46 protein-coding genes and 3 tRNA genes (2 of these 49 running past the window's edge) are annotated in these 57,671 nt (G+C 35.0%); 34 read left to right on the top strand and 15 right to left on the bottom strand.

Annotated elements, in window-relative coordinates; all coding sequences use genetic code 11:
- The 9 genes from ACFSJT_RS02335 to ACFSJT_RS02295 form a co-directional block, all read left to right on the top strand.
- Positions 1-3,168 carry the 3' portion of a glycoside hydrolase family 2 TIM barrel-domain containing protein gene (locus tag ACFSJT_RS02335; protein ID WP_378318589.1) on the top strand. 21 nt of this gene lie to the left of the window's left edge, so 3,168 of the gene's 3,189 nt are visible here — the last part of the coding sequence; the start codon falls outside the window, past its left edge; it ends in the stop codon at positions 3,166-3,168.
- Between the two features lie 100 nt (positions 3,169-3,268).
- On the top strand, positions 3,269-4,711 hold the full coding sequence (locus ACFSJT_RS02330) for a glycosyl hydrolase family 16 (protein WP_378318588.1): 1,443 nt from the start codon (positions 3,269-3,271) through the stop codon (positions 4,709-4,711).
- 12 nt (positions 4,712-4,723) lie between these two features.
- Complete coding sequence (locus ACFSJT_RS02325; RefSeq protein ID WP_378318587.1) at positions 4,724-5,581, top strand: glycoside hydrolase family 16 protein; 858 nt, start codon at positions 4,724-4,726, stop codon at positions 5,579-5,581.
- A 103-nt stretch (positions 5,582-5,684) separates the two neighbouring features.
- Positions 5,685-7,961: a PKD domain-containing protein gene (locus ACFSJT_RS02320; protein WP_378318586.1), complete on the top strand. Its 2,277-nt coding sequence runs from the start codon at positions 5,685-5,687 to the stop codon at positions 7,959-7,961.
- Between the two features lie 89 nt (positions 7,962-8,050).
- A complete protein-coding gene (locus ACFSJT_RS02315; protein ID WP_378318585.1) occupies positions 8,051-11,515 on the top strand; it encodes a hypothetical protein in 3,465 nt (1,154 codons plus the stop codon).
- 6 nt (positions 11,516-11,521) lie between these two features.
- Positions 11,522-12,808 carry a glycoside hydrolase family 17 protein gene (locus tag ACFSJT_RS02310; protein ID WP_378318584.1) on the top strand — a complete coding sequence of 429 codons (1,287 nt, stop codon included), beginning with the start codon at positions 11,522-11,524 and terminating at the stop codon, positions 12,806-12,808.
- Positions 12,809-12,854: 46 nt separating this feature from the next.
- A complete protein-coding gene (locus ACFSJT_RS02305) occupies positions 12,855-14,294 on the top strand; it encodes a glycoside hydrolase family 30 protein (RefSeq protein WP_378318892.1) in 1,440 nt (479 codons plus the stop codon).
- Between the two features lie 10 nt (positions 14,295-14,304).
- Positions 14,305-15,870 (top strand): MFS transporter, encoded by a 1,566-nt coding sequence (locus ACFSJT_RS02300; RefSeq protein ID WP_378318583.1) that lies wholly within the window; start codon positions 14,305-14,307, stop codon positions 15,868-15,870.
- Between the two features lie 26 nt (positions 15,871-15,896).
- On the top strand, positions 15,897-16,781 hold the full coding sequence (locus ACFSJT_RS02295; RefSeq protein ID WP_378318582.1) for a glycoside hydrolase family 17 protein: 885 nt from the start codon (positions 15,897-15,899) through the stop codon (positions 16,779-16,781).
- A gap of 23 nt (positions 16,782-16,804) precedes the next feature.
- Here ACFSJT_RS02295 and ACFSJT_RS02290 read toward each other — a convergent pair whose 3' ends face one another.
- Complete coding sequence (locus ACFSJT_RS02290; protein WP_378318581.1) at positions 16,805-16,903, bottom strand: GIY-YIG nuclease family protein; 99 nt, start codon at positions 16,901-16,903, stop codon at positions 16,805-16,807.
- A 322-nt stretch (positions 16,904-17,225) separates the two neighbouring features.
- Between ACFSJT_RS02290 and ACFSJT_RS02285 the strand changes: the two genes are divergently transcribed.
- From ACFSJT_RS02285 to ACFSJT_RS02245, 9 genes are all read left to right on the top strand, one after another.
- Entirely contained in the window at positions 17,226-18,428 is a 1,203-nt protein-coding gene (locus ACFSJT_RS02285) for a tyrosine-type recombinase/integrase (RefSeq protein WP_378318580.1), read from the top strand.
- Between the two features lie 19 nt (positions 18,429-18,447).
- Complete coding sequence (locus tag ACFSJT_RS02280) at positions 18,448-19,383, top strand: hypothetical protein (RefSeq protein WP_378318579.1); 936 nt, start codon at positions 18,448-18,450, stop codon at positions 19,381-19,383.
- Positions 19,384-19,493: 110 nt separating this feature from the next.
- Entirely contained in the window at positions 19,494-19,859 is a 366-nt protein-coding gene (locus tag ACFSJT_RS02275; protein WP_378318577.1) for a helix-turn-helix domain-containing protein, read from the top strand.
- Complete coding sequence (locus tag ACFSJT_RS02270) at positions 19,849-20,226, top strand: hypothetical protein (protein ID WP_378318575.1); 378 nt, start codon at positions 19,849-19,851, stop codon at positions 20,224-20,226. The genes ACFSJT_RS02275 and ACFSJT_RS02270 overlap by 11 nt, the downstream gene beginning before the upstream one ends.
- 2 nt (positions 20,227-20,228) lie before the next feature.
- Positions 20,229-20,708 carry a hypothetical protein gene (locus tag ACFSJT_RS02265; protein WP_378318574.1) on the top strand — a complete coding sequence of 160 codons (480 nt, stop codon included), beginning with the start codon at positions 20,229-20,231 and terminating at the stop codon, positions 20,706-20,708.
- Positions 20,709-20,764: 56 nt separating this feature from the next.
- Complete coding sequence (locus tag ACFSJT_RS02260) at positions 20,765-21,406, top strand: hypothetical protein (RefSeq protein ID WP_378318573.1); 642 nt, start codon at positions 20,765-20,767, stop codon at positions 21,404-21,406.
- Between the two features lie 267 nt (positions 21,407-21,673).
- Entirely contained in the window at positions 21,674-22,102 is a 429-nt protein-coding gene (locus ACFSJT_RS02255; RefSeq protein ID WP_378318572.1) for a hypothetical protein, read from the top strand.
- Positions 22,103-22,264: 162 nt separating this feature from the next.
- The gene (locus ACFSJT_RS02250; RefSeq protein WP_378318571.1) at positions 22,265-23,140 is read left to right on the top strand and encodes a hypothetical protein; all 876 of its coding nucleotides are present in this window, start codon (positions 22,265-22,267) and stop codon (positions 23,138-23,140) included.
- A gap of 364 nt (positions 23,141-23,504) precedes the next feature.
- Entirely contained in the window at positions 23,505-24,611 is a 1,107-nt protein-coding gene (locus tag ACFSJT_RS02245; protein WP_378318570.1) for an AbiH family protein, read from the top strand.
- 138 nt (positions 24,612-24,749) lie between these two features.
- Here the strand turns inward: ACFSJT_RS02245 and ACFSJT_RS02240 are convergent.
- From ACFSJT_RS02240 to ACFSJT_RS02230, 3 genes are all read right to left on the bottom strand, one after another.
- A tRNA-Arg gene (locus tag ACFSJT_RS02240) sits at positions 24,750-24,823 on the bottom strand.
- Positions 24,824-24,917: 94 nt separating this feature from the next.
- A tRNA-Pro gene (locus tag ACFSJT_RS02235) sits at positions 24,918-24,992 on the bottom strand.
- 11 nt (positions 24,993-25,003) lie between these two features.
- Positions 25,004-25,087 (bottom strand) — tRNA-Ser (locus ACFSJT_RS02230).
- Between the two features lie 258 nt (positions 25,088-25,345).
- Here ACFSJT_RS02230 and ACFSJT_RS02225 point away from each other — a divergent pair.
- The 4 genes from ACFSJT_RS02225 to ACFSJT_RS02210 all read left to right on the top strand — a co-directional run bounded on the left by ACFSJT_RS02225 (position 25,346) and on the right by ACFSJT_RS02210 (position 29,672).
- Positions 25,346-26,941: a hypothetical protein gene (locus tag ACFSJT_RS02225; RefSeq protein WP_378318569.1), complete on the top strand. Its 1,596-nt coding sequence runs from the start codon at positions 25,346-25,348 to the stop codon at positions 26,939-26,941.
- A 9-nt stretch (positions 26,942-26,950) separates the two neighbouring features.
- Positions 26,951-27,433 (top strand): hypothetical protein, encoded by a 483-nt coding sequence (locus ACFSJT_RS02220; protein WP_378318568.1) that lies wholly within the window; start codon positions 26,951-26,953, stop codon positions 27,431-27,433.
- Between the two features lie 604 nt (positions 27,434-28,037).
- Positions 28,038-28,811, top strand: coding sequence for a glycoside hydrolase family 18 protein (locus ACFSJT_RS02215; protein ID WP_378318567.1), 774 nt, complete (start codon positions 28,038-28,040; stop codon positions 28,809-28,811).
- A gap of 36 nt (positions 28,812-28,847) precedes the next feature.
- Positions 28,848-29,672: a carbohydrate-binding protein gene (locus ACFSJT_RS02210; RefSeq protein ID WP_378318566.1), complete on the top strand. Its 825-nt coding sequence runs from the start codon at positions 28,848-28,850 to the stop codon at positions 29,670-29,672.
- Between the two features lie 146 nt (positions 29,673-29,818).
- Here ACFSJT_RS02210 and ACFSJT_RS02205 read toward each other — a convergent pair whose 3' ends face one another.
- From ACFSJT_RS02205 to ACFSJT_RS02180, 6 genes are all read right to left on the bottom strand, one after another.
- Positions 29,819-31,009 (bottom strand): THUMP-like domain-containing protein, encoded by a 1,191-nt coding sequence (locus ACFSJT_RS02205; protein ID WP_378318565.1) that lies wholly within the window; start codon positions 31,007-31,009, stop codon positions 29,819-29,821.
- Positions 31,010-32,098, bottom strand: a complete 1,089-nt coding sequence (locus ACFSJT_RS02200; RefSeq protein WP_378318564.1) for an AI-2E family transporter — start codon at positions 32,096-32,098, stop codon at positions 31,010-31,012.
- A 159-nt stretch (positions 32,099-32,257) separates the two neighbouring features.
- Entirely contained in the window at positions 32,258-32,779 is a 522-nt protein-coding gene (locus ACFSJT_RS02195) for a TrmH family RNA methyltransferase (RefSeq protein WP_378318563.1), read from the bottom strand.
- Positions 32,779-33,420: a DUF4159 domain-containing protein gene (locus ACFSJT_RS02190; protein ID WP_378318891.1), complete on the bottom strand. Its 642-nt coding sequence runs from the start codon at positions 33,418-33,420 to the stop codon at positions 32,779-32,781. Before ACFSJT_RS02190 ends, ACFSJT_RS02195 begins: the two co-directional genes overlap by 1 nt.
- A gap of 175 nt (positions 33,421-33,595) precedes the next feature.
- Entirely contained in the window at positions 33,596-33,787 is a 192-nt protein-coding gene (locus ACFSJT_RS02185; RefSeq protein ID WP_378318562.1) for a hypothetical protein, read from the bottom strand.
- A 257-nt stretch (positions 33,788-34,044) separates the two neighbouring features.
- A complete protein-coding gene (locus ACFSJT_RS02180; protein ID WP_378318561.1) occupies positions 34,045-35,187 on the bottom strand; it encodes an esterase-like activity of phytase family protein in 1,143 nt (380 codons plus the stop codon).
- A 317-nt stretch (positions 35,188-35,504) separates the two neighbouring features.
- Here ACFSJT_RS02180 and ACFSJT_RS02175 point away from each other — a divergent pair, with 317 nt between their 5' ends.
- Positions 35,505-37,193, top strand: a complete 1,689-nt coding sequence (locus ACFSJT_RS02175; protein ID WP_378318560.1) for a T9SS type A sorting domain-containing protein — start codon at positions 35,505-35,507, stop codon at positions 37,191-37,193.
- A 185-nt stretch (positions 37,194-37,378) separates the two neighbouring features.
- Here the strand turns inward: ACFSJT_RS02175 and ACFSJT_RS02170 are convergent, their stop codons facing one another.
- Both ACFSJT_RS02170 and tsaD read right to left on the bottom strand, forming a co-directional pair.
- Complete coding sequence (locus ACFSJT_RS02170; protein WP_378318559.1) at positions 37,379-38,083, bottom strand: 16S rRNA (uracil(1498)-N(3))-methyltransferase; 705 nt, start codon at positions 38,081-38,083, stop codon at positions 37,379-37,381.
- Between the two features lie 113 nt (positions 38,084-38,196).
- Complete coding sequence (gene tsaD / locus ACFSJT_RS02165; RefSeq protein WP_378318558.1) at positions 38,197-39,219, bottom strand: tRNA (adenosine(37)-N6)-threonylcarbamoyltransferase complex transferase subunit TsaD; 1,023 nt, start codon at positions 39,217-39,219, stop codon at positions 38,197-38,199.
- Positions 39,220-39,345: 126 nt separating this feature from the next.
- Between tsaD and ACFSJT_RS02160 the strand changes: the two genes are divergently transcribed.
- The 4 genes from ACFSJT_RS02160 to ACFSJT_RS02145 all read left to right on the top strand — a co-directional run bounded on the left by ACFSJT_RS02160 (position 39,346) and on the right by ACFSJT_RS02145 (position 46,806).
- Positions 39,346-43,731 carry a translocation/assembly module TamB domain-containing protein gene (locus ACFSJT_RS02160; protein ID WP_378318557.1) on the top strand — a complete coding sequence of 1,462 codons (4,386 nt, stop codon included), beginning with the start codon at positions 39,346-39,348 and terminating at the stop codon, positions 43,729-43,731.
- A gap of 97 nt (positions 43,732-43,828) precedes the next feature.
- On the top strand, positions 43,829-44,815 hold the full coding sequence (gene pfkA, locus ACFSJT_RS02155; protein ID WP_378318556.1) for a 6-phosphofructokinase: 987 nt from the start codon (positions 43,829-43,831) through the stop codon (positions 44,813-44,815).
- Between the two features lie 668 nt (positions 44,816-45,483).
- Entirely contained in the window at positions 45,484-46,062 is a 579-nt protein-coding gene (locus ACFSJT_RS02150) for an RDD family protein (protein WP_378318555.1), read from the top strand.
- A gap of 246 nt (positions 46,063-46,308) precedes the next feature.
- Complete coding sequence (locus ACFSJT_RS02145) at positions 46,309-46,806, top strand: DinB family protein (protein ID WP_378318554.1); 498 nt, start codon at positions 46,309-46,311, stop codon at positions 46,804-46,806.
- 14 nt (positions 46,807-46,820) lie between these two features.
- Here ACFSJT_RS02145 and ACFSJT_RS02140 read toward each other — a convergent pair whose 3' ends face one another.
- From ACFSJT_RS02140 to ACFSJT_RS02130, 3 genes are all read right to left on the bottom strand, one after another.
- The gene (locus ACFSJT_RS02140; protein ID WP_378318553.1) at positions 46,821-47,525 is read right to left on the bottom strand and encodes a hypothetical protein; all 705 of its coding nucleotides are present in this window, start codon (positions 47,523-47,525) and stop codon (positions 46,821-46,823) included.
- A 137-nt stretch (positions 47,526-47,662) separates the two neighbouring features.
- The gene (locus tag ACFSJT_RS02135) at positions 47,663-48,049 is read right to left on the bottom strand and encodes a RidA family protein (RefSeq protein ID WP_378318552.1); all 387 of its coding nucleotides are present in this window, start codon (positions 48,047-48,049) and stop codon (positions 47,663-47,665) included.
- A gap of 48 nt (positions 48,050-48,097) precedes the next feature.
- Positions 48,098-50,881, bottom strand: coding sequence for a putative LPS assembly protein LptD (locus tag ACFSJT_RS02130; RefSeq protein ID WP_378318551.1), 2,784 nt, complete (start codon positions 50,879-50,881; stop codon positions 48,098-48,100).
- A gap of 202 nt (positions 50,882-51,083) precedes the next feature.
- On the opposite strand from ACFSJT_RS02130, the gene ACFSJT_RS02125 reads away from it, so the two are divergent.
- From ACFSJT_RS02125 to ACFSJT_RS02095, 7 genes are all read left to right on the top strand, one after another.
- Entirely contained in the window at positions 51,084-52,208 is a 1,125-nt protein-coding gene (locus tag ACFSJT_RS02125) for an N-acetylmuramoyl-L-alanine amidase family protein (protein ID WP_378318550.1), read from the top strand.
- A gap of 87 nt (positions 52,209-52,295) precedes the next feature.
- The gene (locus ACFSJT_RS02120; RefSeq protein ID WP_378318549.1) at positions 52,296-53,246 is read left to right on the top strand and encodes an MlaD family protein; all 951 of its coding nucleotides are present in this window, start codon (positions 52,296-52,298) and stop codon (positions 53,244-53,246) included.
- Positions 53,247-53,251: 5 nt separating this feature from the next.
- The gene (locus tag ACFSJT_RS02115) at positions 53,252-54,571 is read left to right on the top strand and encodes a 4Fe-4S dicluster domain-containing protein (protein WP_378318548.1); all 1,320 of its coding nucleotides are present in this window, start codon (positions 53,252-53,254) and stop codon (positions 54,569-54,571) included.
- A 63-nt stretch (positions 54,572-54,634) separates the two neighbouring features.
- Positions 54,635-55,081 (top strand): LNS2 domain-containing protein, encoded by a 447-nt coding sequence (locus tag ACFSJT_RS02110; RefSeq protein WP_378318547.1) that lies wholly within the window; start codon positions 54,635-54,637, stop codon positions 55,079-55,081.
- Positions 55,082-55,134: 53 nt separating this feature from the next.
- Positions 55,135-55,926: a (Fe-S)-binding protein gene (locus ACFSJT_RS02105; RefSeq protein WP_378318546.1), complete on the top strand. Its 792-nt coding sequence runs from the start codon at positions 55,135-55,137 to the stop codon at positions 55,924-55,926.
- Between the two features lie 120 nt (positions 55,927-56,046).
- Positions 56,047-56,532 carry an ABC transporter ATPase gene (locus tag ACFSJT_RS02100; RefSeq protein WP_378318545.1) on the top strand — a complete coding sequence of 162 codons (486 nt, stop codon included), beginning with the start codon at positions 56,047-56,049 and terminating at the stop codon, positions 56,530-56,532.
- Between the two features lie 7 nt (positions 56,533-56,539).
- Positions 56,540-57,671, top strand: the 5' end (the start) of a protein-coding gene (locus ACFSJT_RS02095) for a glycoside hydrolase family 3 N-terminal domain-containing protein (protein ID WP_378318544.1). Its footprint extends 1,793 nt past the window's final position; 1,132 of the gene's 2,925 nt are visible here — the first part of the coding sequence; it begins with the start codon at positions 56,540-56,542; the stop codon falls past the right edge of the window.

Genomic DNA, 57,671 nt, shown 5'->3' with positions numbered 1-57,671 from the left:
GGACTAGTAATTTTCTTCCTCTCAATGTACATATTTCCGCAGGCTCATCAAGTATCGGTAGCAAAAGATAATGATGAGATGAGGTTGGTTGTGAACGGAAAAGATTTTATGATCAATGGGGTGAATTGGGATTATGTGCCAATTGGGACTACAATCACCGATCCCGGAATATGGGCAAAGTCTGATGATATAATCAAAGCAGCTATAGATGGTGAGATGTCCTTATTAAGGAATATGGGGGTTAATACCATTCGTACTTATAATCTTAAACCCAAATGGATTAAATATATCTATGAAAATTATGGTATTTACACCATGCTCAACATTACTTTTGGAGCTTACGGACTTACCATAAACGGTGCTTGGGTACCGCAAACCGATTACGCAGATCCAGATACAAGACAAGTTTTAATGAAAGAAGCCAGGGATATGGCTATGTCTTATAAAAATACACCTGGTTTATTATTATACATGATTGGTAACGAAAATAATTACCATTTATCATGGACCGGAGCAGAAACCGAAGATATCCCAATAAATGACACCAGCTCAGGAATTAAACTTGCAGCTCGTGCACTGTATAAAGCATTTAATGATGCTGCAAAAGAGGTAAAAACAATCGATCAATCGCATCCGGTGGCTATATGTAACGGTGATTTGTTATATGCAGATATCGTAAAAGAAGAATGTACCGATATTGATATTTATGGGACTAATATGTATCGCGGCATTTCCTTTGGAGACGCTTTTCAAAGAGTTAAAGATGAATTAAACATGCCAATTCTTTTTGCAGAATTCGGTGCAGATGCCTTCAATGCCAGAGATAATCAAGAAGATCAATACTCTCAGGCGTACTATAACTTAGGAAATTGGAAAGAAATTTATGAAAATGCCGCGGGACTTGGAAAAGCCGGAAACTCTATTGGTGGTTTCACCTTTCAATTTAGTGACGGTTGGTGGAAATATAAACAAACTGAAAATTTAGATGTTCATGATAATGCCGCTTCTTGGTCTAATGGTGGGTATAACAGAGATCAGGCAAAAGAAGGTGATAATAATATGAACGAAGAGTGGTTCGGCATTTGTGCCAAAGGACCAACAAATGAGAGAGGACTCTACGAATTATATCCACGTGCCGCTTATTATGCATTAAAAGAAGCGCATCGCCTTAATCCTTATGACGAAGGAATGACTCTCGATTTTATGGATAATTATTTTGACAACATCCAAATCATGGATGCTATGCTCAGAGCCCGAGGAGATAAAGCAGCTTTGAAAGCAGAAAGAGGAGGAAAAATAAGGTTGAGTCAGCTAAGAGCAGAATTCACTACGTTTAATACAGGTGGTGAGTTAATCACAACTCCAGAAAATGAAGATCCAAATGCAAATGTGTTTCCAAATCAATTAGGTTTTGATCACATGGAATCCTATTACATCGGTGTAGAAGGAAAACCTTCACCAAGTATGCGAGCTAATGTTAATTTTAATATCCTGGGCAATGTTGCCGAAAACCCTATCAATGAATTATTTTATGAAAGTGTAGGTAGACCGGTTGTAGTGCAAGGAGTAGAAGGAGGCAATGATTTAGATGTTGAAATAGCTGATTTTAATAGGCTACGTGTATATAACGCAGAATACGAATGGAACACTAAAATTGTCGATATAAAGGGGTTTTATAGAACCGGGCATTACCATTGGGGGTATGAGGGTGATTTTTTTGGGTTGTATCCAGAAGCGAACTATGGACCAAATTTAGATATCTACAATGGTGAAATTTTAGGAATGGAACTGAACGGTAAGGGCAGTTTAAATGGCTTGAAGGCTGCATTCGGTCCCCAAATATGGTGGGGCGCTAACCCTACTGCATTGCTAAAGTATAGGGCCAACATAAAAAAATTCGATATCACGGGTATTTACCATAGAGATTTCGAGACGGATATTACATTAGATGAAACCGGAAGTCGTGTTTTAGATGCAAATCAAGTAAGAAGCGGTGTGATTCCACCTTGGCCTACAGAAAGAGCTACATTGGTCGTAGAAAGAGATTTCGGAGCATTTGGGGTTACACTCGGAGGGATATGGGCAGGTAGTCCACTAAATGATATTAAATATCAAGATATAAGAGGCGAATCAGGAAACTACGTGGTATATGAAGATAAGGTAAATTCAGACGATAATTGGGGTACTAAAGCAAAAATAACGTATTCCAAAGGCAAGTTTAATTGGTATGCACAAGGTGCAACTACCGGATTGGTGGCGAATGGAGGAGCTGATCAAACACAATCATTTGCTGGTTGGAAACTGAGAGATAATGGAAGTGGAAACCAAAATAGTTTTCTAACAGGTTTTACCTATACCTTAGGAAATTGGCAAATAGCTCCTAACTTTCTATGGCAAGAACCCTTGGTGGATGCGATACCAAATGATGCGGATGGGACTGCCAGATTAAGAAACATACTTGTAGCACCTTTCGTAGTAAGAGCGAACAGAAAAACAACAGCTGGAGAAATACTATTTACTTATGATCCAACTCCTGGATCTTGGTTTTATCAATGGGATAACGATAGATCAGAAGATGCTAAACTTGCATTTAATTTAGGTTTTGTGTATTGGCACCTTCCTACAAACATGGATGCACATATTGGGTTTTTAGCAGATCGTACCATATTTGCGTTTCCTAATTCTGTACCTGCTAGAGATTTATGGGAAGCACGTTCACGTATTGTATCTAAAATTAACCCTGATTTAGCCCTAGTAGCCAACCTATTTGCTGGTAATGGTCAGGCAAATGGTAGCGATCCTAGAGAAATTGATAGAATTGGAGGAGATATTCGTGTGATCTATAAAAAATGGAAGTTTCAACATACCTTCCAAATAGATGATTGGGGACCCTATGATTATCATCGAGACTTCAACCTAACATATCCGGTGCAATTGATGTTAGATGTTTCGACATCTATCGGTAAACCTGACTGGTTTATTCTACCCAGCACTAGAATCGGGATTCGGGGTACCTGGCGTTCCTTAAATGAGTTTTCTCCTCGTTATTCACCAATTGCAGTACCACCCAATACATTCCCACCAGATCCTGTATTAAGCCCTGTTGGATTTGACGATGGTACCGAGTGGGAGATAAGAACATACGTACACATTAACATAGGAAAATAATACCATGAAATGAGCCATAACTATTGGTTGATACCAACCCAAATGTTCAATGGCGAATTCCATCTGACAACTAAAAAACAATAAAAAAGAACAGATGAAAATGAAGAATAGAAAACATATAGACCTAAAAACAATATGCTCTCTAACATTGGTTTTAGTACTACTATCTAGCTGTGAGAGAGGTCTTTCAGACGAAGCAGTTTTTGCGACCTTTCCAAATACTGCCGACATTTACACAGATAGCCCAGTGGGTCTTACGGACGAATTTTTTAAATCATTTGACCCTGCGCTGGGGGCCAACACAGAAGCATTTGGTACTGACGATGACGTAGCCTTTGAAGGAAACTCTTCTATAAGAATTGATGTCCCAGCTCCAGACGACCCAAACGGAAATTTTGTTGGGGGTATATTTCTGGACAGAGGAGAAGGAAGGGATCTAACGGGGTATACTGCCTTATCCTTTTGGGCCAAGGGCTCTATTACTGCAACTATCGGCCTTGTAGGTTTTGGGACTGATTTTGAAGACAATAAATTCGCAGTTGAACGACAAAACATTCAGTTATCTACAGATTGGCGAAAATACATTGTGCCAATTCCTGATCCTTCAAAACTAATTCAGGAAAAAGGAATGTTTGTCTTTTCTGCAGGAGGCTTTGACATCATCGATGCAGTGCCTAACGGAAATGAGATTGGCTATACTTTTTGGCTAGATGAATTAAAATTTGAGAACTTAGGAACAGTAGCCCAGTTGCGACCAGCTATATTTTCGGGCCAAGATTTAATGCTTCAAACTTTTGTTGGTTCAACTGTACCGATTTTTGATTTAGACGCTACATTTAATGGGCCAACCGGCGAAGATATTACCGTTGCCGCTGCACCAAGTTATTTTGATTTTTCATCCTCGAATACTGATGTGGCATTTGTTAATGAATTGGGATTAATTGAAATTGTTGGTTTGGGTATAGCAACTATAACGGCGCAATTAGACGGGGTTGCTGCTCAAGGTTCTTTAGAAATAACTGCCTCTGCTGGACTAGAATCTGCACCAGAACCAACATTACCGCCAGAAAACGTAAAATCAATATTTAGTGATGTTTACGATATAGAAACAGCAAGTAATTTTACACCCGAATTTGGTGGTTCTACAACCGATTTAGCTTTATTACTTAATGGAGATGACTTCTTTTTATCTTATACCAATAACAACTTTACGGGGATATTATTTGATAATACAGTAGACGCATCAACTTTAACTTTTTTACACGTAGATGTGTATATTCAGGACAGCAGTGGTGATATAGGTCTACAGATTAGAGATGCTGGAGCCAACCAAGAAATTGAGACAGATCCAAATACTGGTTTTCCAATTGGAGATGATAAAGATTTTAGATTCGATTTAACTGGTTTGACACCTGGTCAATGGACATCTTTTGAAATTCCACTCGCAGGGGATATCGCAAATCAAAAGAATAATCTGGGGGGTATCATTCTAACTGGTGGTCCTAACTTTATTTTAGATAACATCTATTTCTATAGAGAATAAAAAAATCAAAAAATGAATAAGAATATAAATAACATAATCAGAATTCTTTTTATACCGTGCCTTTTCTTGATGGGTTGTGGGACAGATGATACGCAGACGGTGGCTACCTTTAATAATCTGGTGGCAGAAGATAATTTTGATGTTGATGGCCAAATTAATACCTCTTTTTGGAATTTTGACATCGGCGATGGCTCAGAACAAGGTATTCCCGGATGGGGAAATAATGAGCTACAATTCTATACAGATCGAACCGAAAATGTGACTGTAGAGAATGGATTTTTACTAATCACTGCCCAAAAGGAGGATTTTAATGGAGCACAATACACCTCTGCAAGATTACAAACCAAAGGAAAAATTCAACAACGTTACGGCCGTTTTGAAGCACGTATACGATTACCCTTTGGCCAAGGAATGTGGCCGGCTTTTTGGTTGTTAGGTGATGATAGTGACGGCAGCATTTGGCCGCAGATAGGCGAGATAGATATTATGGAGAACGTAGGTGATGCACCTACAGAAATATTTGGTACGGTCCATGGACCCGGGTACTCCGGTGGAGAATCCATATCAAAGAAATATACCTTAGAAAATGATAGGGTGGATACAGGGTTTCATATATATGGTGTAGAATGGGGGCCAAACTATATCAACTACTACATAGATGACGTATTGTATTACCAGATCACTCCCGAAGATGTGAATGAAGAAACTGATGGAGAGGGTGAATGGGTATTCAATGATAGGCCATTCTATATCATTTTAAACCTGGCCGTTGGAGGCAACTTACCAGGATCGCCAAATGAAGAAACGGTTTTTCCCCAGACTATGATAGTAGACTATGTTCGGGTATATGAAATTACACAACCAAATTAATTTAATTAAGAAATTATGAAACGCGTCATTGCAAGAATTTTGATTTATATCGAAATGACTATTTGGCGAGTTCCGGGTAACCTCTAAAACAATAAGATAACTCATGAAACAATTAATCAAAAAAACAAATGTAATCTGGCTTCTATTTATAGCTGTTGCCTTTTTTGGTTGCGAAGATGATGATGATGCCAACTTACCACAGGTTATTGCAAGTTTTGCTCAAACCATAAATGAAGATACGGGGATAGTATCTTTTATAAATCTTTCAGAAAATGCAGATAGTTATACCTGGGATTTTGGAGACGGTACAACTTCTACAGAAATTAATCCAATTAAGACATATACAACAGGTAGTTATACAGTGATATTAACTGCGAAAAATGTAGCGGGTGCAGAAGGTACTTTTCAAGATGAAATATTTATAAACATTCCGGTGCCCGTAACACTTCCCATCAATTTTGATGCAGACAATGTTAACTATCAAGCTGAGGTTTTTGGAGGAACATCTTTTCAAGTTGTAGAAAACCCTGATCTATCAGGAGCAAATTTAAATACATCTAATGTTGGTGCTATTACTAATAGTGGAATAGCATTTGAAGGTATTGTCTTTAATTTAGGTGAGCCATTAAATTTATCTGAACAAAAATCTATAAAAGTTATTTTTTGGTCAGATACTCCAGTTGATGTACTATTGAAACTTGAAGAAGGAACTACGTTTATAGAGACAACCGCAAGTCATGGTGGAACAGGTTGGGAGGAAATTTACTTTACATTTGATTCTTCAGATGCATTTTCAAGATTTACAATGTTTGTTGATGGGCCGGGTACGACTGCGGGTACATTTTATATAGACGATATTTCTCAGATTAATTCTGCAGATATTCCTTGTACGGATACACTATTGGAAACTCCAATAGATTTTGACTGCAATGGCATTGATTATGCCACTAAGATTGTTGGTAATGTATCATTTACTGTTGTAGATAATCCAGAATTATCGGGTATCAATAATGAACCAACTATGGTTGGTCAAATCACAAATGTAGGAGCTAATTTCGAAAATGCCTTTTTTAACCTGGATACTCCAATTGATTTTTCAATGGATAAGGGGGTTAGAATGAAGTTATACTCAGATCAGGCACTACCCATTTTATTAAAATTTGAAGATGGTACAGAAGCACCTGTTGAAAATGTACAAAATCATGGAGGTTCTGGCTGGGAAGAATTAATGTTCACACTTAACTCCTCGGGCTCATATAATGCTATGGTTATTTTTGTTGATGGACCAGGTACTGCTGCTGGTACTTTTTATGTAGATGATATTGAGCAGGTTTCTGTAATGGTACCAGATCCTTGTGTTCCAGAAACTAATCAATCATTAGATGCATCTAACTTTAATTTAACGTTCCAGACAGATCCCACGGCAAGTATAGCTTCATTTGATGCAGGCTTATCCTGGGTTGATAATCCCGATTTTGATAATGATGTTAATACATCTTGTAAAGTAGGTCAAATTGATAGATCCGGAGCTGCACTATTTGCGAATAATCAGATTGATTTTGATGCAAAATTTGATTTTAATACTAATGCAGGGTTCAAATTAAAAGTATGGTCACCTAATGCAGGTACTAATGTTTTAGTTAAACTGGAAGATAAGACTAACGATTTGATTAATGTAGAAGTAGCAGCTGTTACTAGCATAGCAAGTGGTTGGGAAGAATTGACTTTTGACTTCGCAAGTGGTGAAAGCGGAAAATATGATAAGATCATATTGTTCTTTGAGTTGAATACTAACACAACAGAGACCTATTACATTGATGACTTTAGATTGTATGGCTCAGGTGGATCTGGTGGTGGTTGTGTAGGAGGGCCAACTATGGATGTAGTATCTTTTCCAGTTGATTTTGAGAACTGCGAAGGATTTAATGTTTCTTTTGGATCAAATCAATCGAGACAAATTGTTAACAATCCTTTTTCAGCAGGAATTAACACATCTGATAAAGTGTATCAATTTACAAAGCTTACTGGTGCTGATGGTTTTGGTGGTTTTCAAAATATTTTCGATACGGGAAGTTTTACAAACAACTCTACCCTCACCTTCAAGATTTATTCAACATTACCAAACCAAGAGGTGCGCTTAGAGATTGTAGCTATTCCTAATGATGGTAGTATTGGTAATCCTGCGCCCTATGCACAGACGCTTACTACAGCAAACGATTGGGTAGAAATGTCCTTTGACTTATCTGTCAATGCATTTCCTAATGCATCAGACGAGTCTGTATATACCATGTTAGTGGTTAAACCAGGTAATGTTGATCCTGGTAATACACCAGCAGATGTTACTTTTTATTTAGATGATTTCAACATCACATCAAATTAATTTTGAATAATCTTTTGAACATGAAATAACAAAGGTCGAGAAGTAGTGTACTCGACCTTTTAAATCCCTTTAAATATTTTCATTCAAAAATGGAGGATAATTTAGCTATAATGAAAGAAAGAATAAGAGACAAAGAGGTGAAACTAAAGTACATCGTTATTGATCATGAGATTTTTTATATGATTTCTAATAATGATATGATGCGACCCTTTTTTATGAGTATCGTTAGCGATTCTAATCATTGGATGTTCATATCCAGTAATGGAGGATTATCTGCGGGCAGAAAAGATGCGAACAATGCAATTTTCCCATATTATACTGATGATAAGATTACCGAATCGTACGACATTACAGGTAGCAAATCCATTTTTAGAATAAAAAAAGAAGAAAAGCTAGTCATTTGGGAGCCGTTTTCAGAACGCTATTCAGGAACATATCAATATTCCAGAAATATTTATAAGAATGCTTACGGCAATAAGATTTTATTTGAAGAAATTAATCATGATCTAAGTTTGACATATACGTATATGTGGAATTCCAGTAATGAATATGGTTTTGTTAGAAAAAGTACATTAATAAATAACTCCGATACATCTGTAAATGTTGAAATATTGGATGGTATTCAAAACATCATGCCTTATGGGGTAGGAGCAGGTCTTCAAGAGATTAGAAGTAATCTGGTAGATGCTTATAAAAGAAGTGAGCTTGTACACGCTAGCGGACTGGGTATTTATGCCCTTAGTGCTATTATTGTAGACCGCGCAGAGCCAAGCGAAGCTTTAAAGGCAAATATAGTTTGGTCAAGGGGGCTAGAAAATCCAAAGTACCTCTTATCATCATTGCAATTGAAGAACTATAGAAATGGAGACGTTATAGAGGAAGAAGATGATATAAAAGCAGAAAAAGGTGCATATTTTGTTCATAGTAGTATCACTTTACAAGCAGAGGAACGTAAAGGCTGGATGATGGTTGCTAATGTTAATCAAGGACCTTCTCAAGTAGTAGAAGTTTCAGAAATACTTAAAAACGACAACGATTTAATTCAGAAGGTTAATGATGACATAGAACTAGGAACGCAACGTTTGATCAATTTGGTATCAGCTTCAGATGGGCTCCAGTTAACAGCGGATAAAAGACGAAATGCCAGGCACTATTCAAACACCTTGTTTAATATCATGCGAGGTGGTATTTTTGATTCTAATTACGTAATAGAAAAATGGGATTTTACGAACTACTTAGCATCAGCTAATAGAAAAGTATATAGCAAGAATGAAGTATTGTTAGAGAGTTTTCCAGATGCTTTTACGCTTTTCGATCTTAGAGAAGTAGCGCATCAAAATGGAGATAAAAATTTTAGACGGTTAGCTCTAGAGTATATGCCGCTTAAATTTAGTAGACGTCATGGTGACCCTAGTCGTCCATGGAATAAATTCTCAATAAATACTCAGAATGAAATAGATGGATCTAAGATTTTAGACTACGAGGGTAACTGGAGAGATATTTTTCAGAATTGGGAAGCATTAGCGCATTCTTATCCAGAGTTTGTAGAAAGTATGATCCACAAATTTCTAAACGCTACTACCTTTGATGGTTATAATCCTTATAGAATTGCAAAAGGAGGTATAGATTGGGAAGTTATAGAGGAGCACGATCCTTGGTCTTACATTGGTTATTGGGGAGATCATCAAATTATTTACTTATTAAAATTTTTAGAATTTTTCCAAGATCATTATTCTAACAGATTACAGCATTTCCTTACTAAGGATATATTTGTTTATGCTAATGTACCTTATAAAATTAAGCCTTATAAAGACCTTTTAAAGAATCCAAAAGATACGATAGAGTTTGATTACGAACTTGATAAAAAGATACGCGAAAAATGTGCTGAATTTGGAGCCGATGGAGTGTTGTTAAGAGACAAAAACCGTAGTATACACAAGATAAATTTCATTGAAAAGATATTAGCTACGACCTTAGCTAAGTTATCTAATTTTATTCCTGAAGCTGGCATTTGGTTAAATACACAACGCCCAGAATGGAATGATGCCAATAATGCTTTGGTGGGTAATGGGGTTTCAATGGTTACACTGTATTACTTAAGACGCTTCTTTAAGTTCTTGAAATCCATTCTTGAAAACACGGCAGATAAAGACATAGAGATTTCTAAAGAGTTAATAGAGTTTTATAACAATGTAAATAGCACTCTTAAAAACCATGAAGGAGTTTTATCTGGCAGGATAACAAATGAAGAAAGAAGGAAGATTCTTGATGGCTTAGGGATGGCTGGTAGTACGTATAGAACTAAAGTTTATGACCATGCATTTTCAGGTAAGAAAGAAACACTTAAACTTAATGATCTAAAAGCTTTTATCGATTTGACATTGAAATATTTAAATCATTCAATAAAAGCTAATAAACGGAGTGACAATATGTACCATGCATATAATTTAATGACAGTAGATAATGAAAATGAAATCTCTATTACACATTTAGATGAAATGCTGGAAGGTCAGGTAGCAGTATTAAGTTCTGGGTATTTATCATCAAAAGAAAGCTTAAGTCTCTTAGATGCCATGAAGAACAGCGCGTTGTTTAGGCCAGATCAATATAGTTACTTACTATATCCAAATAAAGAATTACCAAAATTTAAAGAAAAGAATAGTATACCTAAAGAGTATGTAGAAAATTCGAGATTATTAACGCAATTACTTGCAGATAACAATACACAAATCATTGAAAAAGACATAAATGGAAATTATCATTTTAATGGAAGTTTTAATAATGCCGAGAGCCTAAAACAAGAATTAGAAAATCTCTCGTCTAAAGGATATAATAATTTAGTTGAAAAAGATAGGGATCTAATACTGGAGACTTTCGAAAAAGTATTTAATCACAAAGCATTTACAGGACGTTCCGGGACATTTTATGGCTATGAAGGGTTGGGTTCTATTTACTGGCATATGGTTTCAAAACTATTACTAGCCGTACAAGAATGTTCTTTAAAAGCTATAGATAATCAAGAATCAAATGAGGTAGTAGGAAGGTTATTAGAACACTATTACGAAATTAATGAAGGCATCGGGGTTCACAAATCTCCAGAATTGTATGGAGCTTTTCCAACAGACCCATATTCACATACACCAACCGGTAAAGGAGCGCAACAACCGGGAATGACTGGACAGGTAAAAGAAGATATTCTAAGCCGTTTAGGAGAATTAGGCGTAACAGTTAAAAATGGAGAATTGCAATTTCACCCATTTCTGTTAAGAATAGGAGAGTTTTTGAAAGATCCAAAAATGTTTGAATACGTAGATGTAAATCAAAATAAAAAACAATTACAATTATATAAACACGAATTGGCCTTTACATATTGCCAAGTACCTATTGTATATTCTTTATCCGGAGAAAATAGCCTGGAAATAACCTACAGCGATGGCTCGATAATTTCACATTCAGGTTTAAAATTAGACACTGTTATTGGCCAGAAACTATTTAAAAGAACTGATGAAATAGAAAGTATAAAAGTAAATATTGAGAAAACTATTTTAAAATAAAAACAAATGACACTAAGACGCAGCATAGTACTATCATTATTATTTGCAGTACTTATATTGTCTTGCCATCAAGAAAAAAAAACTAAACAATCTATGCGCCCCCAAAAAAATAGTACCGCAAAAGACATTTTAGGAAACCCAAATTATTTAGCAATATCCTATGGAGGTTATCGTAAATCATCCAGAGAGTTTCAACCTACTATTGCACAGTTAAAAGAAGATATGAAGATTCTTAAAGCCATGAATATTAAGGTGCTAAGAACCTATAATGTTCAATTGGCTCAGGCTTCAAATGTATTAAAAGCTATACATCAGTTAAAGACAGAAGATGAAACTTTCGAAATGTATGTAATGCTTGGTGCTTGGATTGATTGCAAGAACGCCTGGACTGATGAAGTACCAGAACACACTATAGAAAGTGCACAAAATGAGAGTGAGATCAATAGAGCTGTGGCATTGGCTAATCAATATCCAGATATTGTAAAAGTAATTGCTGTAGGCAATGAAGCCATGATTAGATGGGCAACCAGCTATTATGTACAGCCCAATGTGATATTAAAATGGGTTACTTATTTACAGAACTTAAAGAAAGAAGGTAAACTCTCTAAAGATCTATGGATTACTTCGTCCGATGACTTCGCATCTTGGGGAGGAGGCGAAGAAAGTTATCAGGTTAAAGATTTAGAAGACCTTATCAAAGCCGTGGATTATGTGTCTATGCATACCTATCCATACCATAATACGCATTATAACCCTGAGTTTTGGGGAATAGATAATGATGAAGAAAATCTTTCTTCAGAAGAAAAAATCGAAGCGGCAATGCAAAGAGCCTTAAAATTTGCTCAAAAACAATATAAAGCAGTTTCAAGTTATGTTGAAAGTTTAGATGTTAAAAAGCCTATCCATATAGGTGAGACAGGCTGGGCTACTGTTTCTAATGGGCACTATGGGCCAAATGGTTCTAAAGCCACAGATGAGTTTAAAGAAGCATTGTATTACCAATACATAAGAGAATGGACCAATAAGGAGGGTATTTCATGCTTTTATTTTGAAGCCTTCGATGAACCATGGAAAGATGCCCACAATACTAAAGGTTCAGAAAATCATTTTGGATTAATTACTGTTGATGGTAAGGCAAAATATGCACTTTGGGATATGGTCGATAAAGGTGTGTTTAAAGGATTAACTAGAGGAGGTGTCCCAATTACCAAAACGTACAATGGTGATAAAGACGAGATGATGAAAGATGTAGAGTTACCTGCTCTTAAAAAAGTAAAAGCCGTTGGCTTTTAAAAAGATGAGAAAAAAGATTTACATAATACTAGTAGTTGTTTTAACCATGAGTGCATGTGCCAAAGAACAAAGTCTTGAAGTAGCCGTTTACGAAACTTCTGCAAGTGGTAATAAGTTGACGAAAGTAACGGAGTTTTCAATTTCAGAAACCAAAGCTAGTATAAGGTTAAATCCTGAAAAAACCTATCAAACCATTACAGGTTTTGGAGGCGCATTTACAGAATCTTCAGCATACGTATTGAATAAGTTGAGCATCAAAAATCGCAATAAAATCATTAAAGGGTATTTTGGAAAAGAGGGTGCCAATTATTCATTGACAAGGACACATATGAATTCTTGCGATTTCTCACTAAGTCAATATTCATATACACCTAGTGAAGATAAAGAACTCAAAGATTTTTCAGTAAAAGAGGATATGGACGATTTAATTCCAATGATTAAAGAAGCAATGGCAGCTTCAGAAGATGGTTTTAAAATATTTGCATCCCCATGGACGGCACCACCTTGGATGAAGGATAACAAAAATTGGGTTGGCGGAAAACTATTGCCAGAATATTATGATACCTGGGCGTTGTTCTTTTCTAAGTATTTAGACGCCTACAAAGAACAAGGAATCGATATTTGGGGGTTTACTGTCGAAAACGAACCACATGGCAATGGTGATAACTGGGAAAGTATGCATTTTACACCAGAAGAAATGACAGATTTTGTGCAACATCACCTGGGCCCTAAGCTGGAAGCTGATGGTTATGGAGACAAAATCATCTTAGGTTATGACCAGAATAGAGCGGGTTTAAAAGAATGGGTAGATGTGATGTACAAGGATGAAGCTTCTTCAAAATATTATGATGGTACTGCGATTCATTGGTATGAAAGTACATATGAAATATTTCCCGAAGCCTTACAATATGCACACAACAAAGCACCTAATAAATTATTAATTGAAACTGAAGGTTGCGTAGACTCTGAAGTGCCTAAGTGGCAAGATGATCAATGGTATTGGAGTAAAGAAGCAACCGACTGGGGCTGGGATTGGGCAGCTGAAGATGAAAAATATCTACATCCTAAATATGCTCCTGTACATCGGTATGCTAGGGACATAATAGGTTGTTTGAACAATTGGGTAGATGGTTGGGTAGATTGGAACATGGTACTGGACAAACAAGGTGGCCCAAACTGGTTTAAAAACTGGTGCGTAGCGCCAGTGATTGTGGACCCAGATAATGATGAGGTATACTTTACACCTTTGTATTATACCATGGCTCATTTTAGTAAATATATTCGCCCCGAAGCGAAAGTGATTGATGTAGAAAATTCAGATGAGAAAGTTATGGTTACTGCTGCTAAAAACCCAGATGGATCCATTGCTGTAGTAGTATTTAATCCTACAGAAGAAGCAAAACAGTTTTCACTGTTTCTAGGTGAAAAATCAAAAGATATTTCTATTAATGCACAGGCTATTCAAACGATAGTCCTTACCAACTAAAATTAAAACTATGTCAAATATTAAAACTGCCGCAAAAGATAAGGTCCCTGTAGGACAAAAATCCGCCTTTGGGGCTGGCCATTTTATATTAAACATATTGCCTGGAACGCTTCAGGTTTTTATCCAATTCTTTTTATTAACAGCTTGGGGGGTAGATCCTTTATGGGCCGGGCTTTTGGGTGGTTTACCAAGAATATTTGATTCGATAACAGACCCAATAATGGGTTTTATTTCAGACAACACTACATCTAGATGGGGACGCAGAAGACCCTATATTTTTGTTGGTGCAATCATAAGTGGTATACTTTTCTTTTTCATGTGGCAAATTGATGATAATGCTTCTCAATCATATATTATTTGGCATGTCATGGTACTTCAATTACTATTCCTTATTGGTAATACCATGTTTGCCACTCCATTGGTTGGGCTAGGTTATGAAATGACATCAGATTATAACGAAAGAACACGTTTAATGGCATTTTCTAATACCATGGGGCAAATTGCCTGGATGATTGTACCGTGGTTATATGTTATAATACCAGACACAAATACATTTAATACACAGACAGAGGGAGTACGTACTATGGCACTTATTGTAGGTGCAATGTGTATAGTTTTCGGAATTTTGCCTGCATTGTTTTGTAAAGGTATTGATTCCTCGCATATGGAAAATCGAAAATCGATTAATTTCAAAACGCTCGCTGCTAACATGAAGGACTTATTTGCAGGAATTGTTCAGGTTTCTAAAAATAAACCCTTCATGAAATTATGTGGTGCGACGTTCTTAGTCTTTAATGGGTTTCAACTTGTTGCTGCATTTGGTGTTTTCATTATTGTATTTTATATGTATAACGGTAGTTATGAATTTGCTGGTACTTGGCCAGCATGGTTTAATACAATTAATGCCATGATTACTGCTTTTATTGTTATACCCATTATTTCAAGAATGGCCAATAAGTGGGGAAAGAAAAAAGCCTTTATAATTTCAACTGTTTTATCAATAGTCGGCTACCTTTTAAAATGGTGGGGCTTTGATAAAGAACTTAATAGTCAATTTAATCAAACGGGATTAGGTACATCATTAAATTCTGGAATAGGTACAATATTCGAATTTTTGAACCCAACACTAGATACAATAGGAATGTCTTGGTTTAGTATAGATCCGGGTAGCGAAGTACCATGGCTTATATTTTTGCCAATTCCATTATTTGCTTTCGGAATGGGAGGATTATTTACCTTAATGATGTCCATGACTGCAGATGTATGTGACTTAGATGAATTGGAAAATGGAATGCCTCGTAAAGAGGGAACCTTTGGAGCTATTTATTGGTTGATGGTGAAAATAGGTCAGTCTATTGCGCTAGTTTTAGGTGGGGTTATTTTGAGTATTGTTGGATTTGATCCTAATGTTACCGAACAATCTTTAGAAACCATGAATGGACTTAGGGTCGCAGACATATTAGTCCCATCGGTTACCGCTGCATTAGCAGTATGGGTGATGTGGAAATATAGTCTTACTGAAAAAAGAGCTAGAGAAATAAAAGCCACATTAGTAGAACGAAGAGGAGAACTTTAATATCATTAATCAATCACACCTATCTTATGTCTGTAAGAAAAGAAAAGTTTTTGGCTCTAGCTAGTTTAGACTACTCCGATAAAACTACAGAAGACTTACGAGCTTTGTTTAGAAAGTTTTTAGTAAGGGGTATGCACGGGTTAGGTTTTAGCCCTTATGTAGAAGGGCAGCAACCAGGCGATCAACTATCGGAAGTACAAATAAGACGCCGTATAGAGATTATTGCACCTTATACCAAATGGGTGCGTTCATTTTCTACAACAGAAGGCAATGAATTAATACCGAAGATCGCCAAAGAATATGGTATGAAAACATTGGTTGGGGCATGGCTTGAAGATGATGACGAGATCAACCAAAAAGAGGTTGCTAATCTTATTGATTTGTGTGAAGAGGGCTATGTAGATATCGCAGCAGTTGGTAATGAGGTAATGTATAGAGGTGACCTAACCGAACAACAGTTATTGGATTTCATTAATCATGCCAAATCAAAAATAAAGAATGTCCCTGTGGGGTATGTTGATGCCTATTATGAGTTTGTGGATCATCCTAGAATTAGCGAAGCATGTGATATTATTTTGGCGAATTGCTATCCTTTTTGGGAAGGTTGTGATCTGGATTATTCACTTTTGTATATGAAAGATATGTATCAAAGGGCGCTTCGTGCTGGTAAAGGAAAAAAGGTCATTATTTCCGAAACCGGATGGCCTAGTAAGGGTACAAATCTTGAAGGGGCATTTCCATCCTATGAAAATGCCATGAAATACTTTATCAACACTCAAAAATGGGTAGAAGAAGAAGGTATAGAACTGTTTTATTTTTCATCGTTTGATGAGTCATGGAAAGTAGGGGATGAAGGAGATGTAGGTGCTTATTGGGGTATTTGGGATAAAAATGAAGAATTAAAATATTAGTTTCAATATTTGTCAAAAAAAGTCTAATACTCTATCTTATATAACCGATCATCTAAATTGATGGTATTACCCACATAATATTTATTTGAAGAAATACTAAAAAGAATATAAACAGTAAACATCGATAGATTTTTAAAACAAAAAAGCCTTACAAAAGTAAGGCTTCCTGTGATCGCGACAGGATTCGAACCTGTGACCGTCTGCTTAGAAGTTATAATTTATTATATTTAGTTTCTACTTTGTTTTTATACTAAAGCTCATAGATACAATAGTTTATAAGGGTTTTGTCTATATTTGTTAATAAGTATTAGTATGTTGTTTTGTGCAAATTTGTGCAAATTTTGTGCAAATTATTATCTTGCTAATTATCCTTAGATAAACAAAATGCAATTCAATACTTCTATTTGTCTGGACAAGAGAAAATCCAGTAAGAAAATAAACAATTTGTTTCCAGTAAAACTTCGTATTTACTCCAACTTGATTAAAAAAGCTAAACTTTATCCAACTGGTGTTGATTTATCTATAAAGGATTTTGAAACGTTATTTAATTCAGATACTAAGGTAAGAGGAAAAAATAAAGAATTAAAAATTCGATTACAACGTATTGAGAGTAATGCTGAAGCCGTGGCAAAAGAATTACAGTCTTTCACTTTTGAATTATTTGAAAAGAAAATGTTTAGGAGCAAAGATGCTTCTATTAATGTTGCTTATCATTATCAAAATAAAATCAACTCTTTGAATAATAATAAACAGTTGTCTACTGCAAGTAATTATGACTTGAGTCTAAAATCAATAACAAGATTCATTAAAGCTAAAACAAGGACTACTATAAAGAACTTAACGTTTTATGATGTAAGTGCAGATTGGCTTAACAAATATGAATCATTTATGATTGATACGGAAGGTAAAAGCCGGACAACTGTTTCTATCTACTTAAGAGCTTTGAGAACCATTTTTAATGATGCGATTAATGAAAACGATATAAAAAGAGAAATATATCCGTTTGGTAAAGGAAAAGGTAAATATCAAGTACCAACTTCAACCAGAAAGAAGAAAGCGTTAAATAAACAACAATTAGCAACTTTATTTAACGCCAAACCTCAAAGTCAAGAACAGGAAATGGCAAAAGATTTTTGGTTCTTCAGCTATGCTTGCAATGGGATGAACATTAAGGATATAGCATTGTTAAAGTATGAAAATTTAAGTAATGACGCTTTATTTTACTATCGTGCAAAAACCTTAAATACCAAAAAAGGGAATTTGAAAGAAATTAAAGTTTTTTTAAATGAATATGCAAAAAGTATTATCAATAAATATGGAAATAAAGACAAAAGTGAGTTACAGGTAATTTTTCCGGTAATATTAATGAATGACGATGTAGCAGAACAACAAAGAAAGATTAAAAATTTCACGAGTTTTGTAAATCTTCATTTCAATAAACTGGCCAGTAACGAAGGTTTTGAATTCAAAATATCTAGCTACTGGGCAAGACATAGTTTTGCTACAAGATCAATACAAAAAGGGGCTTCAATGGAGTTTATAAGCGAGGCACTTAACCACAGCAATCTTAACGTTACAAAAAATTATTTTGCTGGATTCGAGGATGAAACCAAAAAACAATTCGCTAATCAATTAATGGATTTTTAATGTTCCTGTAATCAATCAAATGGAAACCGATAAAAGTAAAATTATAATATCATTAGGTGATCTCTATAAATCAGCAGAGAGTTATATTCGTTTTGCAGATTATAAAGAGAAGCAAAAAAAAGGTACTCCTGCTTTAGTAGTTGATTATAAAGGTGAAAAAATACCTATTTATAATTGCTATTTGGCTGCTGTTCTTTCAAGTAAGATGTTTAAAGATATTTCTTTAAATGAAGACCCAACTATAACAATAAGCGATATTCTTACTAAAATTATTGATGGATATTTAGAAGGTAAAAATTATTTTATGAACAATCATTTTTTACCGAGTAAATACAGATATTCAAGGAATTCCAGTTCATACGTTAAAAAAATTAAACATTTATACTTCAATAAAAATATTGAAGAATTTGGAGGTGTAACTTTTGGTTGTCGATATGTTAAAACTGACACTCCATACGTTACAAGCTTAGAGAAGTTCTTTAAATGGGGGTTTAATACTGCGTATACAAAACTCATAGAGGTAATGTTTGAAGAAGATAATACCCTTTTCTTTGGAGAAAATAATACTGATATTGACACAACCCCCAAATTGGATATATTAAAAAATGAATCACAGGATTCAAGTACGTTTGAATTCACAAATAACTTTGATTCAATTAATGAGGAAAAAGTTTACAATCACTTCAAATCAAATCTAGTTGATACTAAAATGATAGATGAAGCTGATCTTAGGCTTTATTTGAAAGCTTCATTTGAAAATAAGCAAATTCCTGAAACGCTTTTCAGTTTCAAAAATGTTAGAAACAAGCAGAGTGTTATAAAGGTGTTTTATAATTACTATAAAAACGTTGCAATAAAACCACATGGTAAACAAAAAGAGTATGCAGGACTTTTAGGCGACTATTTTCAGGGCTACAAAACAGATACAGTTAGTACTAATTTCAGTAAGGATTAATTACTAAGATCTTACGAATTCTACGAAACTTTTACTAATACTACTAACTTCATTAGTAATCATAAACAACTAAATAATATTGCAGAGTAAATCATTAAAATTACTTTGTGATGACAGAAAATATAACATTCGAACAGTTACCTAATTCGGTAAAAATTCTAACAGAAGAAGTTAGTGAAGTAAAACGCTTGTTGATTGAGATACAAGATCAAGGGTCATTCAAGAATACAAATACATGGTTTGATCTTCCTGAACTATGTAAATATCTTCCAGAAAAACCAGCACAACCTACAGTTTATGGATGGGTTAGTAAAAAAAGTGTGCCCTTTCATAAAAGAGGTAAAAAACTTTATTTCCTAAAATCCGAAATTGATGAATGGTTAAAGCAGGGCAGAAAAAAAACAGTTTCAGAAATTGAGGCAGAAACTGATAATTATTTGTCTAAACATAAAAAAGGGTTGCAAAATGGAAAATAACCAAAATCACAACCCAAATAGTAGACGGAATAAAGATAAGCTTTTAGTATTAGACCACATAAAAAATGAAATAGAAAAAGGAAGTGGTTTAACGATTAAAGAGTTAAGCGCAAAATATGGGGAAGAACAATTATTCTACACTTCTCTGAAATACGTGACCACTACGAAAAAAGCACTTTGTGTGGCTATTGACATTCCAGTCGAGGCAGCTTGCAGGTATAAAAAACATCTTGAAGATAGAGGACTGCTAGTAGAGTCTATTGAGGTTGTTATTTGTCCGTATACCAAACATTATGCGCGTTTAATCAGTACAAATCCTGAAGAGTTTGATAGACTTTCAGAAACTACACAGTTAAATCTTTTTTAGTTATGAACAATCAGGGTTTAAAAAAACTGGCTGAATTAGCATTGAAAGACATAGAAAATCGTTACCCAAACTTTCCGAAACATGCTATACCACAACCTAAATATATCGACAATACATCTAATGGGTTGACCAGGTGCGTAATTGACTGGATTGAGCTTAATGGATTTCAAGCAGAACGCATTAATTCAATGGGAAGACAAATTGATAAACGCAAAACTGTTACTGACGTTTTGGGCAATAAGAGAACTGTTGGAAGCGTGACTTGGACGAAGGGCAGTAGTCAAAAAGGTACAGCAGATATATCTGCAACTATAAAAGGAAGATCTGTCAAAATCGAAATTAAGTGTGAAGCCACAGGGGATCATTACCAAAGTGAAGATCAAAAAAGGTATCAAAAATCAATTGAACGTGCTGGAGGTATTTACATTATTGTAAGAACGTTTGAAGATTTCTATGTTTGGTTAAATAAGTTTATTGATTAGGTATGAATAAAGGGGATAGATACTTTAATTTTCCTATATCTTTACTTAAGGGTTTTATGAGTAATACAAAGAAGGTATTGAATGATATTTGTGATTATGCTATCTATAATCACTCCTTAAAACTAGAATATGGTGATGAGCTAGAATGTATTCAATCAAGTGCCGATTATTATCAAGTAAAATTAGGGAACATCGAAAATTCATACACTAATGGAGAGGAAATATACTATAGTATTGATGACAATTCACCAAAGGTAGGCATTGATCTTTCAATTTGGTGGGATTATTATAAAAACGAAAAGGATGATTTTAGTAAAGCTTGTTTGCTTGGTTTTTTAGCTATTAAGAGTATTTTACAAAATAAGGCATACTGTAAGATAGATAATAGATTTTGGCTTGCTAGAATGGACGGGAGGGCTAAATCGATAAATGATGTATCCGATTTGTCAAAAGAATTACAACCATTTAGTAACCATTATCAAACCCGGAAGATTAAAAAAGAATTAAGAGTACATTGGAATTTAAAAACATATTCTCATTATACTAGGGGTTTCTATGTGAGTTTTCAACTCGAATTAGAGCAATTAATTTTTGAAGCCGAGAAAAGGAGAAAATCCACACTGGAAAAGCAACATAAAGAAAGGGAAAAAAAAGCTAGACTATTGGCATTACAAAAACTTGGGGTTTCGCAACCATAACGCAACCTATAAAAAAGATTTTTAAGATAGTTTAAACTTTTGTGAAACCATCTTTATATTAATTTAAAAATATTGACAACCTATAAAAAGATATTATAGAAAGAACTTCTAAAAAGAAATTATAGAAAGATATTATAAAAGTGTGTGTCATTTATTTTGACCTTTATTATTATTCCTTTACAAGCGGAAAAAGTTTAAAAAAAAGAAAAGAAAAAAACACGCGCCAAAAATTATAAAAAAATTTAAACGGGTTTAAACGGTGAGAAAATGGCAAATAATGAAAATTTAAAGAAAGGACAACGAACAAGATTTTCAAAGAAAAACCAGCCTTCAAAAAGGTCAAAAAGTGAAGGCAGGAAAAGAAAATACTTGTTAAAAAAGATTGCAGAGCAATTAGTTGAGGTAAATGCCTTGAAAGAAGTCCAGGACTTCTTGTTATATCTAGATTTTAAGATTGATCGAATAACTCTTGAAACCGCTATGGATTTAAAGCAAATTGAGAAAGCCTTAAAAAACGGTGATACGATTGCGTATAAGGCTATTATGAATCGACTAAGAGGTAAACCTCATCAAGAAATCGGAAATAATATCACAATCGAACAGTTTTCGTTTTCAAATGTAGACTACAACAAATTATCAACGGAAACACTAAACCAAATCGTTGATGATCCTAATGATGTACAAAATCAACACTAATTAATGAAATAAGATTGTGGTTTTCCACATAGAATTAAGAAAACTAAAAAATATCTTTAATTCATCTTTAAAGATTTTATTCAAGTCACAACGTGCACAAGAAAAAAATAAATCCAATTAGAGAATAGGGATAAAGTATAAACCATTGAATACATTATTATTATGAAACTAAAATACTTTTTTGTACTGCTAGCTATTTCGTGTGGTAGTAATATATCCGAAGAAGAATATAGTAAACTTAAAGAGCAATATGAAGTTTGTTCTAAAGAAAATGAAGAATTAAAAAACACCCCGGAAAACAGATTTTTGATTGCTCAGGGAAATCAGAGCGAAGGTAAATTGCTTATTGCAGAATCTGAATACAAAGAGCTAATAGAAAAATATCCTAAATCATCCCAGGCTAAGGCGGCTAAATTGGCTCTGAAAAACCTGGAAGAGGAAAAAGAAAGGATAAAATTAGAACAAGAAAGACGGAATAGATTAGGTTTTAAATCTCTGAAGCAACAAAATAGTGTTGAGTTGTCAAACCTGAAACTAACATTTTCAAACATCAAAGCTTCTAAAAGATGGATTATTGACCGGTATGAAGATAGATATCATTACGTTGATGCAGAAAGAGGGAATAAATACGTAACTGCTACACTCTTGATCATATCAAAAACTAAAAATCCAGTACTTCCACCTGTGTACTTGTACAAAATTGCGGACGATCGCCTCGAAATGGTTTCCAAGATGAACTATCGATTTTATCGATGGAAAGATTATGGATCTTATTTAGGTAATTATGCAGATTATGGGAATGATTTTGCACATTCGGAAAAAGTGAGGTTTTCTATGGGGATTGATGTTTCAGAAGAAATTTTAAAATCAAATGCATTATTTTTATTAGTTGGAAAGCAAAATTGTGTAGAAAGAACCCCTGTTTTATACGGAAATCCAGAAGTCTCTTATAAATACAAGAATTGTAACGATAAAAATAGTATTACCTTAGACCAGGCAGAAGAAGACTATTATACAATCAAAAAATTCAATCTTTAAATTGTTGAAGTGCTAAAAAATTGTTGTTTTTTCAGCTTCATTTTCTTCACGCTTATTAAATTGATACTGTTTAGTGTTAATAATTCTGAAATTGTAATTGAAAACAAAATTAAAAAAGAACTAGAATAAGAAATCGAAAAATATAATAAGAAAATAAAGAAAAAGTTAGCCAAAATTATTGAAATGAGCTATACGCTTGAAGATATTAAGATGTATATTTTAAATAAGTACGGGGCTTTTCCAGAGTTGAATTGATATAAAATAAATTTTATGTGGTGGGCTCAAAGGAATTAGATCTTGACAAGTAAAAGTATTATATTGTTAATCATAGTACAATGAATCTGGTTTTTAATTTTGATGATGCATGTTTAAAAGTGAAAACATAATAGTAATCCTTGGTAATGGATTTGATTTAGCCCATGATTTACCAACCAGTTATTCTGATTTTTCTGATTACATAGTAAGTAAAATAATTACACCGGAAATTTTTAAATGCATTTATAATGCAAATTACAATTCTATCTTATTAAAAGATGATAAGGTTAGAAGTCTAAAATCTAATCCTGATTATCTTATTAATTTACAGCTAAAGAATTACCTTAGGGAAGTAAAAAATAGTGAAGATTTAAACAGAATAATCGTAGGTATATTTGGAGCTAATCACGACATAAGTCATGTAATTACAAATAATTTTCTTGGTGAAATATACGCGAGTAAAGAGCATAACTGGTTTAATATTGAAAATGAATATTTTGACCGATTACTTAATATATCTCATAGATCTAATAGAACTACACCGATCGAGAAGAAATCTGATTTAAAAAGATTAAATAAAGAATTTGAAATGATCAAATCTTGGCTAAAGACTTATCTGGAAGCTTTAGAGACAAGTTTAGATAAATCTATTCGGAATTTTTTTGATTATCATTTTAACAATGGACTAGTCAAGAATATTTATCTTTTGATTTTTAATTATACTAATACCATTAGCCATTACTTACCTTTTTTTAAAAAGGATAAATTTGATTCTATCAGACTTAATTTTATTCATGGCAAATCGAATGAAGAAATTATTTTTGGTTATGGTAACGATCAATCAAAGGAATATCAGCAACTATTAAGCACGGAAATTGATGAATACATACAAAATTTTAAAACCTTCGGTTATGGAAAGAACAATCGATATTCAGAATTATTGGAAGCTATAGAAGGTTTTAATAATTATGAAGTGCTTAATTTGGGTCATTCATTAGGTTTAACGGACAAAACAATTTTAGAGGAAATTTTTAATAATCCAGCTTGTACGAAGATACACTTGGCAAAAAGAAGTGATTTAGAGGGGTTAGAAAAGCAAAATGCATTTATGACGAACTTTTTCGCAGCTAGTCGAATCATCGCAAATGACAAAAGATTAAGGAGAGTGGTAGCAAGCTATGAAAGTGCCACCTCATTTCCCTTAAATAACTTATAAAATAGGAAGAAAAATTTATGAATCAATCTTTAAGTCAAGCAAATAATTAGGGTTTGATAATTTCGATAATTTGTGCAAATTTTGTGCAATTTAAAAACAAGAAAGGCTCTCGATTTCTCGAAAGCCTTGTTATTCCTGTGATCGCGACAGGATTCGAACCTGTGACCGTCTGCTTAGAAGGCAGATGCTCTATCCAGCTGAGCTACGCGACCTTTTTTCGTTTTTCTTCTGGATTTATGACCGTCCCGATTGGAAATCGGGATGCTCTATCCAGCTGAGCTACGCGACCAGAATATATTTTAATTGTCGGGGTGGCAGGATTCGAACCTGCGACCTCCGCGTCCCAAACGCGGCGCGATAACCGGGCTACGCTACACCCCGAAACAAAAATGCGGAGAGACCGGGATTCGAACCCGGGCAACACTTGCGCGTTGACAGATTAGCAATCTGCTCCATTACCACTCTGGCACCTCTCCTGTAAATTTGTTAAGAACTCTGCATTAGTGTTTCAAATGCGGATGCAAATGTAGCTTTTATGTGCCTACAATGCAACATTTTTTTAGCATTATTTTTTATTTGATTTGACCATGTTTTTAAAAACTTGAAAATCAGATTTTTCTTATCTTTTTTATTGGTATGAACTTTGTTAATAAGGTCAAAGAAAGCTTTTATATATTTGTATTCGATTGACCTATTAAAATATTGTTATGAGTATTTGCAAAAACTATCCGAAAATGAATACCAAATCTGTCTTTTTCTTTATCCTGTTTATAAGCAGTATGGCCTTTGCCCAAAAACCAGTACTGCTGGAAGATTTCGAATTTAAAACAGGTGAGAAGTACAAAAGGATTAAAAGCCTTGGTACTTATCATGTTGCTTCTGGAAATCGCCTGGTTTCGATTAAAAAGGGGCGTAATTCTATGACAATCCAGAGATTTAATCTTGATAAATTAGTAGAAGATGTAAAAATGCGTCAGGTTATCGAAGATAAGGGTAATTTTCAAACGGTAATGAAATTAGGTGATAATGCAGTCGTTTTTTATTCTACAAAAGATAAAGCTTATGGACAAAAAATTTCGCCTACAGGAATTGTAGCAAAAAAACCTATTCTACTTATAAATGATAAAGAAAATATAGACAGAGATTTTGGGTTTAAAAGTACCTACGGATTTGATGCCGGCGGTCGAATCAATAAATTTGCTTTCAAAAAATCACCTGACGGTAAAAAGCTATTAACATTATTTCGTATTAAGACAGGAGACAATAAAGCTGATAAAATTGGGATCACAGTTTTTAGTGATGGATTGAATATGTTATGGAGAAGAAAAGTGACAATGCCTTATGCATCTGATATTCTTCAGAATGAAGATTTTGCGATCGACAATAAAGGAAATTTTTACATGACTGCTTCTATTTTTAGTGAAGCATCCCAGGAAAAGAATAAATTGGAATCCTCTTATAGAACCGAAGTATTTAAAATTACCGAAAATGGAAAAGAAGTGATCAAACATAAAATCAATATTCCAGGTCATTCAATCATTGATGGAGTTCTAGAATTCGATAAAGGAGATGTACCAAAGGTATCTGGATTGTATGCGAGTAATACAAACAAAACAGAGATTTCTGGAGTTTTTACGGCAACGCTGGCTAATGATGGATCAATAGCTTCCTTATCCAAGAGTGATATTCCTGAAGAAACCATACAAAATTTTGTACTCCAGAGAGAAGCACGAATTAATGAAGGAACTCAAAAAGAAAATGATCTAAAAGACCTTGAAAAATTAAGAGTGAATGACGTGGTTTTCAATCCTGATGGCAGTACCGTAATTTTTGCAGAGCAACGTTTTGTTGATGCTTTTACAACGTCAAGCTCATCTGGATCAAGAACAACCTATAAATATTACTATCGCGATATTTTTGCTTTTAAGTTATCTGCCGAAGGAAAAATAGTATGGATGCACAAGCTTCCAAAGTGGCAAATGGGTACTGTAAGCAAAAGAAGTATGTCTTACATAAATTTTAAGAATGCAGGTAAGCATTATTTGTTTTTTATCGATGATTTTACAAACCTTAAACGATCTTTCGAAGAAACTCCAACACGATATTTTGATGGTAAAAAAGAGTTTATTTATCTTACTTCTTATGTGATTGATGATGCTACTGGTGAAGTCGCCAAAGAAGCAATTTTAACGGGAAGCGATATAAGAAATTCTCGATTAGATGTCTTAGAGCTTACCAAGGCGGCTACATTACCTAATAAAGATATTATTCTTGAAGTTTTTGACGGTAAGAAGAATAATTTATTACTTAAAATTTCGTTGGCTAAATAATAACTTTGAATGATGAACATTTTGTCTATAGTTGTAGTATTATTTTTTACTAACCTGAGTGCAGAAGTAATTAGTATGGAAGAGATTAGAGAATCTTATAAAGTCTGCAATGTATCAAAAGAAAATGCAGAAGATTTTTATAAACTTACCAAAAAAGCTCTTGACAATAAGGAGGCCATTTATCAGGGATATCATGGCGCAGCCTTGGCTTTAAAGGCTTCTTTTTTATGGAATCCCATTAGTAAATTATCCTATTTCAATAAAGGTAAAAACATGATTGATGATGCGATCAAGTTGGATCTGGATAATATTGAATTACGTATGATACGTTTAAGCATTCAGTCGAATGTTCCTAAAATTATTGGATATTATAAAAATATCGAAGAAGATAAAGATTTCATTTTAGAAAATGTAGAAAAGATCACATCTTCAGAATTGAAAGAGTATATTGAAGGTTTTATAGCCTATTCTGAAGTTTTTATAACACCCTGATTGTATAAATATCCTAATCCTTATCGATAAAAGTCTTCGGCAAGAGAGAAAAAAACTATTTTTTAGCTTTATATGCAGCTGTTAACACTTGCCATAATTTTGGGGAATAACCATTTAGTTTCCAAAAAACCAGTTCAGGATTAATGTTCATCTTTTAAAGTTTTTAATATAATTCTTCTAATTTTTACAGTTTAGCTACAAATCCAGGCCATTAAGCTAAAAAAAGAATTTTTATACATCCTATCTATTATATTGTAGTATACGTTGTATTAGTAGATAATTGTATGAATGACCAATTACTAATTTCAAACACAGAAAATTTACTCTAGGTTGTTTTTATTCTTATACCAGTTCTTATATGAAGTAACTGATATACGAATTGAACTATTTTGATTTTAGGCAAGGCAAAAAATTTATGGATAGTCATAGCTATCGATCAATTTTATAACGAAGCATCAAGTCAAAAGAGACAATTTTATACGGTAATTTCATGTGAGAAATGGTATTATTTACTTAATCCATAATTTGGATATGCTGGGCCTTGCTAATTCGTGCCTATAACTACTCAATTTATTCTAACGCTAACTATAAAAACCATGTTATTATGAGAAGATTTTACTACACTTTTCCATTGATTCTTTTGATGGCTTTAATGTTTACCCTGTCATCACATGCACAAAAAAAAGTAGGCTATATACAAAGCTGGCGCGCACAAGTCACAGCTGACCAGGCCTCTAAGTTAACCCATGTCATTTATTCGTTTGCAACCATTCATCCCGATTTGGATGGTAAGTTAAATGCCATAGACGGTAGTTACCTTAGTACGATGGTATCTATAGCTCACGCTCAAGGTGCCAAGGCTATTCTTGCTGTTGGAGGTTGGTTTCCTTGTAGTTATGCATATCAGTCTGGTGCTTGTGCTGCAGATGGCAATCCGGAAGCATTCAATGCGGTCTCCCAAGGGTCTGCCAGAACAAATTTTGTAAACAACCTGTACAATTTGATTGTGCAATATGACCTGGATGGTATTGACTTGGATTGGGAATATCCAAGTGCTGGTAGTCAAGGGCTATATGTTAATTTACTAGCAGCCCTTAAAGCCAAGATGAATACACATCCAACAAAAAACTTAGAACTTTCTACAGCAGTTCCTGCGTCTGCTTATCGTGGGCAACATTTCTCATCTTCTGCTTTTCAGTATCTAGATGATATACATATTATGGCATATGATGCCAGCCCTCGAATAAACCATTCAACATACGCCTTTGCTGCCAGTGCAATTAATTACTGGCAGGGACGTGGAGTATCTAGCTCCAGACTGCAATTGGGACTTCCTTTTTATGGTTGGAACGCTAGCGGAGGATCCATGGCTTACTAAGATATTGTTGCTGCCGATCCTAGTGCTCCAAACAAAGTGTATCCAAATAACAATACCTGTGATCAATCAAACGGTTATGGTTATAATGCGAAGAAGTTGATCGAAGACAAAGTACAACTGGCGTTGAATGAAAACATTGGTGGTATCATGATATGGGCCATTGATCAAGATCACTCTAATCCTTCAAATTCTTTACTTAATGTGATTGATGCTAAATTGAATGGCGGAAGTGGAGGCGGATCAGGAGGTTCTTGTACTCCCTGGTCGGCAGGAACACCGTATTATGTTGGTGATATAGTAACGTATACTGGAAGCAATTATATTTGTGTTCATGACAATCCTGGTTATGACCCCGTGATTAGTCATTGGTTCTGGGATCCTACCTCTCAAAATTGTAGTGGTGGTTCTGGTGGAGGAGGAGCCTGTTCTGAATGGTCTGCAGTTACCCAATACTATACTGGTGATATTGTATCCTACAACGGAAGCAATTATATCTGTGAACATGATAACCCAGGGTATGATCCCGTGATCAGTACATGGTTCTGGGATCCTACATCTGCTGGCTGTAGATCGGCTAAGTTAAATACAAGCTATGCAACCAAAAATATGGAGGTATATGTGTATCCGAATCCTTTAAGTAATACTACTCTCAATTTAGATATTGAATCAAATAAAGGTTCGCAAATTGATGTGAAAATTCTTGATCTTCAGGGTAGGGTGATTAAGAGAATAGACTTAGGGAAGTTAAATACTGGGCGCAACAACTTTAAGTTGGATGCTTCTGACTTGAGAGTAGGCACGTATTTAATCTATATTATTTCTGATCAGGGCACAAAAACTAAGCGATTTAGTGTGATATGATCCTAAAAAAATTAAAATAAATTTATTGATAAAAGGTGTCTTTTTTAGGCACCTTTTTTTAAGACTAAAAACCCAATAAAGATATTCTGTCAAACGTAGTTAGTCGAAATACAATTTATCATACTCAACGTTTGAAATGTCTTAGACTAGCTACTATTGAATTTTTTGCACTGTATCATGATCTTTTTGTTATTCAAATCTGTGGTGAAAAAAAGGTAGTTTTCGCCTCCGTCTTCAATTTTTAGTTTTTTTCTTAACGTAGATACGCTTTCAGGGAAATTGCGTATTGTAATATTAGCTTTTGAAATCCCTGTCTTAGAAATGATTTTTTTCGAATAAGGATATACGGACACAATTTCAAAACTTCTTCCGGGAAACTCTATTTTCTTTTCAGACGTATATAAATGCGAATGAAGATGGAGTTTTTCTAATGCAAAACGATTACCAATACTTAAAAAACTACCACTTTTTAAAATTGCAGAATTTGGCTCGTATAAAAATGATTTTGGTGCTCCCATATGTAGAGGCTGTAACGATTCATCTTTTAAGATAAAATCGAACTCCTGTCGGTTACTTTTTAAAAGATTAACTGTATTAATCATAGTTTTTCCTTCAAAGCCTCTTTCTAAAACCCATAGTAATTCCTTTACCTCGTTTTCAACAGCGACGACATGAATTTCTTTTACGTGGTTCAACGTATTTATTCCGATCTGAAGATCGAGAAGCGGTGAGGTTTTAATTAAAATGTTCTTACTTTTTGTAAAGAGCGTTTGCAAATTTGCTGGAACGTTTGGCTGGCAATCTTCGAGAAAGAATACTTTTCCTTTGCGATCGTGTCTTCTTGAAGGGTCTATATAAATCCAGTCTACCGAATCGTAGTTTTTAAGAGTTTCCAGACCATTACCCACTACACATTTGATATTTCTTGCCCCAAGGATGTCAAAATTATGCTTAGCTAAATTACTTAGCTCTTTATTAAGTTCACAATGAATCACTTGTTTCATTTCTTTAGAAAAAAAGTAATAATCTATCCCAAAACCACCTGTAAGATCAATAAGAGTATTCCCAGAAACCAGTTCGCTCTTATAAGCAGCAGTCGCTTCAGAAGAAGTTTGTTCTAGATTGAGTACAGGCGGATAATAGATTTTTTCTTTGGCGTACCAGGAAGGGAGTTTTTGCTTAGCTTTTAACCTTCCATCTATTTGTTGCGCCAATTCCTGTATAGAAATATTTTTAAAAGGACTTCCTTTTAATATTAATTTGCTTAAATCGATTGCGGTTGTAGACTTCTCAAAAATAAACGCTTGTACTTCTTTATGTAGCAGTAGAGAATTCAATTATAAATCCTTGGTTAATGTTTTTACAATTTTATATTTAGACAGGAATTCTTTTGCAATTACTTTAATTGCAGTGTAAAATGGTACGGCAACGATAAGACCACTGATCCCAAATAGTAATCCGAAAATAAGGATTGCGAGAAAAATTTCCAATGGATGTGACTTTACACTAGTTCCAAAGATTAAGGGCTGATTTAAGAAATTATCTATTAATTGAATAATCAGATAGCCAATAAGAATATATGTGAGTTTTGGCAATATTACTGTTGGGAAATCGTAACCCAGATTGCTTGTAGTGGCTAGAATTAATACAAAAATGCCCCCAAACAATGGTCCGATATACGGAATGAGGTTAAAAATGGCGGCAATCAAAGCAACAGCAATGGCATTATTCACTCCAAAAATGAGTAATAGAATAGTGTAGAGCACAAAAAGTATGAATATCTGCAACAATAGTCCTACAAAATAACGGGATAACAAATCTTTAATTTTGTTGAAAGCCTGCATGAATTTATTTTCATCTTCTTTTTTTGCAAACACCAATAAGCTGTTTTCTAGCAAATAGCTATCCTTTAACAAGAAAAAGGAAATAAACAATACAGAAAATAATCCAATCATTACAGATCCGAAACCACTTAAAAATGAATTAATGGTATTAGGAACAGCTTTAAGATCGAAAACCTGCATGAGATCTGTTTTTTTTATGAGTTCTACAAGGCTAAGCTTTTCTATATCGAAATAATCACTTATTTCTTGATTAAGTCGGTCCAGGTCATCACCGATTCTATTAACGTCAATTTCACCAATCAGCTGTCCTTGTTCTACTACGATAGGTACAAACAAAGTAAAAATACTAAAGAATAGAAAAATTGTTATCAATAAGGTGCAAACAACAGCGAGGGTATTTTTAAATTTTAATTTTCTTTTCAGAAAGGATACCAGGGGTCTTCCCATTAGAGAAATTACCGAAGCAAATGCAATGTAGATGAGAACGGACTGGATTTTATATAAAAACCACAATAGCCCCAGTACACCAACGATGACAGCAACCGCTCTAATAATTCCGTATGCAATTGTTTTTGAATTCATGATTTAAGTTTCATAGTCGCAAAGAATCAAAGTTACGAAGTTCTGAAATTACGCAGTGTTCAAGAGGCAAAAGAATTAAATTAATTTCACTAACCACTAACCACTAACCACTAACCACTAACCACTAACCACTAACCACTAACCACTAACCACTAACCACTAACCACTAACCACTAACCACTGCTTAGTGATTTCATATAAAGCAATTCCAGTTGCAGTTGCAACGTTCATGCTGCTATTGTTTCCGTACATATTTATGTGAACACTTTGTTTGGATACGTTTAAGATTTCTTCAGACACGCCAGAATTCTCTTCTCCAATAACCAATACAATTCTTTCTGATGATTCTAAACGGTATTCAGATACAGGGATACTGTCTTCTGTAATTTCTAGGGACAAAATAGTATAATCTTCTGCCTTTAATTTTGTAATGACCGCTTTAATATCTTCTGTCTGTAGGTAAGGTACAACTTCATGTGTAGAGCGAGCAGTACGTTGCATACGTTTACTGACTACCGTTATGTCCTGACCACAAAAATAGATTCGTTCTATACCAAAGCTATCAGCAATTCTAAAAATACTACCGATATTTGCCGGAGAATTTACGCGATCACAAACCAACGTTATTGGAAATTGCTTTTTGGTAAATCGATTTGTATCATGATGTAATTGTTGACTCATTAATTCTCGAAAGCATATTTAATGATATTAGCTCCCATCTTAAGGGCTTTTGATCGAACTTCTTCCGGATCGTTATGTACCTCGGGGTTTTCCCAACCGTCGCCAAGATCACTTTCAAAGGTAAACAATAATAACAATCTACCTTCGTGAATAATTCCTAGAGCTTGTGGGCGCTTACCATCATGTTCATGAATTTTTGGTAATCCCTGTGGAAAATCATATTGATAAGAAAAAATTGGATGCGTTGCGGGTAGCTCCACTAACTCTTTATCAGGAAATACTTTAATAAGCTCTTTACGTACATAAGGCTCCATCCCGTAATTGTCATCAATATGTAAAAAACCACCGCTTAGCAGATAATTTCGCAAGTTTTCTGCATCTTGATCTGTGAAAAACACATTTCCGTGGCCCGTCATATGAATGTAGGGATATTGAAAAATATCAACACTCTCTGGCTTTACCGTTTTTGGTTTATCGCCCATAGCAGTGTTTATATTTTGATTGCAGAATTTAATAAGATTGGGTAATGCTGTTGGATTGCTATACCAATCTCCACCACCTTTATAATGCAAAACCGCTATGTCCTGACCATAAATTGAAGTTGAAAATACTATAAAGAAAATGTATACTGTAAGTTTCATTCGTACAACGTCTAAAATAAAGACTAAAAGTACTAAAATTAAATTCATACAAACAAGATTTTGTAGCTCCTGTGGTTTTAAAGAAAAACATCTGAGGATTCATGGAATAAGTGATAGTTGATCTTTTGAGATGATCTTATACGGAACGGTAATAATTGCATAACCAGAACTTACTCTATAATCGAGATTTAAATACTCTGTGGCTTACTATAAAATCAAAATTCATTACCGATCTATGCCCTGTACGTAGTTTACTTTCATCAGCAATGTTCCCACTACAAAAGTTTTGTGCTATGTATTTACTAAATCGCCCAAAATATTGAAAATCAATGATGTAAATATCTCCTGCAGCCCTGCGAGAGCTCATTGCATATTGTAAAATATCTCCCGCAGTCCTGTGAGAGCTCGTTGCGTACTATAAAATATCTCCTGCAGTCCTGCGAGAGCTAGTTACATACTATAAAATATCTCCTGCAGTCCTGCGAGAGCTCGTCGCATACTTTAAAATATCTCCTGCAGGCCTCAGAGCGCTTTATATTTACTACGGCATAACACTAAAATTATAAATCTTCTATATTGAATTATATTTATGTGTATTGTTTGGATATTTTAAAATAAAATATGTTAAGGCATCACCCTAAATACGATCAATTGCGTAAGTTGTGGAAAGAACGAATTAAAGTTATTATCTGAGATGACAGCTAACGTTCTGCTTCCATCTTCTAGTTCAGCGCCAAAAGTGATGCCTTCCAGATTATCCACTGTACTGCGAGTTAATTGACTGCGAATGGTTTCAAAATCAAAAAGTAAGGTTTTGGTAGCTTTAGCATACGTCTCTGTAGCAAGTGAATTTATGTTTAGCGTATTTGTTGCATTGGTAGCATCAATTTTATAGATCTTTACATTATTTCCCCCATCTAAATAACCAGAGGCAAAAGATCGCTCTAAGGCAAGAAATTTGTTGTTATCATATTCTATAATCTCTACGAGTCCGTTAACTTCAAAAGACGTCCCAAACATAGCTGCTCTCGCAACGGGATCCAGTTCGTAAGCAAACTGTCGTTCTGCAATTCCAGTTGTTTTGTTTAAAAAAGTTATTCTTACCGGTGATTCGGTATCTGTGGTGGTGGGTTCTGGACCATCCTCAATAAGAGGCAGCTCAAATGAGACCCAATATCCTTTCTTGTCATAACTTATTGATAACCCTTCCAAAACACCGTTATGTCGAGGTCCAGCGCTGTCGTTTGCAGAATTTGCTTTAAAGTTCTCGGGTAGCGTAAAATTACGTATTTGATTTGCTTGTGCAGAAATTTCTATGAGCGCAGGATCGATATCATTATTTATTGATCCTTCACTAGTGTATAAAATAGTATTGGTAGCCGGATCAAGTCTTATCGCTTCGGGATCTACCACACCTTGTTCCAAAGGATTTTCAGATGCATCTTTAATTTCGATCATGTTTGTAATACCAACATGCTGAAAACCATCTTTTGTATATGATATATTGGCTTCATAATAACGAATGGGAGGAGTAGAAGTATCACAGATGATATACCATTTTCCGTTTTGATAATCAATTCCCGAGAATCCACCTATAGGAACACTATTAATCTCCTGATCCGGGAAGACAAATTCATCGATAAATTCGACAGCACTAATTGTATTTTGATTATTGTCGGGATTAGAGGTGTCGGGATCATTGTTGCTCGAAGAACAATTCACGAATAGAAAAACTAAAGGAAAAATATAGTAAATCAACTTTGGCATAATACTAAGGGTTGTGAATATGTAAAGGTATAGATTTCTGATGTAAACTATACTTTAAGAATACGTTAATTGAGTTGTTGCTACAGTAAAACCTTACTTTGTTGTAGGTGTTTAACCCTTGTTTATCAGTTGTATACCTCTAGGAACTTATAAAGGGATGTTATTATTTAGCCTCCAACATTGTTAATGTTATATCATTTACTTACCCCGTTCTGTATATTCAGAAAAACTTCGAACTACCATTGCAGATTGTCTAAGCGTAAACTGCACAGGATTACAGGAAAACATATTTATTAACCAATTTAATTCAAATCATTATGAAAACAATTTATTATTGTATTGCCTGTTTTTTTATGGTGAACATGAGCTTTTCACAGTTTCAACATTCTTACGGAACGGAAACGTCGGATATGGGGAGATCACTTACTCAGCTTAAAAAAGTAGAAAAAGGATATTTAATAGCCGGGTATACCGCCCGTAGTTATATTGGCAGTCTTGAAGCCACTTTAGTTAAGACCGACCTTAACGGAAATCAGATTTGGTCACGTGTTTATGGAGGTGAGAGTCACGAATATTTCAATTCGGTTCGACAATCGAATTATTTCAGTCCTAATAACCCTGTAGCCTACGTTGCGGCGGGAATCACATATAGTTATGGAGCTGGGCAAGGAGATGCGTTTCTCGTAGGGGTAGATACTAACGGCTTTCCTGTTTTCTCAAGAGTTTTTGGGGGAGAAAGACTAGATACCTTTCATTGTGTACAAAGTATCAAAGATGAAAATGGAAAACCGGGTTACATTATGGTTGGTGAAACCAGAAGTTATGGGAATGCATATCCGGGTTCGAACATATATGTGGTAAAAACCGATTTTCAAGGAAACCTTACAGGAGCTACTGTAATTGGTGGCGAAGGAGATCAAAGAGGATTATGGATAGAACAAACCCGAGATGGCGGATATGTTATTTCGGGGTCTACTACCAACAGAAGATGTGGTGGAAGTGGTGCTTTGACTAATCCACCAACAGATCTATTTGTAGTGAAGTTAAAACCAGATCTTAATCTTGAATGGAATAGAATTCTTGGATATCCAGATGAATTGGACCCTACAATTGGTTACAGAAACGAAGCGACATGTGTAAAGCAAAATAAAGATGGGGACTTCGTACTTACGGGATATACCAATAGCTTCGGAATTAATAATTCGCAAGATGCATTCTTACTATACATGAGTAATGGAGGTAACTTTTTAGGAATGAAAACCTACGGAACCGAAAGAGGTGAATATGGATATGGGATTGAAGTCACCCAAGATGCCTCTGGAAAACAGCTATATACGATAGTGGGATTGAATAATCTTTCTTCTACTCGTAAAGCGATGTTGTTTCAGACCGATAGTGGAGGTAACTTATTATGGGCTCGCAATTATGGTAGAAATGGAACGGAAATTGGGATAGAGCTTGTAAGTGATGATTTTGATAAAGGTTTTGCTTTTACGGGATTTACATCTTCTATTGGTGCTGGTGGTATAGACAAATACCTTGTAGAAACTACCGATACAGGAAAAACAGGAACACCTTGCGAAAAAGAAATAGAGCTCAAAGAAATTAAGCACGAACCATGTGTAACGCGCAGTGTACAGCAGATCTTTGTAGATGATTATAGAGAAATACAGCATCCTGTAATTAAAATTGAATTCAAAGAAGATATATGTGGTACGGCAAGTGGTTTTAGAGCAGGAGAAATAAAAGCGCTCGAAAAGAACCCAAAAGCAGAGTTGTTCCCCAATCCGGTGAATAATCTTTTAACCATCAGGACTGGTGAAGTATCAAGAATAATAGAAATGAAAATCTTTGATATGAAAGGAAAAGAGGTTGTTGGAGATAATGATGTAAGTCAAACAGGAGACATTGTAATTTCTACAGAATCTTTAAATCCAGGGGTTTATATTGTAAAACTAAAATCAGAAAATGGTAAAAGCCATATCCTGAAATTTTTAAAAGAATAGAAAAAACGGGTGTTCAAACTATAGGAAATTAAACTGTCACTTCAAAGAAACCGAAATGTGACAGTTTTTTATTGGCGCCGCCAAAGGGTATAATACCCCGAGGCTTTCCTCGAAATTAAAAATTTGTTTCTTACGAATGCCTCGTGGGCTTACCCCGAGGTAGTTTACTAACTCAAAATAAATACCTATTCATTTATAAATGCAACACTATGTGTCGCAACAATGGCGGCTGTTTCGGTACGCAATCTTGTGTCTCCTAGAGTTACTGGTGTATAGCCTGAAGATAATGCCAATTCAATTTCTTTTGTCGAGAAATCACCTTCTGGACCAATTAGGATAGTAACATTGGTTTTTGGTTGAAGAATATCTTTTAGAGATTGTTTTTTGGTTTCTTCGCAATGCGCGATCAATAATTGATCGGTATGCTCCTGTGCTATAAATTCAGAAAACGAAACTGCAGGATTCAGTTGGGGTAAATATGATTGCAGAGATTGCTTCATGGCACTTTGTAGAATACGCTCAAAACGTTCTACTTTGATTACTTTTCGTTCACTATGATCACAAATAACAGGAGTAATTTGATCAATACCAATTTCTGTAGCTTTCTCTAAAAACCATTCATAACGATCATTCATTTTGGTTGGCGCTACGGCAAGATGAAGTTTATATGGCCTAAGGGGTCGTGTGTCAAAAGAATCAATTATAGCAAAGCACTGCGACGGATTAGAAAAAGTAATACGAGCCGTAAATAAATGCCCCTTTCCATTGGTAATATGTAATATATCATCTTCTTTTTTGCGAAGAACCTTTGTAATATGTTTACTTTCTTCCCTGGAGAATTTTATTTCGGTACTCGATTCTGATAATGTAGGGTTATAGAATAATTGCATTTTTGTTAGTATTGAGTCATCAGTACTTAGTAGTTAAAATTATAGAAGTTATAAAGACGCAAAGCCCAAAAAGATTAAAAAACAATTTTTAAATTCCATCAACCATTAAATGATTAAAACTTAACTCGGGCTTTTGCAACGACACTCATATCAGTAAAATCACCCTTTAAAAATTTAAGATACCCCACGATACCAATCATGGCTGCATTATCTGTAGTATATTCGAACTTGGGTATAAAAGTTTTCCAGCCGTATTTATATTCCCCTTCTTTTAAGGCTTTTCTAATTCCAGAGTTTGCCGAAACACCACCACCAATAGCAATACTCTCAATCCCGGTTTGTTTAGAAGCTTTTTTCAACTTATCAACAAGAATATTAATGATCGTATATTGTAACGAAGCACAGATGTCATTAAGATTTTCTTCAATGAAATTTGGATTCTCTTTCACCATTTTCTGGATGAAATAAAGTACCGATGTTTTGAGCCCGCTGAAACTGAAATTAAGCTCACCAACTTTTGGTTTCGGGAACGGAAATGCCTTTGGGTTTCCCAATTGCGCATATTTATCAATAAGCGGCCCTCCTGGATACGATAATCCTAATATTTTAGCACTTTTATCAAAAGCTTCACCAACTGCATCATCAATGGTTTCTCCAATAATTTCCATATCAAAGTGATCATTTACCTTTACAATTTGTGTATGTCCACCACTTATGGTCATAGCCAAAAACGGAAATTCTGGTTGTTCAAATTCATCTTCTTCTATAAAATGTGCCAGAATGTGCGCTTGCATATGGTGTACATCTATTAGCGGTATATCAAGAGCAAGAGCCAAAGACTTTGCAAAAGACGTGCCTACCAATAAAGAGCCCATTAATCCCGGACCTTGCGTAAAAGCGATTGCACTTAGATCTTTTTTCTCAATCCCTGCTTGTTTAATGGCCTGATCGATCACCGGGACAATGTTTTGTTGATGCGCCCGCGAGGCTAATTCAGGAACCACCCCGCCATATTGTTCGTGTATTTTTTGAGAGGCTACAACATTTGATAAAACTTTTCCGTTGCATAATATAGCTGCAGAGGTATCATCACATGAGGACTCAATACCAAGAATGTATATTTTTTGTGGATTCATTATGAGGAAAAGGGCATAGAAATTGTTAATATTGTCTGCAAAGTTAAAACAATAAAACGTATCAAAAAATTAAGGAAAATATTGTTAAGGATATTTCTTGTCCTTTTATCACTTTCTGCATTTATAATGGTCACATTTTCTATACCTGATGTACAAACTTTTCTTGGTAAAAAAGTGACGGGTTATTTAAATTCAGAATATGGAGTTGATATAAATATTGATCGTATTGGTTTGACTTATGCAGGAAGCATAAGGCTTAAAGAAGTTTTTGTAAAAGATCACCATGAGGATACATTACTATATGCGACCAGTATTAGAACTTCAATAGGCAGTATGAACGACGTACTTGATAACAGACCAGAGCTAGGTGATGTTTCTATCAAAGATCTTACTTTCAAAATGAAAGTCTATAAGAATGAAACCAGTGATAATCTTATGACGTTTATTCGTAAGTTCGACAACGACAATGCTACTCCTTCTGGCCAAAGGTTTCTTCTCACAACAGAACAAATATTTATTAATAATGGACGATATAGTTTCATAAACGAAAATTTAAATAACCCAAACGTTATTCAGTATTCTAATATCCTGCTTGATGCAGAAAATTTAATGGTCGATGGTCCCGATGTCTATGTAAATATTAACAGCTTGGGATTTGATGATAAAAGAGGCTTAAAAGTTTCTAAGTTGCAAACTTGTTTTTCTGTTAAGCCCGAAGAAATGAATTTTCAGGAATTGAGTATTGAAACACCTGATTCTAAGGTAGAAGGTGATATACGATTTTCTTATGAAGTAGATGGGCTAAGTGATTTTGAAAACAAAGTTAACATTACTGCAATTTTTAACCGAGCTGTAATATCAACGAATGATTTGATTCCCTTTTATAAAGAATTTGGTAAAAATCAGCAGTTCAAAATACGAAATACTTCTATAAATGGTATTCTTAATGACTTCAAAGTGGTTAATGCAAATATATATGGTCTTGATAGAACTTCAATAAAGGGAGAGATTAGAATCCAGAACGCAGTTGCTGATGCTTCAAAGTTTAGATTAGATGGCGATTTTGATAACCTAACCACCAATTATTATGATCTGATTAACCTCTTGCCAATGGTTTTGGGCGATGCTTTACCAAAGCCATTATATCAATTTGGTAGTGTAATGGCCATAGGCAATGCGACAGTAACTACCAAAGCTGTAGATTTAGATATGGATTTCTTCTCTCAATTAGGAAAATTAAATGCGTTTGTCTTATTAGAGAATCTGGACGACCTAACCAAATCTACATATAATGGAAATGTTATTTCCAGTAATTTTAACCTGGGTCAATTATTGGGACAAGAATCAATAGGAAATTCAGCTTTTGATATTCATGTAGACGGTAGTGGTTTTACGTTAGAAAGTTTAAATACTAAGATCGAGGGAGATATAAATAAATTAGAGGTTAATGGTTATGCCTATAACAACATGAAGGCATTAGGAAATCTCAAAGACCGTGTATTCGATGGTGATTTAAGCTCTCGTGATCCAAATGCCAGGTTCACTTTTAAGGGTGTGGCAGATCTGTCTGAAGAAATTAATAATTATGATTTTGTAGCTAATGTAGACCACCTAGATCTTAATAAACTAAACATTTTCACCAGAGATAGCGTTTCAATTCTCAATGGTGATGTGTATATGGATATGAAGGGTACTGGTATAAACGACGCCTTTGGAACAATTTCATTTGCAAAAACATTGTATACCAATCAAAATGCTGGATACTATTTTGAAGATTTTGACATTACTTCTAGTTTTGATGACGATAGAGTGCGAACTGTTACCATTAATAGTCCAGACATTGTAGAAGGAAGCGTTAAAGGAATTTTTAGAGTTGAAAATGTCTATGATCTTTTTAGGAATTCTATAGGTAGTTTATATACCAATTTTGAAGCTACCGAAATTACAGACGATGAGTTTATGGAGTTTAATTTTAGCATTTATAATAAAATTGTAGATGTATTCTTTCCCGAAATTCAATTTGAACCTAAAACATTCATTAGAGGAAGGGTAGAAAGTAATGAATCAGAATTTAAACTTACATTCAAATCTCCATCAATCACAGCCTTTGGAAACTATTTTGAAGACATTGATATTCAAGTAGATAATAAAAACCCCCTTTTTAATACGTATGTGGCTATTGATAGTATAGATACAAACTTTTATGATGCTTCAGAGTTTAGTTTGATTAATGTGACCTTAAAAGATACCTTATTTATGCGTTCAGAATTTAAAGGTGGAAAAAATAATGTAGATAACTTCAACCTTGAGTTTTATCATACGATTAATGAAGAAAATAATTCGGTCATAGGATTGAGAAAATCAGATTTCACCTATAAAGGCTATACCTGGTATGCAAATCGTGAAAAAAATAAGGATGAGAATAAGGTAATTTTTGATAACGATTTCAATAATATAGATATACAATCTGTGATTCTTACTTATCAGGATGAAGAGATAAAAATCAATGGGGTAACCCGAGGAGAGAATTATAAGAATATCAAAGCGACTTTTGATCAGGTGGATCTCCATAAAATTACACCCAGAATAGATAGCTTAAATTTTGAGGGTACAGTAAACGGTGAGCTGGCTATACTACAGGAAAAGGGCTCTTATTTTCCTAACTCTACTATTGAAGTAGAGGGCCTGGCCATAAATCAGACAGCATTAGGAACATTAAAACTCGATGTAGCCGGTAACGCAGATCTTACTGAATATAACGTAAACACGCGACTTATCAATAATGAAGGGCAACGCACACTATCGGCAATAGGTGCGATCAACGTTTCAGAAAGTAATTCGTCAATAGATGTTGATTTGGATTTTGATAAGTTCGATATTTCAGAGTTTAGTGCGTTAGGAGGAGTCGTCATCTCAAATATGAGAGGGTTCGTTTCAGGTGAGGCTAAAGTTTCTGGAGATTATAAAAATCCTTCAATTGATGGGTATCTGAATTTAAATCAGGTCGGACTTACCTTCCCATACCTGAATGTCGACTTAAATTTTGAAAATAACTCAAGAGTTGTATTGAATAAGCAGCGGTTCAAATTTGATAACATTAATATAAGGGATACCAAATATAATACCGAAGGTATTCTTAAAGGATATATTGCCCATCGTCGTTTTTCTAAATGGGATATGGGATTAGAGATTCTTGCTAATGAACGACTACTGGTTCTTGATACCGAAGAAGATGAAGAATCTTTGTATTACGGTACTGGATTTATAAGTGGCGAGGCTAGAATAACAGGCCCTACCGATGAATTGGTGATCGATGTTAATGCGACCACCGAAGAAGGAACAGTTTTTAAAATTCCGCTAAACGAAACAGAATCTATAGGAGACAATTCATATATCCATTTCTTAAGTCCCGAAGAAAAGAAAGCCCGATTAGAAGGAAAAGAGATTGAATTAGAGGATATAAAAGGACTTGAACTTAATTTCGAACTGGATGTAAATGATAATGCCGAAGTAGAAATTGTAATTGATAAAAATACAGGAAGTACATTAAAAGGTCGTGGGGCGGGTACGTTGCTTATCGAAATCAATACCAATGGTAAATTTAACATGTGGGGGGATTTTGTGGCGTATGAAGGAAGTTATAATTTTAGATACGGAGCCTTTGTAGAAAAAATATTTACAGTGCGGGATGGGGGAACTATTAACTGGGACGGAAGCCCAACTAGAGCGGTATTAGACCTTAGCGCTGTGTATAAAACCGAAGCAAACCCTGCAATATTACTCGAAAGTGCTTCTATTAATCGCGAAATCCCTGTAGAAGTAGTCGTAGACCTTCGAGGACAACTTATACAACCAGACATTAATTTTAACATTGAGTTTCCCAACCTAAGTTCAGTAGTAAAAAGTGAATTAGATTACAGACTTAGTGATCAATCAAATATGGAATTACAGGCATTGTCCCTAGTGTCTTCTGGGCAGTTTTATAATGGATCACTTAATACCGGTGCAATAACCGGAGGTTTGGTCGCAGAGCGTGCATCGAGTCTGTTTAATGGAATATTTTCTGATGAGGATGATAAATTTCAGGTGGGATTAAATTATGTACAAGGAGTTCGAACGCTGGATCAGGAAAATAACGATCAATTTGGTCTTACACTTTCTACACAGATCAATAATCGCATTTTGATTAACGGTCGGGTAGGAGTGCCCGTTGGGGGAGTAAACGAATCTGCTGTAGTTGGTGATGTTGAGGTAGAGTATCTTTTTAATGAAGACGGCACGCTACGCGGAAAGATTTTTAACCGCCAAGATGAAATACAGTTTATTGGTACCGCCAATCAAGGATATGAGCAAGGAGTGGGACTCTCATATTCTGTAGATTTTGATAATTTCAATGAACTTTATGCCAAAATTTTCAAAAGCAAAAAAGTTAAAGATTCGATCATAAAACCTAAGGATACAGTTAAAATTGAACCCCCGGATTTTATTAACTTTACAGAAAAGAATAAGTAACTTTCGAGTACTTTTCTTTACCATTCAAATTCACACTTTTGATGTCGGCAATATATGATTTATAAAACATTAATAACCAACTAAACAACAATACTACATGGCAAAAGAGATCAGAACTATTGGCGTAATGACTTCAGGGGGAGACTCTCCTGGGATGAACGCTGCTATTCGTGCGGTAGCTAGAGCTTGTGCTTACTATAATGTAAAATGTATAGGATTTTATAGAGGGTTTCAAGGAATGATCGAAGGCGATCATTGCGTCCTAAATGCTCGTAGTGTGCGCAATATTATAAGTAGTGGAGGCACCATTCTCAAATCTGCCAGATCAGAAGAATTTAGAACCCCGGCGGGAAGAAAAAAAGCGGCCAGGCATCTCAAAGAATTAGACGTTGATGCTATGGTATTGATTGGTGGTGACGGAACCTTCAGGGGCGGACAAATTTTTAGTGAAGAACATGATATTTCGGTGATTGGGGTACCTGGCACAATCGATAACGATATTGCCGGTACTAATTATACCATAGGATATGATACTGCATTAAATACAGTCATTGATGCCATTGATAAAATACGGGATACAGCAAGTTCGCATGATCGCTTATTTTTTATTGAAGTAATGGGTCGTGATTCTGGCTTTATCGCACTGAATACCGGAGTTGGAGCCGGGGCCGAAGAAATTCTGATCCCAGAAGAAGATATGGGACTCGACCGATTGTTGGAATCATTGAAACGCAGTAAACGATCGGGAAAATCCTCAAGTATCGTAGTCGTAAGCGAAGGAGATAAAATCGGTAAAAATGTATTCGAATTGGCAGATTACGTTACAGAAAACCTACCCGATTATGATGTAAGAGTTACCGTGTTGGGACATGTTCAACGTGGCGGTTCTCCCACTTGTTTTGATAGAACTTTAGCAAGTCGATTATGTGTAAAAGCCGTTGAATTATTATTGGATGGCGAAAAAAATGTCATGGTGGGATTACTCAATAATGAAATAAGAATGACAAGTTTTGAAGAGGGATTAAAAGAAGATTATGGAATTAATAAGGAACTCCTTCGTATCTCTGATATACTTTCAACGTAAATAGGTAGTTAGCACTTAGTATTGAGTAGTTAGAATATTGAATATAATCAAAATGCATCAGTTCGAGTGTCCCAATGATAATCGGGATGTATCGAGAACCTGATTTTGATTATGCTGTTCTTGGAAAAACAATTCCGGGCTTCGGGAGCCTCAGCCCTCGGTACTGATTCGAACCCTGAGCTAGCGTAGTCGAAGTGTACCGTCACGCAAACAAACACTAGAAAAACCTATCAATACCCTCCTTGAGGGGGGTTAGGGAGGTGTTTTTTTGCAATTATAAATTTTTATTAACAATTTTCATCGAACTTTTTTCGAGCAATAGTAAGACTTAAGCCCTCCTAAACAGGGGAAAAATCCCCTGCACCTCTTACGGAAATCCGTACACCCTTTTCAAATTAATTACTTAGATTCGTGATCTCTCACGCAAAACTCTCTTTACAAGAGGCCTTTATCATTTTATAGCATAAGTATTGTTTTTAATGAATTTATGTGCTGCTATTCCAAATATTGTAAGACTTTGATTAAATCCAGTAAGTTGAATTTATAATTTGTACGCCAACGATAAAGTAAAAAGCTATAGCTCATGTGTCTGCACCAACAAAAAATAAAAAATAAGTAACCAACTCAATTCATACTACACGGACAACCAGTAAAATAAACTAACCATCATGAACAGACAAGAACAACTACAATTTTGCAAAATCTGCAAAAATCAAAAGTTTGATATGAAACAAGGGATCATCTGTGGCCTTAGAAATGCCATAGCCGATTTTGAGGAGACTTGTCCCTCGTTTGACGAAGATGTAGCGCTAAAAGAAAAAGCAACAGCAGCTGCAGCTACGCGTGCAATTTATAATAACGAGGTAAGCAAGGGAAAACGATTTGCTAATCGTTTAATTGATTATATATTTATCTTAGTTTTTGGTGTTGTGATTGGTGTGTTATGGGCATTGGTATCTCCTGATACTGTATCTGCCCTAGAGCAAGGAGGACGATTAATGGATTATGTGTTTGGGATGATTATTGGTATGATTTATTATACATTGTTTGAGATGATCACAGGTAGAACCTTGGGTAAATTAATCACAGGGACCAAGGTGGTTGATGAAGAGGGTAATACTCCTGATGCTACTAGAATCCTACTACGTAGCTTATGTCGTTATATACCTTTTGATGCATTCTCGTTTTTGGGAGACGGTCCGGGATGGCACGATACCTTATCAAAGACGAGGGTAGTAAAGGCATGATATAACGTGAGTTTGATATAATTTAAATTTAAAATCTGTATTAAACAGTTATTAATAAGTATATGGTGTTTCCTCTCCCTCTGGGAGAAGGAACTTATCAAGTTTATAAAAAAACAGATGATCAATAAATATTATACCGGACTCAAGTTACTGTAGTGCATTTCTCCTATTTTTAAGAAATCGACAACAAGTTGGTGAGCTGGATTGTGGTATCTTTAAAGTAAACAATCTTTAAAACCATAAATCATGCAAATCATACCGTTATTAGTAAAAGAATTAGATGACGAAGTAGCAACCTTACGAAAATTTTTAGAGTTGGTACCAGGTGATAAATTCAGATGGAAACCAGACAAAAAAAGTATGTCGATGCAATTACTGGCAGTTCATCTAGCCGAAATACCTGGATGGATCGATACTGCACTCACCACCAACGAACTTGATTTTGCCAAAACTCCGTATGAACCAACCCCGGTAAAAAGTACCAAAGAGCTGTTGGATCTGTTGGAGGAAACGTACAAGAAAGGTAAAACAAGGCTGAACAATGCCCATGAAGATGATTTACTACCCAACTGGACGATGCGTAGTGGGGATCAAGTGTATTGGGTATTTACAAAATACGAAGTAATACGGCATGCGTTGGGACAAATCATTCACCACAGAGCACAGTTGGGAGTGTATTTCAGGTTATTAGATATTGCTGTTCCTCCTTCTTTTGGCCCTACCGCAGATGACCAAATGGAGTAGGTTCTTGGATATCTCTAATTTCTTAAAATCCTAGCATCCACAATTTCGGTAAGATCGGTTTTTACTTCGTAGTACATTTTAAATACTCCATCAATGCGATCGGCATCAGTAATGCCTGGAAATCTTTGGTAAGTGGTTCCGGTTCCTGGTGGCCAGGCTACAGATTCTACCTGTATGACTATATTTTGATTTTTGATACCAATCTCTTGTATATTAAAACCATTGGTCTTACCATCATTTTTTTTGGCTATGATATACGTGGCTTTTTGGATCTTGCCTGTATCAGGATTTAACTTGGCGATAATTGATACTTTGGGTCCGCCGCCATTACCATAATTTCGTTGATATACGTTAGAGAAAGCCCCATCTTCTACCGCTTCGGTGGTAATGTAAGTAAGATTATTACTACCACCCACTACAGTAAATACCACCCAGGGCGTATTATTACTATCAATCAAGATCATCTTGGCTCTTCCGTCTACCTCAGATTTTTCATGTTCGATATACCATACCGTTTCGCCAGCAGGATTTTTCTTTCGTATAAAAGGATCTTGATTAATAGAGGAAACTTGGTTAAAACCTACTTCATAAGTATTGCCATTGCTATCTGTAGCAGTGGTAGTATTGGTAAAAACTATGTTTTCGAGATTGGGGTCTTCGTTACCACCATTTCTATCGCCATCAGAGTCGTCTGAAGAACAGCCTAGGGTAAAGATCAATATTGAGCATAAAAAAATCGATCTTCTCAGGTAGCAAAAAGATCGATTAATGTGTGGGTTAAACTCCATTTTACTAGTAGGTTTAGTAGCTTACTAACGAAAAAATGATGTTTTTATTTTGAGTGTGTATGTTGAATTTAGACCTGATTAACTGCAATGACCGAGATTTCTACATTAACTAATTTTGGTAAAGCGACCACCGCCACAGTCTCTCTGGCAGGGGCGGTATCTTCATTAAAATAAGCGCCATAAACTTCATTTACCTGGGCAAAGTTGTTCATGTTGTTAAGAAAAATAGTGGTTTTAATTACATTCTCAAAGGTCATTCCGACTTCGTCAAGGATCGCTTTTAGATTTTGCATTACCTGCTCGGTTTCAGTTTTGATATCATCAAGTACTAATTCTCCTGTTTCAGGATTCATAGCAATTTGTCCAGAAGTATATAATGTATTTCCGTTTAGGATAGCCTGGTTATAGGGGCCAATTGGAGCAGGAGCTTTGGAAGTTGTAATAATTTTTTTCATGTGTTGCTATATTTAGTTCATAATTTTACCTCAAACCTTTACCCTATTTTACAGTTGTCTATCGGGTTCACGTCTCTTATCCCATTTAATATCACTAAGTGCAGAGGATTTAATACCTATAAAGAAATTCCATGAAGTACGTTCGCTAAACGGTATCCAGTTAAAGTTCATGGTCCAGCTCTCAAGATCCCGCTGGAACCTGAGGTTGGTAAAAGTAAATCCTGGATTTGCAAAGTCATATCCCGAAGAGACTCCGACCGACCAACGCGGAGCAATTTCAACATCACCAGAAAACTGAAGCGAATGCGAGGATATCGTATTTTCCCTGGAATTATTGCTGTAATTTATATTGTAGGCGAGCCGTAATGTCCATGGTATTTTATAATTATAATCCTTGGTATCGGGGTCTATTTCTTTACTTCGGTCTCTGTCAAAGGATCGATCTTCACCAAAATCGGTTACACCACCGAAAAGATCATCGGCCCGACCACCATTTCGAAGATTTTGATTTTTTAAAGGATCTTCAATTGCTTTGCCCTTTTCAAAATCTGCACTAGAAAATGAATATCCGAAGTTAGCACTGGCTCTGGTAAGTCTAAAAAGACTTCCGCCGTTTTCGATGTTCCATACATCAATCTTTCGATTATTATTATCCAAAGCATAGGGGTCCAATTGAGCACTAAAGTTAATATCCAACTTATTTTGAATAATAGGAATATTTCCAGTGACCGAGATCGGACTTAATTTCAGAGAGTCTCCGGCTATATTGTATGCAGTACTAAAATTCAGGTTGTTTAACAAAACTACTTTTTTGGCTTCTGTGGCTGTAGTATCTTTATCTTTTACCTTCATCTCGAGGTTATTACTTAATGAAAAACCAATACTGCTTGAGAAAACATTGCTTGGGGGCCCAAAAAAACCACCTTCAAACCTTGAATATTCAAACTCTGATTCATTGATCTCGGTATCAGGATCATCTGGCTGCGGATTTTCAAAACGTTCGTAGTATTGATCAAAAGCAGGGTTGATGCTATAACTTACCGAGGGGCGCATTGTATGTCTAATAGCTTGTATTTTTTTACCCTTCTTAAAATTAAAAGTTCCATAGATAGTAGTTCCCAAACTAGCAGAAAAATTATAGGTACGAAAAGCATCAAAACCTTGAATGGTATCTCTTACTACTGCACCCGCACCGTTGTTGGCCTCGGGGTCATAGTCTTGTTTAATGGTCTCAAAAACCCAGTTTTCCTGATAATTGGTACCTGCAGTAGCACTTATATATTTAAAAATCTTAAAATTCGTACTTACAGGAATAGAATGTTGCATTCCTAATGTGGCTCCTTCAAACATTTCTGCGGAAAAAATATCATCATCGGTAGTGACAATTCTATTTTCTCCTCTAAAATTGTATTGTGTATTAATATTCTGAATAATTCCTTTTTTTACACCAACCTTAGGAGCAAACGGAAAAACTCTAGAGACACTGGCATTCATGTTTGGCAATGACATATTTACGATACCTGTATTCGTATTAGAATTATGTGTAGCAGCCAGGTTAATATTTACTTGCGGATCACCGGGAATTGTTTTTGAATACGATATAGAAGAACTGATCTGGTTATTTAAGAAGTTACCAGTATTTAATTGGTTTGTAGATTGCTGAAAAAAATCGCTACTACCAAAATTCACCGAAGCAGAAAAACGAGAATTAGGGCTAGCTTTTGCATCCTGACTATGCGTCCATTGAATATTATAGGTTGTAGTTCTTGAAAAATCTGGAAACCCTCGTTCACTTTGCAAATTATTCTCGAACCTAAACCTTAAGTTACCTCTAAATTTATATCGTAACGCATAGGCAGATTCTATAGCAAAGGTATAACTTCCATTAGTGTAGTAGTCTCCCAGCAGTGTTAGATCTACATAATCACTAATTGCAAAATAATATCCTCCGTTTTGTAGAAAATATCCTCTGTTGTTTTCTTCTCCTGGATTGGGAATTATAAACCCTGAAGTTCTATCTTCTGAAAGCGGAAAATAGCCAAAAGGTAATCCTAAAGGAGTAGGGACATCTGCAATAAACATATTGACTAATCCTGTTACAATTTTCTTTTTAGGTACAAATTTTATACGCCTTGCGTAGAAGTAATATTCGGGATCCTCGATATTTTCTGAGGTGGTAAATTTTACATTCCGCATATAAATAACAGAATCATTTTCACGCTTCGAGATTTCGTTTTTAATCTTAAATCCGTTTTGTTCTGTTCTGGAGTTGTAAATCAGGGCCTTTTCGGTATCAAAGTTAAAACGAATAGAATCGGGCTCTACCACATTTTGCGCTTGTTTAAATATTGGTGTTTGGGTATACTTGCCCAAAGAATCTTTTATACCATAGGCATATACCTCACTTTTTTCATTATCTACTACAATAAAGCCGGCATTGATTTGCATATCCCCGTAAATAATTTCGGCTTCATTATAAAGATACATTTTGTTCTCTTTACGGCTTAATCGCATGTAATCGGTAGCCTTATAGTCCACTTTATCGGTCAAAAACTGTGGCTCGGGAGCTAACGTATCTTTTTTGGTGGTATCCTGAGCTTTTTCGCTTATAAGTTCTTCAGGATTAAGAGTAACTGCTTTTGTAGAATCTATTGCAATAGATTCTTTTTGGGCAGGAATAGGTACCTCTGTAGTCTTATTTGTTTCTTGTGCCGTAATTTGACAAATACAAAAAAGTGAAAAACTTAGTGAATAAAGTATGTATCGTACCGTTGTTTGCAATGGTTTATATCCTATTTTTGTATAACTATGGCTTAGTTTTTGAAGTGCCAAAATTACATATATTTTTAAAGCTTAGATTGTAATTGATAAAAAAATAAAAAATTATGTCATAAGTACATTCCCAAAAGCGTTTAAACATAGAGGGGATAGAATTATTTTTATGAATCATAACCTTATACGTTTTAAGATCTATTATTAAAAACTGAAATATGAATACAATGTTTCAGGGATACCATAAAATTATTTTTAATTAATGAAACGAAATATAGCATATAGTATTTTTCTTGGAGGTTTAATTTTTGTCCTTTCCGCATTTCAATTGCCTGATGCTTTACAGGGTGAAAAGAAGTTTGTGGTGGTTTTGGATGCAGGACATGGTGGGCACGATCCTGGAAATAGAGGAAATGGATATAAGGAAAAAGAAATTTCTTTGAATGTTGTTTTGGCTATTGGTGCAGAATTGGAAAAAGATCCAAGGTTTGAAGTTGTTTATACGCGAAAAACTGATGAATTTATAGAATTGCATGAAAGAGGAAAAATTGCCAATAAGGCAAATGCAGATCTTTTTGTTTCTGTGCATTGTAATTCGCACCGTTCTCAAGCGCATGGTACCGAAACATTTGTTTTGGGATTACACGCTAATAATGAGAATTTTAATGTAGCCAAGAATGAGAACTCGGTAATTCTGTTAGAGGATAATTATGAGGCTAATTATGATGGTTTTGATCCTAATTCTCCAGAGTCTATTATAGGACTCACTTTAATGCAAGAAGAATACCTTGATCAAAGTCTAACACTAGCCAGTTTTGTACAAAATCGATTTAAAAAGACGTTAGAAAGAAAGAGTAGAGGAGTAAAACAGGCTGGTTTTGTAGTGCTACATCAAACGTATATGCCAAGTGTTCTTATCGAACTTGGTTTTCTAACTAATCATAGTGAAGGGAAATACTTAAATTCTAAAAAGGGACAAGAGAATATGGCAAAATCAATAACAACTTCTATAATTGACTATAAAGAAAGCCTTGATGCCATATATTATGTACCAAAACAAGAGACTAGTGAGCTGGTAAATACTACTGCTCAAATGAAAGGAGATAAAGTCTATGAAGATGTAACATTTAAAGTGCAAATTGCTGCAGGTTCTACAGATATAGAACTTGAACCATTTAATTTTAATGGTTTAGATCAGTTATCGAAGATGAAAACAGGTGATTTGTATAAATATTACTTTGGAAGTACTTCAAACTATACATTGATCCAAGAACTTAGAGAAATTGCTGTTGGTAAAGGGTTTGACTCCAGTTTTGTTGTAGCTTTTCGCAATAATGAATCAATTCCGTTAGCAGAAGCACTAAAAGCCAATACATCTTCTAACTAATCTTAATAAATACTAAGAATTCCTTAAAAAATAATCAGGGGAAATCTATTTTTTATTCTAAATTTGTGACCTAAAATTAAATCTATTTTGAAAATTACTCGAGAAGTCAAAACCGGAATATTAGCTGTTTGTGCTATAGCACTTTTAATTTTTGGATATAGTTTTTTAAAAGGGAAAAATCTTCTTGAGAATGATAGAACGTTATACGCGGTCTATAAAAATGTAGAAGGACTTATTCCTTCATCACCCGTAACGATCAACGGTTTGGTTGTTGGACAAGTGGTAGCCATCCGTTTTGCCGATACCGAAGGTAATTTGGTAGTAGAGTTTAATGTTGATAGTGATTTTGCTTTTTCAAAAAATAGTGAGGCAAAGGTATACGGTGGGGGATTGATAGGAGGCAAGTCTCTTGCTATCATTCCTGAATATGAACAAGGGCTTGAAGCCAAAGATGGTGATACCTTACCAGGTAGATTAGAACCTGGTTTGCTTGAGTTGGTAAATGATAAACTTGCTCCCTTGCAGGCCAAGCTCGAAGCTGCTATAACAGATGCAGATACCTTGTTAACCTCGGTTAATAATATTTTGAATGTAGATAGTCAAAATAATCTAAATTCTATTTTTAAAGATTTAAGCGTTAGTGTTAAACAATTTAAGGGAACATCGATCAGACTTAATAATTTATTAGCTAATAACGAAGAAAAACTTAGTAATGCCTTCTCGAATGCTGATGAGATCTCTACAAAACTTAATAAAGTATCAGATTCTCTTTCTCAGATTAACATAAAACAAATTGGAAAGGAGCTAGAAGTTGTTTTGGCTAATTTTGAAAAGATTTCAATAGACTTGAATGCAGGAAAAGGAACCGCAGGAAAGTTGCTTAAAGATGAAAAATTATATGATAATTTAGAAAGTACAAGTAAGCAACTAGAACTACTACTTCAGGATTTAAGATTAAATCCGAAACGGTATGTTCACCTTTCAGTTTTTGGAAGAAAAAATAAACCTTACGAAAAACCCACAGACTCGATAAATTAAAAACTATGCAATATATACCTAATATCTTATTTGTAATTGCCCTTGTGGCTGGGATTGGATATTTTACCAGGAACATCCGAAAAGTGATCCGTAATATTCGTCTTGGTAAAGATGTTGATCGATCAGATAACAAAGGTGAACGATTTAAGAATATGGCTATGATTGCTTTTGGACAGTCCAAAATGGTAAGAAGGCCCATAGCTGGAGTATTGCATGTTATCGTATATCTGGGTTTTATTATTATTAATATCGAAGTCTTAGAAATTATAATAGATGGGATTTTTGGTACGCATAGGATTTTTGGATTTCTAGGAGGATTCTATAATTTCCTAATTGCATCTTTTGAGATTCTGGCGTTGTTAGTTTTGGTGAGTGTGATAATATTTTGGATTCGTCGAAATGTAATTAACATAAGACGTTTTAAAACTCTTAAGGGTTGGCCAAAAAATGATGGAAATATTATCTTGTATTTTGAAGTTGTGCTTATGACTTTGTTCTTAACGATGAATGCAGCTGATTTACAATTGCAAGAACTAGGAGCGGATCACTATATCAAAGCAGGATCTTATCCTGTTAGCCAATTTATATCACCCCTTTTTAATGGGATGTCAGAAGGAAGCCTGGTACTTTTGGAAAGAGGAGCCTGGTGGCTTCATATATTGGGGATACTCGTATTTTTAAATTACTTATACTTTTCAAAACATTTGCATATTCTTTTGGCATTTCCAAATACGTATTATGGTGATTTAAAACCTCAAGGAGAGTTTGATAATTTAGAGGCTGTAACCAATGAAGTAAAGTTAATGATGGATCCCAGTGCAGATCCTTTTGCAACGCCTGCTGGTGACGAACCAGAAGGAGAACCAGAGAAGTTTGGGGCCTCTGATGTGATGGATCTTAACTGGGCACAACTCCTTAACGCATATACCTGTACGGAATGTGGCCGTTGCACGAGTGAATGCCCGGCCAACCAAACTGGGAAAAAGCTATCTCCACGAAAAATTATGATGGATACCCGCGATCGTCTAAAAGAAGTGGGTGATAATATTGATAAGAATGGAAGTTTTGTAGATGACGGAAAGCAATTATTAAACGATTATATCACAGCAGAAGAGTTATGGGCGTGCACAAGTTGTAATGCATGCGTAGAGGCATGTCCTGTGAGTATTAGTCCTTTATCAATTATTATCGATATGAGAAGATATCTGGTAATGGAGCAAAGCGCCGCACCATCTGATCTAAATAATATGATGTCTAATATTGAAAATAATGGCGCGCCATGGCCATTTAATCAAATGGATAGATTAAACTGGAGTAACGAGTAACCACACCTAATAACCAAAAAGTTAACCAAGTAAAACCATTAAAATTAAGAGAAAGTAAACGTTATGAAGAAGGAAGAAGTAGAAAAATTATTGCATGACAAAGTAGAAGCAGGAGAACACATAAGTCCAGTACTACCAGAGGGTATTAAAAACTATCTCATTGATATCGATGGAACCATCACAGAAGATGTACCTAATGAAGAACCAGAGCGAATGGTAACTTGTGAGCCATTTCCTGATGCCTTAGTTACACTAAATAAATGGTTTGATGAAGGACATGTTATTTGTTTTTTTACATCAAGAACAGAAGATCATAGAGAAGTAACTGAAAAATGGTTAAATAAGCATGGTTTTAAATATCATAGCTTACTAATGGGAAAACCACGAGGCGGAAATTATCACTGGATCGATAATCATTTAGTAAAAGCAACCCGTTACACAGGTAAATTTACCGAGCTAGTAGAAAGGGTGGTTACCATCGAGGTTTTTGACGATGGAAAACATGATTAATTAAAGGTGGAGTGTTTCCTGAAATTATAAAATAAGAATATAAAGTATTACGTATGAGTGAAACTGTAAAGGTGCCAACTATGGCAGAGTATATGGCTGAAGGCAAGAAACCAGAAGTTTTATTTTGGGTAGGTTGCGCCGGTAGTTTTGATGATAGAGCCAAAAAAATCACCAAGGCCTTTGTAAAATTACTCCATAATGCTCGTGTTGACTTTGCTGTATTGGGTACAGAAGAAAGTTGTACAGGGGATCCTGCAAAAAGAGCAGGTAATGAGTTTTTATTTCAAATGCAGGCAGTTACCAATATAGAGGTAATGAATGCATATGAAATAAAAAAGGTGGTCACTGCTTGCCCTCATTGTTTTAATACTTTAAAAAATGAATACCCTTCTTTAGGAGGTGATTACGAAGTAATGCATCATACGCAATTTCTTAAGTCTCTTCTTGATGAAGGCAGACTTACCGTTGAAGGAGGAAAGTTTAAAGGAAAACGAATTACATTTCATGATCCCTGTTATCTTGGTAGGGCAAATAATATATATGAAGCACCCAGAGACCTGCTCAAGAAACTAGAAGTAGAACTTATTGAAATGAAACGCTGCAAGCGTAATGGCTTGTGTTGTGGGGCAGGGGGAGCACAGATGTTTAAAGAACCAGAACCCGGCAATAAAGATGTAAACATCGAGCGGACTGAAGATGCTCTGGAAACAAAACCAGATATTATTGCTGCCGGATGCCCATTTTGTAATACAATGATGACAGATGGAGTGAAAAATAAAGAGAAAGAAGATAGTATCGAAGTAATGGACGTTGCAGAACTTATCGCAAATGCACAAGATTTATAGATTATTTTCTTAGGCTTACACAATTTTAAAAGAGTTAATATGTTGTTCATATTAACTCTTTTTTATAGAAGTATATAGTAATAGTTTTTGTTACATTAGTAGCACATAAAAAAAAAGCTGATGTTGGTAGATTTTAATGACCTCCCAGAAACATCCAGAGTATGGATTTATCAAGCAAATAGGTCATTTTCCCTGGAAGAATTAGAGGAGATTAAACAAAAATTAAAAGGATTCATTACTCAATGGACAGCGCATGGTGCTGATCTTAAGGCGGGATATGAGATTAAATATAAAAGATTTATAACCATTGGTTTAGATCAGGGGCTTAATGCGGCATCTGGATGTTCAATCGACGCTTCCGTCCATTTTATTCAAGAATTAGAGCAAGCTTACAATGTTGATCTAATGGACAAAATGAATGTATCTTTTAAGCAAGGAGAGTTTGTAGCATATAAAACTCTTGCCGATTTTAAAAAGATGGCAAAAAATAGATCAGTATCCCCAAATACTATCGTTTTCAATAACCTGGTGACTAACATTGCTGAATATCGAACCAATTGGGAAGTGCCAGCAAAAGACAGTTGGCACAACCGTTTTTTAAACTAAAATTTTCGTGTGGCATTTTATTAAAAAGTACATTTCTTTTATAATTTTATTAATAACCTCTGTAATCTATCCACAGCAAGAGAGCCCCTTATTTACAGAGGACCAGGAAGCCCAAAAACGTTGGGTGGATAGTGTCTATAATACGATGACATTAAAAGAGAAAGTAGGTCAATTGTTTATGGTTGATATACTCTCTTCAAAACCTAAAAAAGATACAGACAAAATAAAAAAATTAATCCAGGAGTATCATATTGGAGGTGTTATCTTTTCTAAAGGTGGCCCTAATAGACAGGCGAAATTAAATAATGAATATCAATCGCTTTCCAAAATACCCTTGTTGATAGGAATGGATGCAGAATGGGGCTTGGCGATGCGATTAGATTCTACACAAGCATTTCCATGGAATATGACATTGGGAGCTATTCAGAATAATGATTTAATTGAAGAAACCGGAAGACAAATAGCTAGGCATTGCAGGCGATTGGGAGTGCATATTAATTTTGCCCCTGTTGTTGATATCAATACAAACCCAAAAAATCCAATTATAGGTAACCGATCTTTTGGAGAAGATAAAGAAGAAGTTACCCAAAAGTCTTTGGCTTTTATGAAAGGCATGCAAAAAGAAGGGGTTATTGCAACTGCAAAACACTTTCCTGGGCATGGTGATACCGATAGTGATTCTCATAAAACCCTACCCACCATTGATTTTGATGCCAAAAGAATTGATAGTGTAGAATTATTTCCTTATCGAAAACTTATTGATGAAGGCCTTTCCAGTGTTATGGTGGCGCATCTTAATATCCCAAGTTTAGAATCTAGATATGGATATCCTTCTTCGATCTCTAAAAATGTTGTCACCACATTATTACAAGATAGTCTGAAGTTTAAAGGGTTGATTTTCACCGATGCCTTAAATATGAATGGGGCTTCAGGTTTTAAGGATCCGGGTGATATTGATTTGGCAGCATTTTTAGCAGGTAATGATATTTTATTGATTTCTGAAGATGTACCACTTGCCTCACAAAAGATTATTTCTGCATATTATTCGAAAATAATTACAGAAGAACGTTTGGCGCATTCTGTAAGGAAGATTTTACTTGCAAAGTATAAGGTAGGACTAAATAAGTATCAGCCAGTTG

The organism is Aquimarina celericrescens, from assembly GCF_042682765.1.
Lineage (GTDB): Bacteria > Bacteroidota > Bacteroidia > Flavobacteriales > Flavobacteriaceae > Aquimarina > Aquimarina celericrescens.
The sequence above is the reverse complement of the archived record's forward strand: the minus strand, read 5'-3'. Positions and strand labels throughout refer to the sequence as shown.

What these genes read in the sequence shown, in the direction of transcription:
- ACFSJT_RS02190 (WP_378318891.1), bottom strand. Translation starts at nt 33,420, where the DNA reads ATGAAACTTACAGTATACATTTTCTTTATAGTATTTTCAACTTCAATT.
- ACFSJT_RS02275 (WP_378318577.1), top strand. Translation starts at nt 19,494, where the DNA reads ATGACAGAAAATATAACATTCGAACAGTTACCTAATTCGGTAAAAATT.
- ACFSJT_RS02195 (WP_378318563.1), bottom strand. Translation starts at nt 32,779, where the DNA reads ATGAGTCAACAATTACATCATGATACAAATCGATTTACCAAAAAGCAA.
- ACFSJT_RS02300 (WP_378318583.1), top strand. Translation starts at nt 14,305, where the DNA reads ATGTCAAATATTAAAACTGCCGCAAAAGATAAGGTCCCTGTAGGACAA.
- ACFSJT_RS02260 (WP_378318573.1), top strand. Translation starts at nt 20,765, where the DNA reads ATGAGTAATACAAAGAAGGTATTGAATGATATTTGTGATTATGCTATC.
- ACFSJT_RS02220 (WP_378318568.1), top strand. Translation starts at nt 26,951, where the DNA reads ATGATGAACATTTTGTCTATAGTTGTAGTATTATTTTTTACTAACCTG.
- ACFSJT_RS02280 (WP_378318579.1), top strand. Translation starts at nt 18,448, where the DNA reads ATGGAAACCGATAAAAGTAAAATTATAATATCATTAGGTGATCTCTAT.
- ACFSJT_RS02290 (WP_378318581.1), bottom strand. Translation starts at nt 16,903, where the DNA reads ATGTTTACTGTTTATATTCTTTTTAGTATTTCTTCAAATAAATATTAT.
- ACFSJT_RS02160 (WP_378318557.1), top strand. Translation starts at nt 39,346, where the DNA reads ATGGTCACATTTTCTATACCTGATGTACAAACTTTTCTTGGTAAAAAA.
- ACFSJT_RS02305 (WP_378318892.1), top strand. Translation starts at nt 12,855, where the DNA reads ATGAGTGCATGTGCCAAAGAACAAAGTCTTGAAGTAGCCGTTTACGAA.
- ACFSJT_RS02170 (WP_378318559.1), bottom strand. Translation starts at nt 38,083, where the DNA reads ATGCAATTATTCTATAACCCTACATTATCAGAATCGAGTACCGAAATA.
- ACFSJT_RS02270 (WP_378318575.1), top strand. Translation starts at nt 19,849, where the DNA reads ATGGAAAATAACCAAAATCACAACCCAAATAGTAGACGGAATAAAGAT.
- ACFSJT_RS02145 (WP_378318554.1), top strand. Translation starts at nt 46,309, where the DNA reads ATGCAAATCATACCGTTATTAGTAAAAGAATTAGATGACGAAGTAGCA.
- ACFSJT_RS02330 (WP_378318588.1), top strand. Translation starts at nt 3,269, where the DNA reads ATGAAGAATAGAAAACATATAGACCTAAAAACAATATGCTCTCTAACA.
- ACFSJT_RS02115 (WP_378318548.1), top strand. Translation starts at nt 53,252, where the DNA reads ATGCAATATATACCTAATATCTTATTTGTAATTGCCCTTGTGGCTGGG.
- ACFSJT_RS02215 (WP_378318567.1), top strand. Translation starts at nt 28,038, where the DNA reads ATGAGAAGATTTTACTACACTTTTCCATTGATTCTTTTGATGGCTTTA.
- pfkA (WP_378318556.1), top strand. Translation starts at nt 43,829, where the DNA reads ATGGCAAAAGAGATCAGAACTATTGGCGTAATGACTTCAGGGGGAGAC.
- ACFSJT_RS02255 (WP_378318572.1), top strand. Translation starts at nt 21,674, where the DNA reads ATGGCAAATAATGAAAATTTAAAGAAAGGACAACGAACAAGATTTTCA.
- tsaD (WP_378318558.1), bottom strand. Translation starts at nt 39,219, where the DNA reads ATGAATCCACAAAAAATATACATTCTTGGTATTGAGTCCTCATGTGAT.
- ACFSJT_RS02315 (WP_378318585.1), top strand. Translation starts at nt 8,051, where the DNA reads ATGGAGGATAATTTAGCTATAATGAAAGAAAGAATAAGAGACAAAGAG.
- ACFSJT_RS02105 (WP_378318546.1), top strand. Translation starts at nt 55,135, where the DNA reads ATGAGTGAAACTGTAAAGGTGCCAACTATGGCAGAGTATATGGCTGAA.
- ACFSJT_RS02225 (WP_378318569.1), top strand. Translation starts at nt 25,346, where the DNA reads ATGAATACCAAATCTGTCTTTTTCTTTATCCTGTTTATAAGCAGTATG.
- ACFSJT_RS02325 (WP_378318587.1), top strand. Translation starts at nt 4,724, where the DNA reads ATGAATAAGAATATAAATAACATAATCAGAATTCTTTTTATACCGTGC.
- ACFSJT_RS02320 (WP_378318586.1), top strand. Translation starts at nt 5,685, where the DNA reads ATGAAACAATTAATCAAAAAAACAAATGTAATCTGGCTTCTATTTATA.
- ACFSJT_RS02150 (WP_378318555.1), top strand. Translation starts at nt 45,484, where the DNA reads ATGAACAGACAAGAACAACTACAATTTTGCAAAATCTGCAAAAATCAA.
- ACFSJT_RS02265 (WP_378318574.1), top strand. Translation starts at nt 20,229, where the DNA reads ATGAACAATCAGGGTTTAAAAAAACTGGCTGAATTAGCATTGAAAGAC.
- ACFSJT_RS02175 (WP_378318560.1), top strand. Translation starts at nt 35,505, where the DNA reads ATGAAAACAATTTATTATTGTATTGCCTGTTTTTTTATGGTGAACATG.
- ACFSJT_RS02250 (WP_378318571.1), top strand. Translation starts at nt 22,265, where the DNA reads ATGAAACTAAAATACTTTTTTGTACTGCTAGCTATTTCGTGTGGTAGT.
- ACFSJT_RS02310 (WP_378318584.1), top strand. Translation starts at nt 11,522, where the DNA reads ATGACACTAAGACGCAGCATAGTACTATCATTATTATTTGCAGTACTT.
- ACFSJT_RS02295 (WP_378318582.1), top strand. Translation starts at nt 15,897, where the DNA reads ATGTCTGTAAGAAAAGAAAAGTTTTTGGCTCTAGCTAGTTTAGACTAC.
- ACFSJT_RS02180 (WP_378318561.1), bottom strand. Translation starts at nt 35,187, where the DNA reads ATGCCAAAGTTGATTTACTATATTTTTCCTTTAGTTTTTCTATTCGTG.
- ACFSJT_RS02135 (WP_378318552.1), bottom strand. Translation starts at nt 48,049, where the DNA reads ATGAAAAAAATTATTACAACTTCCAAAGCTCCTGCTCCAATTGGCCCC.
- ACFSJT_RS02100 (WP_378318545.1), top strand. Translation starts at nt 56,047, where the DNA reads ATGTTGGTAGATTTTAATGACCTCCCAGAAACATCCAGAGTATGGATT.
- ACFSJT_RS02110 (WP_378318547.1), top strand. Translation starts at nt 54,635, where the DNA reads ATGAAGAAGGAAGAAGTAGAAAAATTATTGCATGACAAAGTAGAAGCA.
- ACFSJT_RS02185 (WP_378318562.1), bottom strand. Translation starts at nt 33,787, where the DNA reads ATGAGCTCTCGCAGGGCTGCAGGAGATATTTACATCATTGATTTTCAA.
- ACFSJT_RS02200 (WP_378318564.1), bottom strand. Translation starts at nt 32,098, where the DNA reads ATGAATTCAAAAACAATTGCATACGGAATTATTAGAGCGGTTGCTGTC.
- ACFSJT_RS02125 (WP_378318550.1), top strand. Translation starts at nt 51,084, where the DNA reads ATGAAACGAAATATAGCATATAGTATTTTTCTTGGAGGTTTAATTTTT.
- ACFSJT_RS02245 (WP_378318570.1), top strand. Translation starts at nt 23,505, where the DNA reads ATGTTTAAAAGTGAAAACATAATAGTAATCCTTGGTAATGGATTTGAT.